The following is a 57,059-nucleotide window of genomic DNA, read 5'->3' as shown; positions in this document are numbered from 1 at the left end:
GCGCCATCCAAGGTTGGAACCGCCATGGCTGCCGAAATCCCGATGAAGCCTCCCATGCAGCGCCACATGCTGTTCGCGGTGTCGGCCTGCTTCGGCGTTTTGGCGCTCCTCACGGCGTTGCTGCTGCACGCCCCGCTCGCCTATTCGATCGGCGCCAACGCATTCTTTGCCGCCTACGTCATTCTGGTCGTTGCCCAGATGCCGAAGTTCACCGGCAGGTATCTGAGCAAGAATGCGCGCGCCACCGACCAGCCGGTGCTGGTCATCTTCGCCGTGACGCTCGTCGTTGTCGGTTTTGCCACCTTCTCGCTGTTCCAACTGATCAACCAGAAGGACAGCACCCACTCCATCGAGCTCGGCTTCGCGCTGCTGTCGATCCCACTCGGCTGGTTCACCATCCATGCCATGGCAGCGCTCCATTATGCCCATGTCTACTGGATGGATGGCGATGCGGTCGACGCCGAGACCAAGAAGAAGATTCCGGTCGGCGGACTGCTGTTCCCAGGCGACAAACGGCCTGAAGGCTGGGATTTCCTCTACTTCTCGACGGTTATCGGCATGACGGCGCAGACCGCCGACACCAACATCTCGACGACGCATATGCGTTGTGTCGTGCTGGTCCATTCGATCCTGTCGTTTTTCTTCAACACGGTCATCGTCGCCGCCGCCGTCAATCTCGCCGTCAGCCTGGGCGCTCCGTAATAAATCCGTGATCGGATGAAACATTGGTTTGGATCGCGACGTATCAGGAGGACAATGAACGCGCAGGCCACGCCGCGAGGCCGGGAGACGAGACAAGATGGAATCCGTTGCCAGAAGCCAATCCGCCGCCGGTCCAGGCGCTTCGGCGTCGAACGAAAAGACGCTGATCTATCGGCAGTCGCGCTGGACGCGGCTGACGCATTGGCTCTGGGCCATCTCGCTGTTCTTCATGCTGCTGTCCGGCCTGCAGATCTTCAATGCTCGCCCGCAGCTCTATATCGGCAAGCAGTCGGGCTTCGACTACAACAACACCATCTTCGCCATCGGCGCCGAGAACACCAACACCGGGCCACGCGGCTACACTGAGATCTTCGGCAAACGCTTCGACACCACGGGGGTGCTCGGCTGGTCGGGGCCGACAGGCCAGGAGACGTCCCGCGCCTTTCCGTCCTGGGCGACCATCCCGTCCTACTATGATCTCGGCACCGCCCGCGTGGTCCATTTCTTCTTTGCCTGGATACTGAGCACGACCTTGATCGTCTGGCTGGTCGCCAGCACTGTGAACGGCCATCTGCGGCGCGATCTCGCGCCACGCTTCGATGATCTCAAGCGGCTGCCGCAGGATATCATCGACCACGCCAAGCTCAAATTCCACCATACGCGCGAATACAACACGCTGCAGAAGATGGCCTATGGCGGCGTGCTGTTCGTGTTGCTGCCGCTGATGATCATCACTGGCCTTGCGATGTCTCCCAGCATGAACTCGGTGCTGCCGTTCCTCAACGATCTGCTCGGCGGTAGGCAGACGGCCCGCACCATCCATTTCACCGTCATGGTGCTGCTGGTCGCCTTCTTTGTCGTTCACATCCTGATGATCCTGGCCGCCGGCCCGATCAACGAACTGCGCTCGATCATCACCGGCTGGTATCGCACCGATCCTCCCGCACAGGACGACAAACCCGTCGAGAGGAGTGCGTGACATGGCGAAGTTTGAGATCAGCCGCCGCAAATTCCTGACCGGTGCCAGCCTCGGCGCCTCCGGCATCATGCTGTCGGGCTGCGACGCTTTCGACAGCCAGCTGAGCATCGGCAGCGGCCTGCGCAGTTTCCTCGAAAACGCCAATGGCCTGACATACCGGGCGCAACGCCTGCTTGCCGGACGCGATGCGTTGGCCCCGGAATTCACCGAGGCCGACATCCGCCAGCCGCAGCGGCCGAACGGCGTCACCGCTCCCGATGACGATGTCTACAAAGGTCTGCTCGCCAACAACTTCGCCGACTGGCGGCTGGAGGTTTCAGGCCTCGTCGAAAAGCCGCTGTCGCTCAGCCGCGAGCAGCTTCAGAACATGCCGAGCCGCACCCAGATCACCCGCCATGACTGCGTCGAAGGCTGGAGCTGCATCGCCAAATGGACCGGCACGCCGCTATCGCTGGTGCTGGACCAGGCGGTGGTCAAGCCGCAGGCGCGCTACGTCATGTTCCATTGCCTCGACACGATCGACCGCAGCCTCTCCGGCGACATCAAATATTACGGCACCATCGACCTGATCGATGCCCGTCACCCGCAGACGATCCTCGCCTATGGCCTGAACGGCAAGCCGCTGCCGGTCGAGAACGGCGCGCCGTTGCGTGTCCGCGTCGAGCGCCAGCTCGGCTACAAGATGCCGAAATATCTCTACAAGATCGAACTCGTCGACGGCTTTGCCACTGTCGGCGGCGGCAGGGGCGGCTATTGGGAAGACAATGGCTACGACTGGTACGGCGGAATCTGAACCCGCGGCTCCAAAGATGGCCAGCCTACGGCGAGCAACGAAACAGCTCGCCTTTTCCGGCAATCTGCTCGGCAATGCCGCCAAGCCGCAGCATATGCCAGGCAAGTGCATGGTTGCTCGAGGTGACCGGTTTCTTCAACTCCTTCTCGACCTCCTCGATGATCCGGGCAACGCGCATGCTGGTGCAGGACACGAACACGGCCTCACACTCGCTCGACGCGCCGATTTCCAGGATGGCCTGCTTGACCGATGCCGGCGTGATGCGTGCTACGACATTGTCGTCCGCCTCATTGAAGGAGCCCATGACCGGAATATCCATCCCCCGCGCCATCAGCGATGCACGCAGGGAATGATTGATTTTGGCGAGATATGGGGTGAGCAGCGCGATCCGCGAGACACCCAGAGCCTTCAGCGCCGCCCGCGCCGCCGTCACCGGGTTGGTCACCTGCACGCCCGGCAGCACCTCGTGAACGCGCGCGGCGACCTTGTCCTCGCCGATGACAAGCGCTCCCGACGTGCAGGCAAAGCCGATCACATCGAACTTGACGTCGGGCAAAAGGCCGACCGTTCCTGGGATCACGGCTGACATCTTCATCAGGTTTTCCGGTGTGATCTCGACATCGCTGTAGAGCCGCGCCTCATACAGAGCGATGTCGCGCGCGGGCAGCACATAGCGGAATTCATCCTCGATGGTCTGGTCGGTCCGCAGCACGAGCAGGCCTAGATTGGCGCGGGTGCCGATACCGTCGTCGGTCTTGAAGGGAATATGTTCCTTGTCGAGGACAAGCATGTCGTCGGCGCGCGTAACCGGGGCGTCCATGGTGCAGTCCCCTTCCTGAAATTCGAATTGTCGACAATAGAAACGGCAACATTGCCGAAACTGTCAAGAGCTCCGTGCCGATTTTGGAAACCGGGAAACGTCCGAATTATAGGCCCGAGTGGATCGCTTGTCAGTCACAGACCCGTGCGCCGTTGACAAGAATCGGCGTCTTCCTATTGAATTGTCGACAATAGGAACGACAGCCATTGGAACGGCAATGCGCGTATTGATCTTGGGCGGGGGCGTGGTCGGGATCACCACTGCCTATCAGTTGCAAAAGGATGGCCACCAGGTCACCGTTCTCGAGCAGGCACCGCGGGTGGCCGAGGGCGCAAGCTGGGCAAATGCCGGCATGATCGCGCCCGGTCACTCTTTCGTCTGGTCATCGCCAGCCGCCCCAAAAATCCTGCTGAAGTCGCTGTTCCAGAAAGACCAGGCGCTTCGTTTCAAACTCTCCGCCGACCCGCATCTCTACAGCTGGTCGCTGCGCTTCCTCAGGGAATGCACGGCCGCCAGGGCGCGTCGCAACACCCTTCTCAAACATCGGCTTGCGGTCCATTCCCAATCGGTCCTTCAGGCAGTCGTCAGGGAGGAAGCGATCCAATACGACAGGACCTCGGCCGGCATTCTTTACTTCCACCGCAGCCGTCAGGCGCTCGACAAGGGCGTCGCCAACATGCGCCTGCTGGAAGCCGACGGCCAGGAAATCCGCATTGTCGACGCGCAGGAAATCGTTAACCGCGAGCCGGCGCTGGCTTCGTCGCGCGGCGGCATTGCCGGCGGCATATTGTGTCCGACCGACGAAACCGGCGACGCCGCCAAGTTCACGCGCGCACTGGCGGCCATCGTCGAAACGAGGGGCGGCAAGATCCTGACAGGCACCAGGGTCGTCGGGATAGAACGCAGGAACGACGCGATCACCCGGGTCGTCACCGACAAGGGTGAGATCCTGGCCGACACATACGTTCTGTGTCTGGGCGCGGAAAGCCCGATCCTTGCCCGCAAGATCGGCCTTGGTCTGCCGATCTACCCGATCAAGGGATATTCCCTGACCATTCCCATCGTTGATCAGGCCCTGGCTCCAAAGCTTCCCATGATCGATGAGCACAACCTCGTTGCCATCACGCCGATGGGCGATCGCATCCGCGTCACCGCCACCGCGGAGTTCGCAGGCTATGATCGCAGCCACAAGCCTTCGGATTTCGCCTTCATGAAGCGCGTCACGCAGGACCTTTTTCCGCACGGTATCGCCTATGATCGCGCCGAAATGCGGGCCTGTCTGAGACCCATGACGCCCGACAACCTGCCGATCCTCGGCCTGCGCAACATCAAAAACCTCTGGCTGAACACCGGCCACGGCCATATCGGCTGGACCATGGCGCATGGATCGGCCCGCATCGTCGCCGATCTGATCGCCGGCCGGGCCGCGCCAGTCGCCCTCGATGGTATCCTTCCCACACAGGCGCGGTTCGCCGAACCAAGCGCCGCAAAGGCTTGACCGACGCCATGCTCCGACCCAGGCAAAGCAACCAGGACAACAACGCGGCGTTGGCATCCAAGCCGATCAAGACCGGCCCGCGTGTCTATGAAGAGATCCGTCGCATGGCGATGGACTATCGCTTCAAGCCGAACGAACGCATCAACGAAGTGGCGCTTGCCGCGAGGCTGAATGTCAGCCGTAGCCCGATCCGGGAGGCCCTCCAGCGGCTGGTCACGGAGGAACTCATCACCTTCCAGACCAATCGCGGCTTCTTTTGCCGCGGCTTCGATGTCGACGAGGTGGTCAATCTTTCCGATGTGCGGACAGTGCTCGAGGAGCGCTCCGTCAGGCTGGCAATCCAGCGCGCGACCAATGAGGAGCTCGCCGCGCTCGTCGACTGGTGGACGATCACCATGGCGCGCGCCGACTCGTTTTCCAGCACTGAGCTGACCGCCAGGGACGAGGAATTTCACATCCGCATCGCCCGGCTGTCAGGCAATCCCGAACTGGCGCGCATGCTCGAAGGCATCAACACGCGCATCCATTTCGTTCGCAAGATCGAAGTGGAGAAGCACCGGCGACTGTCGACGACCTACACCGAACACAGCGAGATCGCCCGGGCCATGGTCAGTCGCGACGCCGACAGGGCCGCCAGGCTGATGCATGACCATATCGCCATCAGTGTTGCCGATGCCATGTCGACCGTTCGGGAAGGCCTGGCACGGATATACATCGACGTCGGCCAGATCTGATCAGGCAACCCTTTACTGGTCAGGCAACCTTGTCGAGCAGCGGCCTCAGCGCCGGATGGATTTCCGGCGAGGCGTGCTTGATCAGCGTCAGCAGGGCGCGTTCGTTCTCGTAGAGTGGCCGGTCCACGCCGATATGTTCGATCAGCCAGCCGGCTTCGCCGGCATCGATCGTCTCGGCGCGGCGCGCCAGGGCCTCGGCCGCCCTGTTCTTGGCTTCCCACTCGGCCTCGATGTCGCCTGGAGACCGATAGGCCTCCATGATGCCGGCAAGGCCGCCGGAGATCATGCGGCTGAAGAAGCTGCCGATTTCCGGATCGGCGTGTTCGAGGAAGGCATCACGGCGCAGCGCCACGTCGCGCGTCGGCGCTTCATAACCGGCCGAGCACATGACGAAATTGGCGATCGCCTTGACGAACAGATCGTTCCAGGACGGATCGTTGCGTCCTTGAGCGGTCCGCTCATTGATCTTGACCAGCACCTCTGCCTCGGCGCGCGTGATGGCAATGTTGCCGTCGCCGCCATGAGCATGGAGGATCCGGCGCAGCAGCTCGACCTCGGCCTTGGCGATCAGTCCGGGAACCAGTGCGCCGCCGAGCATCAGCGGTCCCTTGCCGTCGACAACGGCGTGGGCGACCTGTTGCAGCGCATAGACGCAAAGCTGGCCCGGCGACGATCTCGCCTCTTCCAGCACGTGGGCCAGCAATTCGAGTTCGGTCCGGCTGTCGACCATGCCATCGCGAGAGATCGTACGGATCAGCCAGTCGGCATTGTCCTGCGAGATATAGCCCGACGGCTTTTCCTGGTGGACGATATAGTCGGTAACCGCCTCGATGAAGAAAGGCGGCCATTCCTGGCATTTGTCCTTGGCCGTGGCGTCGAGCGCGAACAGCGCCTCGGCCTCGCCGCGCGTCACCACGCCATCGCCGAACACCTCATGGCGCAGCATCGCCACATCCTCCGCGGCGATGCTGCTTTTCGAGGTCAGCCCCGCCACCGGCGCGCTCATGATCAATTCGCCCATTTGTCGTCCCCGTCCGCTGCCGGCAATGCCGGCCCCAAAGCGTCATACCCGCCAACATATCAGCAGTGTCTTGAAAAACCGGCAAACGGCGTGGTTAGCGAAGACTTGTCGGAACAATGCATGTCGCCCAAAAGCATGCCCTCGGGCTCGACCCGAGGGTGTGCCGCGGTTTTGAGAGAACGACATGCATGAAAACAGAGATCTAAAGCGCATCGCCAGCGCGACGCGCTTTAGATGTCGCTGACAGGTGACAAGCCGTCGCGCACAAGCTATGGATGGCGCGTCGAGGACTCAGGGTCTGAGTCCTACCTGTTTGCGGGAGAGAGCAGCGAAAGCTGCCGCCGAAGGGGAAATCGCCCGAAATCTCTCAGGCAAAAGAACCGTAGACGGGAAAGACACTCTGGAAAGTCGGGGCTTGCCCCCGCGCCGAAGGTGTAAGCGCCGCTGACAGAGTTCCGGTTGCGCGAGTCTCTCAGGCTTCAGACAGAGGGGCACGGACTGGTCGCCATTCGCGACCGATTGCGTGCGACTCTGGAGACGACATGACGGGCGACGACACAAAACACCTTCCTCTCGAAGATATCCACATGGCCGCCGGTGCGCGCTTCGGCGCCTTTGCCGGCTGGTCGATGCCGCTGACCTATCCGGCCGGCGTCATGAAGGAACATCTTCACACCCGCGAGCAGGCTGGCCTGTTCGACATCTCGCATATGAAGCTGTTCGAGGTCAGCGGGCCGGAGGCGGTTGCGCTGCTCAACCGTGCTTGCCCCTTGGATGCAGGCGCGCTCGAGATCTCGCAATCCAAACTGTCCTTCTTCCTCAATGAAGCAGGCGGCATTCTGGACGACCTGATCGTCACCAGCCTTGGCGACACCAGGTTCATGGTGGTCGCCAACGCCGGCAACGCCGTGGCCGACGAAAAGCATTTGCGTGCACTTGCCGCGGATTTCGACGCCAAGGTCGAGCCGCTCGACCGCGTCTTTCTCGCCATCCAGGGTCCTGAAGCCTGGGCGGCCCTTTCCCGCGCCGGCATCGAGACCGGCTCGCTGCTGTTCATGCATGGGGTAGAACCGCGGAAGAACTGGTTCATGAGCCGCTCTGGCTATACCGGCGAGGACGGTTTCGAGATCGGCCTGCCGGAGGCCGATGCGCGCGATCTCGTTGCGAAACTGCTCGGCGACGAGCGCGTGCTGTGGATCGGGCTGGCCGCCCGCGACAGCCTGCGGCTGGAGGCAGGGCTATGCCTGCATGGTCAGGACATCACGCCGGAGACCGACCCGGCCAGCGCCGCCTTGATGTGGGCGATCCCGAAGGAGGTTCGCGCTTCCGGCGCTTTCATCGGCGCCGACGCGCTGCGTGCCGCCGTGGAACGAGGCCCCGCACAAAAGCGCGTCGGGCTTAAGCCGGAAGGCCGCCAGCCGGTGCGCGCCGGTGCTGCGCTCTTTGATGCCGACGGCAATCCCGCCGGCCATGTCACATCGGGCGGTTTCGGCCCCTCGGCCGGCCATCCGGTCGCCATGGGCTATGTCGCGACACCGCTGGCCAAGCCCGGAACACGGGTCTTCGCCGATGTTCGCGGCACGAAAATCCCGGTCGACATCAGCTCCCTGCCCTTCACACCGCATCGCTACCGCAAAGGATGATTTCAATGGCAACGACCTATTTCACAACCGATCACGAATGGCTCCGTGTCGAGGGCGGCATCGCCACTGTCGGCATCACCGACTATGCCCAAGAGCAGCTCGGCGATCTCGTCTTCGTCGAACTGCCGGAGACCGGAAAGAAATTGACCAAGGGCGATACCGCCGTCGTGGTCGAATCCGTCAAGGCGGCTTCCGATGTCTACGCGCCGGTCGATGGCGAGATCACCGAAGCCAACGGCACGCTGTCGTCGGACCCGTCACTGGTCAACTCGGCGGCAACCGGGGCCGGTTGGCTGTGGAAGATGAAGCTTGCCGACGAAAGCCAGCTCGCCGGCCTCATGGATGAGGCCGCCTACAAAGCCCATATCGGTTGACATCAGGACGTATTGACATGACCGCAGCACTCACTCCCTTCTCGGCCCGCCATATCGGCCCGAGCGTCAACGATGTCAGAGCCATGCTTGCCGTGATCGGCGTTCCGTCCGTCGAGACGCTGATCAGCCAGGCCGTGCCGCAGTCGATCCGCCTCGACTTGCCGCTGACCCTGCCCGCACCGGCCAGCGAAGCGGAAGCGTTGGCCGAATTGTCAGCGACCATGGCCAAGAACACGGTGCTGAAGAGCTTCATCGGCGCCGGCTATCATGGCGTCCATGTGCCGCCAGTGATCCAGCGCAATTTGTTCGAGAACCCGGCCTGGTACACGGCCTACACGCCCTATCAGGCCGAGATCAGCCAGGGCCGGCTCGAAATGCTGTTCAACTTCCAGACGCTGGTCACTGAATTGACCGGTCTGCCGGTGGCGTCGGCCTCGCTGCTGGATGAAGCCACCGCCGTCGCCGAAGCGGTCGGCATCGCCTTGCGCCACCACCGCGACAAGCGCACCAAGATCGCCCTTGCCGGCACGCCGCACCCGCAGACGCTCGACGTCGTGCGCACCCGCGCCGAGCCGCTCGGCATCGAGATCGACGGCGAGACGATCGATAACAACACCGCCGCCTTGCTCGTCTCTTGGCCGGATACGTTTGGCGTCTATGGCGACCACAAGGCGGCGATCGACAAGGCTCGGGCGACCGGTGCCATCGTCGTCTTCATCGCCGACCCGCTCGGCCTGGCCCTGACCGATGCGCCGGCCAAGCTTGGCGCCGACATTGCCGTCGGCCCGATGCAGCGTTTTGGCGTACCGATGGGCTTTGGCGGGCCGCACGCCGCCTATTGCGCCGTCTCCGACAAGTTGACGCGGCTGATGCCCGGCCGCCTGGTCGGCCAATCCACCGATAGCAAAGGCCGGCCCGGCTACCGGCTTGCCTTGCAGACACGCGAGCAGCATATCCGCCGCGACAAGGCGACCTCCAACATCTGCACCGCACAGGCGCTGCTTGCCAACATGGCGACCGCCTATGCAATCTGGCACGGCCCCGCCGGGCTGCAGGCGATTGCCGGGCGTATCCATGCGCTGGCCAATCGTCTGGCAAGCGGCCTCGAAGCGGCAGGCGTGTTGGTGATCGGTGCCAGCCGTTTCGACACGGTGACGGTGGAGACCAAGGGCAAGTCGGCGCAGGTCGCCGCTGCGGCTGAAAAGGCCGGTCTGCTGCTGCGCGTCGTCGATGCCAACCATGTCGGCATCAGCTTCGACGAGACCTCGACCGATGCCGATCTCGATGCGATCGCGGCCCTGTTCGGCGCCAAGGCCGCTCCGTCGGCCGACAGCACCGTGCCTGGCAAGCCGCGCGGCAAGGAGTTCCTGACCCAGCCGGTCTTCAACGAAAACAAGTCGGAAACCGACATGATGCGCTTGTTGCGCCGGCTGGCCGACAAGGATCTGGCGCTCGACCGCAGCATGATCCCGCTCGGATCCTGCACCATGAAGCTCAACGCGGCGGCCGAAATGATGCCGGTAAGCTGGCCAAGCATTGCCAATTTGCATCCCTTCGCACCGGCCGCGCACTCGGCCGGTTACCGCGCCATGATCGACGAACTGGAAGGCTGGCTGTCAGAAATCACCGGCTTCGATGCGGTCAGCCTGCAGCCCAATGCCGGCAGCCAGGGCGAGTATGCCGGCCTGCTAGCCATCCGCGCCTATCACCGCTCGCGCGGCGAAGGCCATCGCACCGTCTGCCTGATCCCCTCCTCCGCGCATGGCACCAATCCGGCAAGTGCTGCGATGGCCGGCATGAGCGTTGTCGTCGTGCGCTGCCTGGAGGACGGCAATATCGACATGGACGATATGAGAGCCAAGGCCAACGAGCATTCCAAGAATCTCGCGGCGCTGATGTTCACCTACCCCTCGACGCACGGCGTCTACGAAGAAGGCGCCCGCCACCTCTGCGCCCTCATTCATGAGCATGGCGGCCAGGTCTATTTCGACGGCGCCAACCTCAACGCTCTGGTCGCCCTTGCCCGCCCTGCCGATATCGGCGCCGATGTCTGCCATATGAACCTGCACAAGACCTTCTGCATCCCGCATGGCGGCGGCGGGCCCGGCATCGGCCCGATCGGCGTCAAGGCGCATCTGAAGCCGTTCCTGCCGGGCCATGTCACCGAGGGCTCGGCGCATGCCGTGTCGGCCGCACCGTTCGGCAGCGCTTCCATCCTGCCGATTACCTGGATGTATATCCGCATGATGGGCGCTGCTGGCCTGAAGCAGGCAACGGAGACAGCCATCATCTCGGCCAACTACGTGGCGACACGGCTCTCACCGCACTTCCCGCTGCTCTACAAGGGCCGTCACGATCGTATCGCGCATGAATGCATCCTTGACACCCGTGTGCTCAACGAGAGCGCCGGCATCAGTGTCGATGATATCGCCAAGCGCCTGATCGACTACGGCTTCCACGCGCCGACCATGTCCTTCCCGGTTGCCGGCACGCTGATGGTGGAGCCGACCGAATCCGAGCCCAAGCGGGAACTCGACCGCTTCTGCGAGGCGATGATCGCCATCGCAGGCGAAGCGGCGAAAGTCGCCAGGGGTGAATGGCCTTTGGCCGACAATCCGCTGGTCAACGCACCGCACACGGCCGCCGAGGCACTGGCCGGCCAGTGGACCCATCCCTATTCGCGCCTGGAGGCGGCCTATCCCGCCGGCGACGCCGACACGGCAGCCAAATACTGGCCACCTGTGTCACGCATCGACAATGTCGCCGGCGACCGCAACCTGGTCTGCTCCTGCCCGCCGCTTTCGGACTATCTGGGTGCGGCGGAGTAGCCAATGCATGTCGCCCAAAAAGTGACCCGGTTTTTGGGAGAACGACATGCATAGAACAAACACCTAATGCGGGTCGCCCGCGACCCGCATTAGGTGTTTGGTCCCGGCATTTGATGGATAGGATCGAGCCTGAATTGTTTTGGCTCTTTTTGTCCAGATTTTGCGGGTGAACGCGTATGGTGGGGAGCACAGCCAAGTCGCGCCCTCCACTGGCGCTTCCTGGAATCTCTGGCGCCGGTTCTAGGGGCCTAAGCTCCCCATCACGAGACCGAAAGACTCCGAACTGCATATCCGGCTGAACGTAGCCGAAGAATAGGTCCGGGCTTCACCAGATTACCGACCGGTCGATCTCGCCGATGCGCGCCCTGCCGGTTAGCGCCATTGCCATCTCGAAATCCCGGCGAAGCAGGTTGACACAATGGGCTACGCCCTCGGCACCACCCGTTGCCAGGGCGTAGACATAGGGGCGGCCAATCATGACTGCGCTTGCCCCGAGGGCAATCGCCTTCAAAACGTCGGTGCCACGCCTCACCCCGCCGTCGAGGATGATGGGAATCCGTCCGGCCACCCGCTCCGCGATGGCGGGCAGGGCGTCGATGGTCGCCGGCAGGGTGTCGAGGTTACGCGAACCGTGGTTCGAGACGACGATGGCATCGGCACCGGTTCCGATCGCCAGCTCGCATCGTCAGGATCGAGGATGCCCTTCAGGATAAGCGGCAGGGTCGTCAGCGAACGCAGCCAGGCAATATCCGCCCAGGTCGGCATGGCACGCCGCTGCGCAGTGCCAACTTTGAGCACGCCGGTGTTCCGGTCCTTGAAGTATGGCGTTGCGAGGCTGTCAGGAATTTTGAATCCTGCCCGGAACTGCCTGCGGCGATCGCCTGGCGTTGGCATGTCGACCGTCACGCTGATCGCCTTTGCGCCCAGTGCCGCCATGCGCGATACGAGTTCGCCATTGAAACCGCGATCGCTTTGCCAATAGAGCAGGAACCAGACTGGAGACTGGCTCACCGCCACGCAATCCTCGATCGCCGCCGTCGCCGTGGTGCCCAGAGTGAACACCGCTTCCGCCGCTCCAGCGCCGCGCGCCGCGGCCACCTCGCCTTCCGGATGCACCAGCCGCTGATATGCTATCGGGGCCAGGATGAGAGGATGCTGCAGACTTTGCCTGAAGAGCGTGATCCCGGTATCAAGTCTTGTCACATCGCGCAGCACGCGCGGCCTTAACCTGATGCGGTCGAATGCGGCTTCATTGTCACGCTTGGTGATTTCTTCGCCAGCACCGGCGGCAATGAACTCGTAAACCGCGTGCGGCAATAGCTCCCGCGCCGCCGGTTCAAAATCCGCCAGGCAGAGAAACCGGGTTTCGATGTCAAGCGGCATGGACCAATCTGATCAGCGCCTCAAGAAAAGTCGGCTGTTCCAGAGACATTCGCGCAAATCGCCGCTGGCCGCAAGGCGGCGGCACGGCACGCAGGACAACGCGTTCAGGTTAACGGATGGAACAGGCTCTACGCCGAGCGCAAGGCCGGCTTGACCGGGTCGGCCTTGCCCATTCCTTTGCGGCTGATGACGCAATTTCGTCCTGCGCTCTTGGCGGCATAGAGCGCCGCATCGGCTTCGGCCAGCACTTCGTCGAGACTGCTGCCTTCGCCGCCAAAGCCGATGCCGCCACTGACTGTGCTGCGCAACTTTCCGAGTTGGGTGGGAACGATTTCGGTGCCGAAGGCAACGCCGATCTTGCTGGCGAGATCATGGGCCCGCTCTTCCGTCATCCGCGACATGACGATAACGAACTCCTCGCCGCCCAGACGAAAAGCGTCGACGCCGGTCCTGCCATATCTCTTGATCACCGCGGCGAAGCGGCAGAGAACCTGATCCCCGACCGGGTGACCGTAGACGTCGTTCGTCCGCTTGAAATGGTCGAGGTCGAACATGACGATCGCCATGAACGGGCCGAAACTCCGCTCACCGTAGAGCGACGTCAACGCCCGGCGGTTCATCAACCCCGTCAGCGGGTCGGTCATGGTCTCGGCCTTCAGTTCGATCTGTGCCTGCAGATGGTGGAGGGAGAGCGTCAATGCGCCGAGCCCGGTCATGCAGGCCACCGCCACGACGGAATTCAGCCGTTCGGCCCAGTTGTCGGGCGCGGCCGCGAGCGTCCATTGCCCTTTTGTCAGCAGAACCACGCCGCAGAGCGCAAACGACACCGCGCAGGTGCCGCTCAGGAACGAAACCACCAGCAGGATGCGGCGATCATGGCTGCCGTTGATCCAGAACATGGCGCCGATCGCCGACAGCAGCGCCGTCACCGTGGTGTAGGTGATGATGAAGCCGACACCATCAAGGCCCAGAAAGGTCACGGCGGCACAGATGGCCATGGCGGCAAGTACCGGTGCAACGGCACGTCTGTAGCCGTGCACGCCCAGATATTGCATGGCCGAAACGCAGAGGATCAGGAACCCTAGAGTGAGCAGCGCAAGCACGATCTGACAGAGCAGCGGATCGGGATCCTTGGTGTATCGCCAGAACAGGATCACATGCGCGACGAGCACCAGAATGCCGCATGCCACCGTCAGCACGAAGCCTGCCTTGGGCGCGGTGAACCAGATCGCAAACATGGTGACGCTGAGGCAGATGCCCGACAGCGCGGCTGCGAGCAGGAGCGAACTGAAGTCCAGCATATCGGGCAAGGGCCTCTCGAGCGTCGGCGGTTACGCCGCATTCTAGGTCAGCGGCAGCCCTCAGACATGGTTTTCAGCCGATCTTTCGACGCAACCTGCCGATAGGGTTTACAAAGCGTCGATGCCTTATGTCCCGAAACCGGACCTAGGACGCAACGACCGGATCAACCCTTGTTCAAGAGAGCGAGGTTGGCGTTGACGACGGTGGGATCGGCCATGCCGGCCTTCGCTTCGAGCAGCAGCGCCTTGGCCTTCTTGCGATTGCCGCGCAGCAGTTGCGAATAGCCCATGTTGTTGACGATCTGCGGCTTGCGGCCGGCGACTTTCAAAAGCTGGCCGTAGGCACGGTCGGCGAAGTCGAAGCGGCCGAGTTCGTCATAGGAAGCAGCGAGCCCCATCCAGGCCTCGGCATTGTCGGCCTTCAACTCGACGGCCTTGCGAAAGTGCTTTTCGGCGAGGCCGTAATTGGCGTCGCGAAACTGCGCCTTGCCTTGCGCCAGATCGGAGGTGTCGACGTCCTTTGCCGCCGGTTGGATGGCGGTGGTCTTGGTGGTGTCGACGCCGCCCGTCGTACAGCCAGACATCATCAAGACGGCCGCCATCGCGGCCATTGCCGTGAAGTTATTGTGACGCATGCCCCTGCCTCATCGCCCGATTTGCCGGGTCGTTCTTCAGGAAACACATTACATGAGCGGCGATTAAACTTCGGTGCCGAAACGCTGCTAAAATTTGGTTTCGAGCACACCAGCCATTAACCACGAAGGCTTTTATGGCTCCAAGGCTTTGAGCCCCTCGGGAACCTGGTATTGACTGCCGTCATAGCGCAGCCGGTAGGTGCGCTTCAAGGACTTGCCGGGATGAGACTGGCACTCGCCATTCTCGTCGACGGACGGATTATCCGTATCCGCCCGTTCGGCCACAGTGATGTCGTGATAGCCATGGTGGCTTGCCGGGCTCATCGCCAGGCTGACCTGGCTCGACTCAAAGGATCCCGCGCAATTGGCGTCGCCTTCGCCGCCAAAGCCGGCCACGACGAGGCCGTCGAGCACCAGCCGCAGGGCATCGTCGGCGAGCGCATAGAGCCGCAGGTCGGTTTCCCTGAAAGGGTTGGGCTGCGAATGGTTTGCCATTTCGATGCGCAGGCCGAAGGCGCTGACATCGGGCGCCAGCCTATAGCGGCCGGTATCGAATTCGATCTTGCGGATGGCGATGGCATCGTCGGTGATCAGCCCGGGCTGGAGCAGGCGCTGGCGCACCTGCAGGCTGTTCCTGTCGACGACCAGAAGCTCGATATCGCCGACATGCCCGTCGTCGCGGGATTGGGCGCTGTCGGTCAGCGGCACTGCGACCAACAGCAGGTCGTCATGCGCGGGCCAGATCTTGCAGACCAGGCCAAATGGCGTGTCGCTATCCGGGCGCGTCAGGGCGATGCTGATATGGGGTTCAAGCGTGAACGAGGCGCCGTCGGGGCTCTTTCGAGCCTTGGGATAGGCCTGCTGCACCAAGGCGGCAGCATCGCCGCAATCGTCGGCCGCAGCCCAGGCGGGCCACAAGCTGGTGGCGGCAAGGCCAAGGAAGAGAATACGCAACAGCATTCGCATGGGCTTCTCACGTCGCAGGGGCAGAATGCGGGCAGAACAATGGGTTGTCAGCCCCGCTGGGGCTTTCGTGGGGCGCTCGCTAGTGCGCCGTCATTTTGACGATGACTGGAATCGCCGCAATCATCAACACCACCGGCAGGATGCACACCACCACCGGCACCGACATCTTGGCCGGCAGGGCGTGCGCCTTTTCCTCGGCCAGCGACATGCGCTTGTGACGCATGTCGTCGGAAAAGACGCGCAGCGCTCCTGACAGGCTGGTGCCAAGTTCCTTGGACTGTTGCAGCAGCGTGGCGAAGGAGCGCACCTCGTCCAGGCTGAGGCGGTCGGCGAGCGCCTTCAGCGCATCGTCAAGGCTGCGCCCCGCCCTCAGCTCCAGCGACACCAGCTGCAGGTTCTGGCTGAGCGCCGGATAGGTCTTGGCGAGTTCCTTCGCGACGCGCTCGATGCCGGCCTCCATGCTCATGCCGGCGTCCGAGCAGACGATCATCAGGTCCATGAAATCGGGAAAGCCGTTGCGGTACTCACGCCTGCGTTCCCGCACTTTCTGGCTTAGCACCAAGCCAGGCAGGAAATAGCCGGCCGCTCCCGACAGGATGACGAATGTCCAGCGGCTGGCCATCGTCGCGTCCGGGCTGGCCATCCACCGGTTGAGCACAAACACGCCGATTGCCGTGCCGATCATCGCGGTGAACCGGATCAGGAAGAACATGCCGACAGCGCGCGGCTCCATATATCCCGCCTGGATGAGCTTCATGCGCAGCCGGGCGACATTTTCCGGATCGCTCTTGGCGTAGAATTCCTGCGCCCGCTTCACCGCCTTCTCGCGCACGACGCCGGTATTCTTCTTCTGCACCGGCTCGGGCTTTGCGGCCACGGGACCGTTGTCGACCCTGAGCCGGCGCTTGACCTCGTCGCGATCGCCCTTCGCCGCCATCATCGGCCATGCAACGGCGGCAGCGCCCGCAGCCAGCAGCAGGATGGCCACCGGCATCAACGAGGTCGGCGCGAGCGAGGCGAGGAATTCGATGAAGCCCTGCATGTCAGAACTTGAAATTCGACATTTTGAACATCATCAAATTGCCCAGCATCAGCCAGGTGATCGACCCGCCAAGCAGGTACCAGGTCTTCGGCTCACCCCAGACGTCGCGGTAGAAGCTCGGCATCAGCGCCATGATGGCGGTAAACAGCAACGCCGGCACCGCCGTCAGGATGTAAGCCGACATCCGGCCTTCTGTCGCGATGGCGCGCACCTTGCGGCGCAGCTTGCCGCGCTCGCGGATCGTCGTCGCCAGGCCGTCGAGGATCTCGCGCAGATTGCCGCCCGAACTGGTCTGGATCGAGACGGCGGTGACGAACAGCGGCAGATCCTCCTGTCCAACCCGGTCGAACAGCGAGTTCAACGCCGAAACCAGATCCGATCCGTAGGTCACTTCGTCGGCGATGACGCCGAACTCGGTGCCGATCGGGTCGGGCATCTCGCGCGCGACCATGGCGATCGCCACCGGCACTGGATGGCCGGCCTTCAGGCCACGCGTGATCAGTTCCAGCGCCTCCGGCAGCTGCATGCCGAATCGTTTCAACCGGCGCTTGCGCTTGAAACGCAACGTCAGCACCGGCAGCACCGGCACGAGCACCACAAACAGCACAAGCCCCATCAGCGGCGGCAAGCCGTACCAGATGGCGACCAGACCAGCGGCGAATGCCACGCCGCAGGTGATCATCAGGAATTTCGACAGCGGCATGATCATGCCCGACTGGGTTCGCAGAGCGCGGAACCGGTCCGGCGAAAACAGCGGCGTACCCGCGTCAAGGCCCCGCTCCTTGCGCAGCTGGACGAGCACCTGCTCCTGGCTGATCTTGTTTTCCTGCAGCTTCATGCGCCGGTTGATGGCCGTGCGCTTGTCGCTGCGGCCGGCATAAAGCAGGTAGCAGGCCTCGGCGATCAGGATGCCGGTCAGGGCTGCCGCGGCATAGACGACGTAGATTGCGCTGAGCCCGTCGAACACTTGGCTACTCCTGCGGCCGGCCGGGTTCGAAATATCGCCCGGGGAACTCGATGCCCATGGCGCGCAGATCCTCGAGGAACCGCGGCCGGATGCCGGTCGCCTCGTAGTAGCCGAGGATCTTGCCGTCGGCCTCCATGCCGGTACGCACGAAGCGGAAGATCTCCTGCATCTGGATGACATCGCCTTCCATGCCGGTCACCTCGGCGACGCTGGTCACCTTGCGCTTGCCGTCGGACAGGCGCGTCAGCTGGACGATCAGGTCGAGCGCGCTGGCGATCTGGCTGCGGATCGACTGCACCGTCATCGGCATGCCGGTCATGCCAAGCATCTGCTCGAGCCGGGAAATGGCATCGCGCGGCGTGTTGGCATGGATGGTCGCCATCGATCCTTCGTGGCCGGTGTTCATCGCCTGCAGCATGTCGAAGGCTTCCTCGCCGCGGCACTCGCCGAGGATGACGCGATCGGGGCGCATGCGCAGTGCGTTCTTGACCAGATCGCGCTGCTTCAGCTCGCCATGGCCTTCGATGTTGGCGGGACGCGTTTCCATGCGCGCGACATGCGGCTGCTGCAGTTGCAGCTCGGCCGCGTCCTCGATGGTGATCAGCCGTTCATCTTCCGGAATGAAGGCCGACAGCGCATTGAGCATGGTCGTCTTGCCGGTGCCGGTGCCGCCCGAAATGATCGTCGTCTTGCGGGCATGCACGGCAGCCGCCAGCACTTCGGCCATGTTCTGGGTGATGGCGCCGAATTCGACCAGTTTGTGCAGGCCGAGCTTGTTCTTGGAGAATTTGCGGATCGACACCAGTGGCCCGTCGACCGCAACCGGACGAATGGCCGCGTTGAAACGCGAGCCGTCCAGCATGCGTGCATCGACCATCGGTTGCGATTCGTCGACGCGACGGCCGACCGCGGCAACGATCTTGTTGACGATGCGCAAGAGATGCGCCTCGTCCTTGAACGGAATATGGACCGGCTGCAGCTTGCCCTTCTTTTCGACAAAGCAGTTCAGGTGGCCGTTGATCAGGATGTCGTTGATGTCGGGGTCCTTGAGCAGCGGCTCGAGCGGACCGAGACCGACCATCTCGTCGACGATGTCGTCGACCAGCGCATCAAGCTCGATGGTGTTGATCGCCATCCGCTCCTGCTTGGTCTTTTCCGACACGAAATCATGCACTTGCCGGCGCATCTCATCCTTGGGCAAACGCTCCAGCGCGACAAGATTGATCTCCTCGAGCAGCAGCCGATGGATGCGCACGCGCGCATCGAGCACCTTGTTGGCATTCTTTGCCGGCGCTGCTTCCGGCTTTGCCGGCAAAGCCTTGCGGTTCGTCGGAATGACGACAGCATGATGGGCGACCGGCATTGGCTCGGCAGTGCGCTGCGGACGCGCGTCGCGGTTCTGCAAGGTGGAAAAGCGACTGGTCATCCGGCCTTCCTCTTCAGCAATCCACGGCCCATGCCAAACAGCGAGCGTGATTTCGCCCGGGTTGGGACCGCTTCCTCCGGCAGGATGATCTTCTTCAGATCGTTGATGACATTGGCGTTCGGATCGATCTCGTGCAACGGCACGCCGCGATCGACCGCCTCGCGCACCAGCCGGTAGTTGTTGGCGATGCCGCCGACAAAATGCTCTCCGAGGATTTCCTGAACGTCCGCCTGCTTGATGCCGTTGTCGAACATCTTCTGTTCGAAACGATTGACGATGACGTTCGGCTTCACTTCCTTGCCGGCGGTCTCGTAGACCGCCTGGATCAGCCGCTGCGTATGGCGCAGGCAAGGCACCGTCATTTCCGCAACAATGTAGAGCTTGTTGGAACCGAGCAGCACCGTCTCCGTCCATGGAAACCAGGTGCGCGGCATGTCGATGACGACATTGTCGAAATAGGCCGAAACGAGGTCCAGCATGCGCACCACGACATCGGTCTTGAACGAGCGCATTTCCGACGGATGCGTCGGTGCCGCAAGCACGCAAAGTCCGCTCGCGTGCTTGGACAGCATCACGTCGAGCAGTTGCCGGTCGAGGCGTTCGGGCTGGTTCTCGATTTCGGTGATGTCGAAGCGCGGTTCGAGGTCGAGATATTCGGCGCAGGCGCCCTGCTGGAAATTGAGGTCGACGACGCAAGTCGACGCGCCGCGCGTTACAGAGTGATGCAGCTGGAAGGCGGTTTGCAGCGCCAGCGTCGTGGTACCGACGCCACCGGCAGCCGGCATGAAGGTGTAGATCTGCGACTCGGTGTTTTCCTCGCGCCCGGGCCCTTGCAGCGCCCGCACCACGGAGCGCACGAGATCGGCGGTGGTGATCGGCTTGACCAGGAAATCCGAGACCTTGAGCTGCACGAGAATGCGCACCGCGGCCGCGTTGAACTCCTGCGTGACGACGACAACCGGCACCTTGTCCTCCAGCCGGCGCATGATGCGCTGCAGCGACTCGACCTCCTCCAGCCTTGCCGCATCCATGTCGACGATAATGGCGCCGAAGTCGGCTTCCTGGATCTCGCCGCGCAGCTCCGTGACATTCTTCTCCACTGTCGCGAGCTGGATGATCTCGGAGGCCGCGAATGCGGTCCGCGTGTCCTGCCCAAAGGTCCTGTCGGTCGATACGAGCAGGATCTTCCTGGTCTTGATGCCGTTTGCCATTCTGTCAGCCTGTCAGGTCGCCCGTTGACCAGTTGCCCGTTGAATCAGTTGCTCGTGGTGGATTGCGACGCCTTCGCACCGGCCGCCTGGTCGGGGGTGACAGCCGCCGCGCTGCCTCGCTGGGCGGGCACCAGAAGCCTGGTGTTCTGGACCCCGTATTTCCAGGGATCGACCATCTGCATGACGGTGTTGGCGGCCTGTGCTTCGCCGGCGCCGATCGTTGGCCCTTCGCTGCGCACGTAGTCGTCGCTGGTGCAGCCGGCGGCAAAACCGGCCAGCAGCAGGGCTATGCTCGATCTCAAGGCCAGACGCATGGCTTCAGTCCTTCGGCAGGTCGAGGAAATGCCCGACAGTGGTGACGGCAGCCGGCTGCGCGACGCTGCCGTCGGCCATTGCCAGCGCGCGATTGGCGTCGGACGTCTTCACTTCCTCGGTGTTGTTGAGAAAATAGTCGGCGTTGCTGGCCGGCTGCGTGCCGTCGGTCGGCTCGACGAGCTTCTTCGACGGATCGACCGGCTTGACCAGATAGGGGGTGACGATGATGACCAGGTCGGTCTCGCGCCGCTGATAGGATTTCGAGGAGAACAGCGCCCCAAGCACCGGCATCTTGCCGAGACCAGGAATGCGCGATGTGGTGATGTCGTTTTGCGACTGCAGCAATCCGGCGATCATGAAGCTCTGGCCGTTCTTCAGGTCGACCGACGTCCTGGCACGGCGCACAATGAAGCCGGGAACCGAGATGTTGCCGATATTGTAGGAGGCCGAAGCGTCGATCGAGGAGACTTCCGGCGCGATGTCCAGGCTGACCAGCCCGTCCTTCAGAACGGTCGGCGTGAAATCGAGGCTGACGCCGTATTTCTTGTAGCTGACCGAGATCTTGCCGTTGTCCTCGGAGACCGGGATCGGAAATTCGCCGCCGGCGAGGAAGCTCGCCGTCTGGCCGGAACGGGCGATCAGGTTCGGCTCGGCCAGCCGCCGCGCCAGGCCGCGCTCTTCCAGCGCCTTGATGGCGATATCGATCGACACGCCATTCGACAGCAACCGGCCGATGATCTCGCCGGTGCCAGCCGCCGGCACTGTACCCGGATCGAGCGAGACATCGCGGCCACCAAGGCCGTAGGCGAAGTTGGCGCTGTATTTGGCGCCGAGATCCTGGCCCGCCTGGCGGTTGATCTCGACGAAGCGGACATTGAGCTGGACCTGTTGCGACGACGAGATGTTGACCGAGTTGATCACCTCCTCGTTGCCGGAAAAGCGCGTCGCGATCTTGTTTGCCTTTTCGGCGGCGACGGCATCATCCGCCTCGCCCGACAGCACGACACGGCCATTGGCCGAACCGACCTTGATCCGGGCATCCGGCACGCTGGCGCGAATGGTGCTGGCCAGTTGGTCGGTGTCGAGCGTCACCTCGATGTCGACGGTGCCGACGAGCTGCTTCTTGTCATCGAACAGCGCAATGCCGGTGGTGCCGAGATTGTTGCCGAGCACGTAGAAGGATTTGTCGGTCAGCGGATTGACGTTGGCGATCTCCGGGTCGCCGATGACGATCTGGTAGAAGGCGGCACTGGTCATGATCGTCTTCGGCTTGCCCTTGGCAACCTTGATCGACGCATTCTTGGTCGACGACACATAGACGATATCGTTGTCGGCCCTGGCGCAGGTGCCGAAGGCCAGCATCGCGGCGGCAGCCAGCGAAGCAGCGACGGCCACGGTGCGCAAAACGCGCAACCGTCCCATGACCCGATATGTGATCAGCCCAAACATTGTCCCGTCCCTCACCCAGTCCCCACTGGCTTCTATTTCTGGTCCCGCGAAGGAACCTGGTATTCCTCGGCCGTTGTGCCGCGCGTCACGATGACCGTCTTGAACTTCGGTTTCTCCGGCTCTTTCGCCACGGCATCGAACAACGAGCCGGCTGCGGCCTGGACGTTCGAGGCGACCGATCCACCGAAGGAGGAGATGGTGGTGACGCCGTTCTTGCCGTCACCACCATCGCTGGAGGACCGAAGCGACAAGGACAGGGTGCCGACGGTGCGGGCCAGCGCCACTTTCTGCGCGCCGTCGGTCGTCACCTCGATGGTCACGGAATTGGAAATCTGCGGCGTCGTCTGGCGCTCGTCGGCGCCCTGCCCGACGCTCAGCACCTTGGCATCGGCGACAACGATCTCGGAGGTGACCGTCGATCCGGCAGCGCCCTGAGCGTTCTTGGCCACTTCCTGGATTTCGCCGGCATCGCGCGTCAGCACGACATCGACACGGTCGCCTGGCGTGACGAAGCCGCCGACACCGGCGATCTCGTCGGTGCGGATGGTCACCGCTCGCATTCCGGGCGTCATCATGTTGGAGAGCGTCGCGCGGCCATTTGGCCCGGACAGCTTGGTCAGCAGCACCGGTTCGTTGACCTCGATCGGCGACAGCACCACGCGGCTGCCGTCGGCGAGCAACGCATTGATGGTGGTGAAGGCACCCTGCGGCACGGACCCTTCCGACCACGGAATTTCGCTAAGCTGCGCCCGGTCGAGTTCCATGCCGTAACGCAGCGGCGCATTCGCCACCACGATGGTCTTGAACTCTACCCTGGGCACAACAGGTGCCGGGATCGACGCCGTCTTCTCTTCGGAATCGGCCTTGGCCTGGCTCTTGACCCAGAAATCCGCGGCAAAGATCGAGATCGCGCCAAAAACGGCGGCGATGCCGATCATCGATATGGCCTTGCCCCTCACGCCGAAACCCCTGATGCCCGCAGTTTCTTGTTTTGTTGGGCTTAACCCTAGGCGGCATTGTTAAAGAATCAGGAATTTTGCTCGGTGGTATTAGATCTATTTCCGTCGGCTTGGTTATCGAATGGTTTTGGGTTAAGAGGGATCATATCCCCGAACGGAACAGGAACCTCGGTCGCTTGGCGCGGAAAAGCGTGGCAGTATCGCGAGGTGATTCGCAGCATCGGACTCTATGGCACGCATGGACGACAACAACGATCTCTTCGGCAATATGGACAAGCAGCCGCAGCCGGCTCGCCCGGCGGATCCGCTGGTCCAGGCCACCAAGCTGGTGCAGGCCACCAAGCGTCCTGCCGCGACCAAGGATGGCAGCGAGGGCTATAGCGCCGCCGACATCGAGGTGCTGGAAGGGCTGGAGCCGGTGCGCCGCCGGCCAGGCATGTATATCGGCGGCACCGACGACAAGGCGATGCACCATCTGTTCGCCGAGGTCATCGACAATTCGATGGACGAAGCGGTGGCCGGCCATGCCACCTTCATCGACGTCGAGCTCTCGGCCGACGGCTATCTCGCCGTCACCGACAATGGCCGCGGCATCCCGGTCGATCCGCATCCGAAGTTCAAGAAGCCGGCGCTCGAAGTGATCATGACGACGCTGCATTCGGGCGGCAAGTTCGACTCCAAGGTTTACGAAACATCAGGCGGCTTGCATGGCGTCGGCGTGTCCGTGGTCAACGCGCTGTCGGACCATCTCGAGGTCGAGGTCGCGCGTGGCCGCCAGCTCTATCGCCAGCGCTTTTCGCGCGGCGTTCCCGTGACCGGCCTGGAACAATTGGGCGAGGTCCACAACCGGCGCGGCACAAAGATCCGCTTCCACCCCGACGAGCAGATTTTCGGCAAGGGCGCGGCATTCGAACCGGCGCGGCTCTACCGTATGACGCGTTCGAAAGCCTATCTGTTCGGCGGCGTCGAAATCCGCTGGACCTGCGATCCGTCACTGATCAAGGAAAAGGATCAGACACCGGCCAAGGCTGAATTCCATTTTCCCGGCGGCCTGAAGGACTATCTCAAGGCATCGCTCGGCGACGATTTTCAGGTGACGCGCGAGATTTTCGCCGGCAAGAGCGAGAAACAGGGCGGCCATGGCTCGCTCGAATGGGCGGTGACCTGGTTCGGCGGCGACGGTTTCATCAATTCCTACTGCAACACCATCCCGACCGGCGAAGGCGGCACCCACGAGGCCGGCTTCCGCAACGTGCTGACGCGGGGCCTGCGCGCCTATGCCGATCTCGTCGGCAACAAGCGCGCCTCGATCGTCACCTCCGAAGACGTCATGATCTCGGCGGCGGGTATGCTGTCGGTGTTCATCCGCGAGCCGGAATTCGTCGGCCAGACCAAGGACAGGCTGGCGACGATCGAGGCAATCCGCATCGTCGAGACCGCGATCCGCGATCCGTTCGACCATTGGCTGGCCGACAACCCGCAGGAAGCGTCGAAGCTGCTCGAATGGGTGATCGCACGCGCCGACGAGCGGGTGCGCCGACGCCAGGAAAAGGAAGTGTCGCGCAAGAGCGCGGTGCGCAAATTGCGCCTTCCGGGCAAGCTCGCCGACTGCACGCAGAATGCCGCGGCTGGCGCCGAACTGTTCATCGTCGAAGGTGATTCGGCCGGCGGCTCGGCCAAGCAGGCGCGCGACCGCGCCAGCCAGGCCGTCCTGCCGCTGCGCGGAAAAATCCTCAACGTCGCCAGCGCCGGCAACGACAAGCTTGCCGGAAACCAACAGATCTCGGACCTGATCCAGGCGCTGGGATGCGGTACGCGGTCGAAATACCGCGACGAAGATCTGCGCTACGACCGCGTGATCATCATGACCGACGCCGACGTCGACGGCGCCCACATCGCCTCGCTGCTGATCACCTTCTTCTACCAGGAGATGCCGGCGCTGGTGCGCGGCGGCCATCTCTATCTTGCGGTGCCGCCGCTTTACTCGATCAGGCAAGGCGGCAAGGTCGCCTATGCCCGCGACGACGCGCACAAGGACGAGCTCCTGCGCACCGAGTTCACCGGGCGCGGCAAGGTCGAACTTGGCCGCTTCAAGGGTCTGGGCGAGATGATGGCCGCCCAGCTCAAGGAGACCACCATGGATCCGAGGAAACGCACCCTGCTCAGGATCGATGTGATTGACGCCGAGGCGGCGACCAAGGACGCCGTCGATGCGCTGATGGGCACCAAGCCGGAAGCGCGCTTCCGCTTCATCCAGGAACGCGCCGAATTCGCCGAGACGGAAGTGCTGGATATCTAGCCGCCAGCCAGTCCATAACACGGGCTCCAGTTGCGGAGACGAGCATGTGACCTGGGTGCGACTGAAAGGCTTTTTCGAGTCGAGTTTGGCCGGGTTGACGCAACCGACGCGTTCGGACTGGATTTTCGCGCTGCGCACCGTTTCGGCCGGCCTGATCGCGCTGCTGGTCGCCTATGCGCTGAAGCTCGACCACCCGCAATGGGCCATGATGACGGTGTTCATCGTCGCCCAGCCTGTTGCCGGCATGGTGCTAGCAAAAGGCTTCTACCGGCTGCTCGGCACGCTGGCCGGCGGCGTCGCGGCGATCGGCATCACCACCGTTTTCGGCACCGGCCCCTGGGTGCTCGTGACGGTGCTTGCCGTCTGGATCGGCATTTGCACCTTTGTCTCGTCGCTGCTGCGCAATCCCGAAGCCTATGGTGCCGCCCTTGCCGGTTACACCGCGATGATCATCGGCCTGCCCGCCTTCGGACAACCGCACCTTGTCGTCGACCTCGCCGTCGCACGCTGTGCCGAGATCGTGCTCGGCATTGTCTGCGCCGGCCTGACCAGCCGGCTGATCCTGCCGAAATTGGCCAGCGACGCCATCATCTCGCGCCTGAAACGCTGCATTCTCGATCTCGCGACGTACGCGGGCGGTGCATTCTCCGGCGGCGATCCGGCAACGCTGTCGGGCCTGCACCGAAAGCTCGTCGCCGACACCCAGACGCTTGGCGAGATGCGCGCCTATGCCAGGCTCGAAGCGCCGAGCTTTGCACCGCGCGCCTATCCGGTTCGACGCACCATAGGACAGCTGCTCTCGGCGCTCTCGGCGGCACGCGCGCTGCATTCGCACGCCGCCCCGAAGAACGCCGCACTTATTCCGGTGCGCTCAGAGTTGCAGACCCTTGTCAGCGAACTGGCGGCCAAGTCAGGCGCGCTGGATGACACCGCACCCTGGGTGGCGCGGCTCGACACCATCTCGGCCAAGGCCCGGCAAATGCCCGATGCCTCGACCGACCAGGGTGACGACAGGGTCGGCACCATCACCCGCCTCACCATCGCCGCCGATTTCGCCGAGGCGCTCAAGCAGGTGCTGCGCGGCCTCGACGCCTTGCGCGCGCCTGCCACGCGCCCGGTCCGGGGCAGCAGGCAGCCTGCGCTGGTGGTACATCGCGATTACCCCGGAGCATCGCGCAATGCTGTCCGCGCTGCCCTTGCCACGCTGCTGGTCGCGGCCTTCTGGCTGACGACGAAATGGTCGGAAGCGGCCGGCACGGTCATTCTCGTTGCCGTCGTATCAAGCCTGTTTGCCGCTCGCCCCGACCCCGTACAGGTGGCCTGGGGCTTCTTCAAGGGAACGCTGCTGGCGCTGCCCTTTGCCTTTCTCGTCGGCCAGGTCGCGCTGCCCGCTTTGCCCGGCTTCGGCTGGTTCATGCTGTTTGTCGTGCCTATCCTGGTGCCGACGGCGCTGGCCATGGCCAATCCGCGCTATGTCGGCGTGGCGACGGCCTTCGCCATCAACTTCCTCGCCTTCCTCAGTCCGCATCAGGCGATGACCTACGATCCCGGGCCCTTCTTTGCCGGTTCGGCGTCGATCCTGGTCGGCATCCTGCTGGCGATCGGTGTCTTCATCGTCGTGCTGCCCGCCGATCCATGGCTCGCGGCCAACCGCATCGTGCGCGCCATGCGCGAGGATCTGGCGCGGCTTTGCCTGCATGAACGCGTGCCGAGGCGCTCGGCCTTCGAGAGCCTCGCCTATGACCGCATCAACCAGCTGATGCCGCTGGTGCAGAACGCCGGCAGGAAGGGTGATGCGGTTCTGGGCGGCGGCGTCGCGGCCGTCACGGTCGGCCTGGAGATCCTGCGGCTGCGCGACGCAAGCCAGGGCCATGCCATCCCCTCCGAGACCGCGCTTTCGATTGCCAACTTTCTAAGAGGGCTGGCGCGCGAACTGCTCTTCCGCGCCCCCGGTGATCCCCAGACCTCGACCGTCGCCGTCGCTCGTCAATATGCGGCTGGTATCGCCCAACGAAACGGCACCGGCGAGATGCTGCAGATCGCGGCATCGCTGCGCATCATCGCCGCCGCGATGGAGGATTTTCCGGATTTCTTCGCGAGGGATAAAGGTTAGGCCGCCGCTATCGCCAGCGCGTGATCCCGCGCGTTCTCGCGCAGCGCATCGAGATGGATCGACTTGACCAGCGCGGCGAGATCGCCTTCGGCGGATTGCCCACCCACTTCCTTGAGCATCAGCCAGCTGACTTCCTGCACACCGGCGACACGCTTGCCGTTGGCGACCTCGCGCCAGATCTTCAGCGCGCGCAGGATGATGGCGTGCGTGGCGGCGGCGAGGCCGGCGCTGCGGAACAAAGCCTGCAGCGCTACATCGTGGCCGCCAGCCAGCAGCGCCCTAACCCTTTGTTCGGACTGCTGACTGAGCGCGACCAGCGCCGAACCGAAGAAATCGACCTTGCCATGAGCGATGGTGCGGATGAGGAAGCTCGCGGTGAGATCGCCACGCAGCCTGAGATGCTCGATCAGCGCCGCATGTTCTTCCTGGCGCGTGCCCTCGATCAGCGTCACCGAAGCCTTGACGCAGGCGTCGCGCATGACGCGGTCGGCTCGCGCCGCGCCCATCAATGCCATCACCAGTGGCGATGTTTTCAGCATCTCGCCGAGCTTGACGAGCAGCATATGCCGGCAGTCGGCAGGCAGGCGGGCATCCGATATCAGCGCCTCGCGCACCAGGGGCAGATGCCCGTGCCGTTCGGCCATGCGGCGGAAACTGAGCGAAGCGATGTCGGCGCCGCTGTTGGCGAGCAGCACGGCGCAGGCCTCCGCCTCGCCGATCTCGGCGATGGCCGCCGACAGCGCCATCGAGACGAGCGGCCGGTCGGCGATCAGTTTTTGCGTCGCCTTCGGACTTGAGGCCACGCCTTTGATCAGATCGGCGTCGGTGAGAAGCGGCGAGCGCGCCAGCACCACGCCGGCGACTTCCGGCTGGTCGGAGGCAAGCACGCTGATGATCTGCAATGGCGCGTGGTGGCTCATCGACAACGCCTCGGCCATCGCCAGGCGCACCTTCGACGAGGCATCGTCGAGCAGCAGCGTCAGCGCCGCCTCGGCCGCGCAACGGTCCTCGAATGGCAGGTCGGAATTGACATAGGCTCGGGCCAATGCACTGGCCGCGGCGGCGCGCTCCGACACCCTGGCCGTGTAGATCCATTTCAGGAAATGCGAAACAACAACCATGCCCGTCTGCTTACGCCCCTTGCCAGAAGGTTCCTGGCCCCGGTCAGGACGGTAGGCAGAAATGGTTTACGAACGGTTCACCATGTTCATTAACTGGCTTGCGAGCCCTGAATGCAGCGCCTATCAACCGTCAAACAGTGGAGGAGACAGAAAATGGCCGGGCTTTATCTCGAAGAGTTCGTCGTCGGCCACGTCTTCCAGCACACGCTGCGCAAGACCGTCACCGAAAGCGACAACATGCTGTTTTCGGCGATGACGCTGAACCCGCAGCCACTGCACATCGATTTCGATTTTGCCGCCAAGAGCGAATGGGGCAAGCCGCTGGTCAATTCGCTGTTCACGCTCGGCCTGATGATCGGCATTTCGGTCAATGACATCACCGTCGGCACCACGGTGGCCAATCTCGGCATGAAGGAAACCGTGTTTCCGCATCCGGTCTTCCATGGCGACACCATCCGGGTCGAGACGACAGTCATCTCGGTGCGGGAGTCCAGGTCGAAACCCGATCGCGGCATCGTTGAATTCGAGCATCGCGCCTACAACCAGCATGGCGATCTCGTCGCCAAATGCACCAGGCAAGCGATGATGCTGAAGAAGGCGATCTGACGCATGCGTTCGCTGCTGTTCGTCCCCGGCGATTCCGAGAGGAAACTGGAAAAGGGTTTTGGTGCCGGCGCCGACGTGGTCATCGTCGACCTTGAAGATTCCGTGGCGCCGCACAACAAGGCGCTCGCGCGCGAGGTGGCGGCGCGCTTCATCGCCGAGCGCAGGGCGCAAACCAGCTCGGCGATCTATGTCAGGGTCAACGACCTGTCGACGGGGCTGACGGATGACGATCTGGCGGCGCTCGTTTCAGCCATGCCCGACGGCATCATGCTGCCCAAGTCGAACAGCGGCCAGGATGTGCAGCACCTGTCGGCAAAGCTCAGGGTGCGCGAGGCTGAAAACGGCCTGGCCGACGGCGCGATCAAGATCCTGCCGATCATCACTGAAACGCCGGCCGGCGTGCTGGCGGCGGCGACCTATGCCGGGACGAGCGCGCGGCTTGCCGGTCTCACCTGGGGCGCGGAAGACCTGTCGGCGGCGATCGGCGCGCGCACGGCCCGCGACGAGCATGGCCGCTACACGGACGTGTTCCGTCACGCTCGCACCATGACAATCCTCGCCGCTGGTGCGGCGGAGGTCGCGGCGATCGACACCGTCTTTCCGAATTTTCGCGACATGGCGGCCTTCGAAGCGGAATGCACCGAGGCCGAGCGCGATGGCTTCACCGGCAAGATGGCGATCCACCCCGATCAGGTGCCGGTCATCAACGCTGCCTTCACACCGTCGGCCGAGGCGGTGAGACAATCGGCGGCAATCGTCGCCGCGTTCGCGGCAGCGGGAAATCCCGGCGTCGTCGGCATCGACGGCAAGATGTACGACCGCCCGCATCTACGACTGGCCGAACGGCTGCTGGCGCGCGCCAGGGCAGCGGGGATCTAGTGGCTACTCAGTCCCGCGCCAGCACGATGATCCGGTCCTCCGGCAGATAGGCGAGCGCTTCCGACTTCAGCGGGTTTACGGTGACGCCGCCCAGCGCCCGCTGGTCGGCCTCTCCGGCGCGGATGCGCCGGTAGCCTATGGCGATTTCGCCGCGCAGCCGTGCCGATTCCGCGATCGTCCAGAAGGTCACCGGCTGGTCGATGGCGACATAGTCGGCGACCGGGCGCATGTAGATTTCAGAACCCTTCTCGTCGAGCAGGTCATCGAAGATCGCGGCGAGGTACTGATTTTCGGACGACTGCGCCAGCATCAGGCTGACCAGCCTGTTGCTGACGACGAAATCATCGGCCTTGGTCACGGCCGCAAGCTCCCGGTTGCGCACGTCGATCATCTCGCTGACGATGCTGATGTGCATGCCGGCATCATCGGCGATCTTGCGCAGATGCAGCAGCGTCACCAGCGTGCGCGTATCGGCGGGTTGCGCTGCCATGGTTTCGCTGTAGCCGAGAACGAGCACGTGGTCGTAGGAAGGCACGTCCAGGCTTGCCAGCGCGGTGCTGCTCGACGTGTCGGTGACGCGGCAGGACACCGCCAGATTGTCGCCGACGACCGGCAGTCCGGCAACTTCCTGCTCGAGGCCTGATGTATCGGCGGCGATGGTCAGGATCGAACCAGGCGCGACGTAGCGCGACAGTTCATAGGTGATGATCGGACCGCGCCGGTTCCAACCGAGGATCAGCGTGCGCTCCGGCTTCGCCTCGATGGACCGCGGGCCAAGGATCGCCGCCGCGTCGATCTTGATACCAGTGCTTCCCAGCTTTATCGCGGCATCGTCCTCGGCGATGAGAATGGCGCGCATGTCCTTGCCGATCACCAGGTCCGAAGGTGGGTTGAGATTGACGCGCCCGTTGCGGTCGCAAAGCCCGATCAGCGCGCAGTGCTCATACGCCATCACCGCCTCGCCGAAGGTCTTGCCGGCGAGATCCGGCTGCTCGGTCGTGTAGATTTCACAGCCGTCGAAATCGAGCAGCTCCGAATAGACGCCGCTGAGACCTGACTGCCGGCTCGAATGCACGACGATGCGCGAGATGAGCTGGTCGGCCAGCACGAGTTGCACCTCGGCTCCGCCGACGACGCGGGCGACCTCGGCGTTCTTGCCATCGCGAATCTCGGCGGCGATGTTGTAGGGGGCGGTGCGCCGGTTCGGATCGTTGACCAGCGCCAGCACCGTCTTGATAACCTGCGAATCCGGATCGTCGCCGTCCGGCGACAGCACGATGACCGACCGCGAGGTCTGCGGATTAACGATGACCAGATCATAGAGATCGGTCGGGTCGCCGCTGCGGCAGATGATGCGCGTGTTGCCCAGTTTGCCGACCTTGGCCGCGATCTCGTCCTCCATCTCGACCTTGTCCATATTGGCCATGACGACGATGCGCGGACGGCGGCGGCTGGCATTGGCAATGACGAGTTCGGAGATGACGTCGAAGATCGACGGCGACCAGTTGAGGATGATGGTGTGATCGGTCTCCAGCACCCGCGAACGGCCCTTGCGCAGTTCGTCGAGCTTGCTGTCGACGCCGGCGCTGAGCACGCCGATGAGGGCCGACACGACGAAGATGCCTGCAAGCGTGACAAACAGCATGACGAGACGGAAGGCCCAGCCGGTGTCACCGCCCATCGTGCCGGAATCGAGCGTGCGCATCAGCGATTCCCAGAACGCCTCGACAAAGTTCAGCGGCTCGCCGCCTTCCGGCGCGATGCGGGTCACCGCAAGGAAAGCCGCGGCGGCGATGATGATCAGCAGGGAAGCGACGGCGAGCCAGCCGATCAGCGCGATCGGGCCGGCGGCCATGCTCTTGTCGAACCCGTAGCGCAGCCGGGTTCCCAGCGAGTCTCGTTTCTTCATGTCGCCCGCGCCCCGCAATGTCCCCAAGGTCGATGCGCAACCCCAACGCATCGCCGAAGCCGCTCTCTTAGCGTGTGTTCAGATAAAGGGGAATCGCTTTCGCGTGCTCACGGCTATGGAATCCGCCGACGCGGCGGACGGCGGCCGAACCTCAGGGTTAGTCCTTGTCCCAACGTGGCCGGCGCATCGAAAACACCTCGTCGACGCTGGCATAGTCCATATAGCCGAGTCGGGCGACATTGCCGGCTTTGGTGATGTCGAACAGACCGTCTGTCAGAAAGGCGTCGTCGATGTATACGCCGACCACTTCGCCGGCAACGACGACAGCACTTGTCGGCGATCCGTCCAGCGCCTTTGGCCGAAAGACCTCCGTCACCCGGCATTCGAGCGCTGCTGGCGCTGCCGCCACGCGCGGCGGCGCGACCAGGCGCGACGGCGCCATGGCAAGGTCGGCATAAACGAACTCATTGACGCCGCGCGGTGCGTTGACCGATGTGCGGTTCATCTTCTCCGCGAGGTCGCGGCTGACGAGATTGGCGACGAACTCGCCGGTTTCCTGGGCAAAGGAGGCGCTGTCCTTCTCGCCTTCGGAAGAAAACCAGACGATGAAGGGTCGCGTCGAGACGGCATTGAAGAAAGAATACGGAGCGAGGTTGATCTCACCAGCCCTGTTCAGCGTCGAAATCCAGCCGATCGGACGCGGCGCCACGATCGCCTTCGAAGGGTCGTGCGGCAGGCCGTGGCCCTTTGAAGGTTCGTAGAACATTCAGCCCACCCACGGCCCGGCATAGTCGCCGTAAAGCTTTGTCGGATCAGGCCGGGGCCGCTCCGGCGCCGGGCCGGCATAGGAGCCGATATGGATGAAGCCGATGACCCGCTCCTGCGGCGCCAGCCCCAGCAGCGCCCTGCCCTCCGGCACATCCGAATACCAGTTGCTGATCATGTTGGTGCCATAGCCCAGCGCGTTGGCTGCTATCATCAGGTTCATCGCCGCCATGCCGCCCGACAGGAACATTTCCCATTGCGGGATTTTTGGATTCTCCCTGGGGATAGATACGACGCCGATGACCAGCGGCGCGCGCGCGAACCGCGCCAGTTCCTGGTTGCGGCGGCCTTCCGGTAATGGCCCCTCCCGCTGCTCGGCAAGCACCGCCAATTGTCTGCCGATCTCGACACGCGCTTCGCCACGGTAGACAATGAAGCGCCAGGGCTCCAATCGGCCATGGTCGGGCACCCTGGAGGCAGCGGCGATCATCGTCGCGATCTCCGCATCGCTCGGCGCCGGTTCCTTCAGATCAGGGATCGGTGCGGAGTTTCGGGTCAGCAGGAAATCGATGATCGGCGACGCCATGGGCGCAAGTCTCCTAGACATTCTGTTTTGAGCTGAAGCGCACCATCGGGAATTCGGGCGGCTCGGGCATTGGCGCGGGATACGCCGGACGGAAGAGTCCTACTGATCGGACTCTTAAGCCTTGAAATTGCCACCGCCATGGGCTTCAACGCAAGGCATGTTTGAGGGGACTGTCCGTCTTTTCCTGGTCTGGCTCGGCGCCCTGCTGTTCATGGCGCCGGTTTCGTTCGCCATGGCGCAGAACGTCGACGGTGTCAGCGACCTGAAGCTTCCGGGAATTTCGAGCTATGCGACGCCGAAAGGCGAGACGTCACTGGCGCTGAGCGGCGGCGGTGCCATCACACTGTCCGCCCAATTGACCGACAAGGGTTCCGACATCACGCGCGGCATCGTCTGGCGCGTCTTCAAGCCCGAAGCCGTCAACGGCAAATTGCCGATGGTCGCTTCCTCCCATGGCGGCACCGCCGTCTTCCAGCTCGAACCCGGCAGCTATCTGGTTCATGCCTCCTACGGCCGGGCCGGCGCCACCAAGCGCATCACTGTCGGCAAGGATGCCAAGCGCGAAAGCCTCGTGCTCGACGCCGGCGGCCTCAAGCTCGACGCCGTGCTGTCCGGCGGCGTGCGCATTCCGCCGAAGAAACTGCGCTTTTCGATCTACGAGGGCACCGCCGAGGCCAATGGCGACCGCGCGCTGATCATTCCCGACGTCGAGCCCAACAGTGTCGTGCGGCTCAACGCCGGCATCTACCATGTCGTCTCGACCTATGGCGCGGTCAATGCGGTCATCCGCTCCGACATCCGTGTCGAGGCCGGCAAGCTGACCGAAGCGACCGTCGAGCACCACGCTGCCGAGATCACGATGAAGCTGGTGCGCGAAACCGGTGGCGAGGCGATCGCCGACACGTCCTGGTCGCTGCTCAACGAATCCGGCGATCCGATCAAGGAAACCGTCGGCGCCTTCGCCTCGATGGTGTTGGCCGAGGGCGACTACACCATCATCGCGAAGAACCGCGACCGCATCTACCAGAAGGATTTTACGGTCGTTGCCGGCCAGAACCAGGAGATCGAGGTTCTGGCCACCGAGGCCGCGGCGATAGACCCCGAAGAAGGCGCGGACTGACCTTCCTCCGACTTCAAGCTGCCAGTTTGGTCCGCGCCGGTAGGAACGGAATGCGGCGGCGCGCCACGACTGGCGCCAGGTCGAACACGCCGCGATAAAGGCGGTCGAGCAATGCCTTGCGGTCACGCAATGGCTCCAGTTCGCTCCAGCTCAGCACATCGCCGACGCGCACGTCGATCGCCTTGCCGGACAGTCGCGCGAATTCGTGGATGAGCAGCGACGTGCGCAGCGTCAGCGAGGCCTTGCCGACGAATTTCGCCACCCGGCCGTCGCGCTCTGCCATGTTCATCGGCCCGCTGACCAGGTGGAACAGCCTGCCGTTCTGACCGGAAAAATGCATCGGGATGACCGACGCCCTCGCGTCCTGGACAAGACGGGCCGGAAACATCTTCCACGGCAAGTCGCGCGCCCGACCAAAGCCCTTCGGCGCGGTGGCGACGCCGCCGGCCGGGAACACCACGATGGTGACGCCCTCTTTCAGCAGCCGCACCGCTTCATGGCGCACGGCCATGTTGTTCTTGAGCGCGTCCTTGGTCTCGGAAAAGTCGATCGGCAGCGAGTAAGGCTCCATCTCGCGGATCTTGAGCAGGTCCTTGTGGATCATCACCCGGAACGGCCGCCCGAGCTGCTCGACCAACGACAGCACGGCAATGCCGTCGCCAATGCCGAACGGATGATTGGCGACGATCACCAGCGGCGTATCCGGCAATTGCGCGGGCGGCCATTGATCTGATGTCCGCACCCGCACGTCGATCAGGTCGAGCATGCGGCTGAACACGCGTTCGCCGGTCGGCACGACCTGGCGGCGCCAGAAATCATAGAGCGCGGTGTAGCGGTCACGGCCCGACAGGCCTTCGACCGAATGAATGAACCAGCGCGTCAGCGCCGGCTGGCGCGGATTGGCATAGGAAAGCTCGGGAAAGGGTCGTTCGCGCAATTTCAGCTTGAGCATAGGGGCTCGTTACAAGGTCGGCGTGACAGGGATATGAAAATGGCGGTGGATCGCTCCACCGCCATTTGGTCGACACTGTGCAGATCAGGCCGCGCGCTTGCGCCGGCGGTCGGGTTTAACAGCTTCTTCGGTCAACTGCGCGATCGCCTGGTCAAGGCCAAGCGATTCCTGGTCGCGTGAGCCCAGCCGGCGCATGTTGACTGTCTGCTCCTCCGCCTCGCGCTTGCCGCAGACGAGGATGACCGGAACCTTGGCCAGGCTGTGCTCGCGGACCTTGTAGTTGATCTTCTCGTTGCGCAGGTCTGCTTCCGCCAACAGGCCTGCGGCCTTCAGCTTTGCCACCACCTCGGTCGCATAGCCGTCGGCATCGGACGTGATCGTCGCCACCACCACCTGCAGCGGCGCGAACCACAGCGGGAAGTGGCCGGAATAGTGCTCGATCAGGATGCCGAGGAAGCGCTCCATCGAGCCGCAGATGGCGCGGTGCACCATCACTGGCTGCTTCTTCTCGGAATCCGAGCCGATATAGAAGGCGCCAAAGCGTTCCGGCAGGTTGAAGTCGACCTGCGTCGTGCCGCACTGCCATTCGCGGCCGATGGCATCCTTGAGCACATACTCGAATTTCGGCCCGTAGAAGGCGCCCTCGCCCGGATTGATCGAGGTCTTGATCCGATTGCCGGACCTTGCCTTGATCGTCTCCAGCACATTGCCCATGATCGCCTCGGCGTGATCCCACGCCTCGTCGGTGCCGACGCGTTTGTCCGGCCGCGTTGAAAGCTTGACGCTGACTTCTTCAAAACCGAAATCGGCATAGGTCGACAGGATCAGGTCGTTGATGCGCAAGCACTCCGACGCCAGCTGTTCCTCGGTGCAGAAGATGTGCGCATCGTCCTGCGTGAAGCCGCGCACGCGCATCAGCCCGTGCAGCGCGCCCGACGGCTCGTAGCGATGAACATTGCCGAATTCTGCAAGTTTTACGGGAAGATCGCGATAAGACTTCAACCCATGCTTGAAAATCTGCACATGGCCCGGACAGTTCATCGGCTTCAGCGCGAAAACGCGGTCGTCATCGGTATCGTCGCCGGCGACCGTCACTTTGAACATGGTGTCGCGATACCAGCCCCAGTGACCTGACGTCTCCCACAGGCTCTTGTCGAGAACCTGCGGCGCGTTGACTTCCTGGTAGCCCTGCTCGTCGAGGCGGCGGCGCATGTAGTTGACCAGGTTCTGGAACATCTTCCAGCCCTTGGCGTGCCAGAAGACGACGCCAGGCCCCTCTTCCTGGAAATGGAACAGGTCCATCTCGCGGCCGATCTTCCTGTGGTCGCGCTTCTCGGCCTCCTCCAGCATCGTCTGGTAGGCTTCAAGCTGCGCCTGGTCGGCCCAGGCCGTGCCGTAGATGCGGGTCAGCATCGGGTTGTTCGAGTCGCCGCGCCAATAGGCACCGGCCACCTTCATCAATTTGAAGGCGTTGCCGATCTGCCCGGTCGAGGCCATGTGCGGGCCACGGCAAAGATCGAACCAGTCGCCCTGCGCGTAGATCTTGAGATCCTGATCCTCGGGAATGGCGTCGATCAGCTCGAGCTTGTAGCGCTCGCCCTTGTCGGCAAACACTTTTTTCGCCTTGTCGCGCGACCAGACCTCTTTGGTGAATGGCTTGTTGCGCGCAATGATCTCGCGCATCTTCTTCTCGATCACCGGAAAATCGTCGGGCGTGAACGGCTCGTTGCGGGCGAAGTCATAATAGAAGCCGTTCTCGATCACCGGCCCGATGGTCACCTGCGTTCCCGGCCACAATTCCTGCACGGCTTCCGCCAGCACGTGTGCGGTGTCGTGGCGGATCAGCTCCAGCGCGCGCGGATCGTCGCGAGTGACGATCTCGACCTTGCCGGATTTGCCAAGCGGGTCACTGAGGTCGCGCACGGTCCCGTCGATGGCGTATGCGACGGCCTTCTTGGCCAGCGATTTCGAAATCGATTCGGCCAGGCCAGCACCGGTCATCGCCGCGTCGTATTCGCGAACGGAACCGTCGGGAAATGTCAGGGAAATGGAATTCAGCACGTGTATCTCCTATCCAGTCCCGCAAACGAGCGCGGGTGGTCGTGGGAAAAGCCGGATGCGTCCGGCGGCGGCTGTCTTTTATGGACAGATTCCGCCGCCGTAAAGCCCGGCTCAGCTGTCAGCCCTTCATTTGATGAGCAGCGGCAGGTCCTTCAGGAACGCGGCCCGGGTCTTGAGGCCCTTAGGCATATCGGTGCGGTTGGCGTCGACGACCAGCCGCGCAAAGACGATCTGGCGGCCATCCTTTTGCGCCCAGCCGACGAACCAGCCGAGCGAGCGCTTGTCCTGGACCTTGTCGGCGTCGTTGCGCAGCCTGGTGCTGCCGGTCTTGCCTTGCACCGCCCAGCCTCCGGCCTGGAAGGTCGGGATGATGGCTGATGTCATGTCGTAAGCCTTGGCCGAGACCGGCAGCTTGCGGGCCAGCAGCTTGCGCAGGAAATCGACCTGCTCGACCGGCGTGATCTTGAGCGAGGAATTCACCCAGGAGTGGGTCAGACTGTCATTCTTGCCGGGGTTGCCGGAAACATCGGCGTTGCCGTAGCCGAATTTCGAGACGTAGCCGGCAAAACTCTGCGGCCCAAGCCGGCGGGTGATTTCCCGGGAGAACCAGAGGATCGAATCCCGCTCCCAGATCACCGGATCGACTGTCTTCTGATCCCGCTTCACCGCGTTGAATTCAGGTTTGTAATCCCAGCTCGGCGTGTGCTCGTCGCTCAGGATCCCGCTGTCGTAGCCGATCAGTGACAGCGGCACCTTGAACGTCGAAGCCGGGCTGAACCGCTGATCGCACACACCATCCTGGTAAAGCGTCTTGCCGCTCGCCGCGTCAGCGATCACCGTACATTGAACGTCCTTCAGCGGCGCCGATTGCGCGCGCAGCGGAAATCCCAGCAGCCAGGCGAGCAGGAACAGGATCCCGGCAAAGATGAAGGGAAGACGGTCGAAATTGCGCATTTTCTGCTCGCTCCAGAAGGGGGTTCGCGAGCGGCTTAGCGAGGTCTCTTGTCTCGATTTTGTCTCAAATGCGCAGTCTTTGTGCAGGCTTGTATTAACCCTATCAGATCGTAAACGCGCAGTGCCGCCGGGACCTGACCGGCGCCATCACCCCTGCGCTTCGCCACGCTTGCTGCCGATCCGCCAGTACCGCCATGGCGTGAACCAGACATAGCGCTCCGCCAAGGCTTCCGGCACGCGGTCGATGCCATGCGTGCCGAATGGCCCGCAGCGCAGCACGCGGAAAAATCCCATCCAGCCGCCGGCCCACAGGCCATGGCGGGCGATCGCCTCATGCGCATATTCCGAACAGGTCGGCAGATGCCGGCAGGAATTGCCGACAAAGCCGGACAGCGTCAGTTGATAAAGGCGCACGAGCGACGTGCCGAGCAGACGGCCCGGCGTCTTGCGCCACGGGCCGGGCCAGTTGCGGCCGCGCTTTGGCGGTCCGGCACTATGCGCATGCCCGTGTTGGTCGCGCACCACAGTCTCCGTATCGCGTTTCCCAGGCGATAGATGTGGGCTTCCACTGGAGAACGCAATCCCCACTCCTTGCGCGCCTCCCGCCGTCACGGACGGAAACGGCGAAACGGCTGCCTGTCAGCCGAAGGCGCCCAGCGGCCGGGACAGGTCGGCTCTTCGCGGCGTTTTTCACGCTGTCTTTCGTCGCGCCATTGAAACGTTGCGATCCGCATGACATCGCCAAAGATGCTCAGCAACTGGATCATGATCGGTCTCCTTTGACATGGATTAGACCGCCGCTGGCCTTCGCCTTCAAACGAGTATAATTTCCACTTCGGATAATCCTGGGTTATGCGAATGAAGCGCGGACGCTTGCCGCTGACGGCATTGAGGAGCTTCGAGGCAGCGGGCCGGCATCTAAGCTTCAGCCGGGCCGCCGAGGAGCTTTTCGTCTCGCAGGCGGCGATCAGTAGGCAGATCCGCGAACTCGAAACCTTCCTGCGCCAGCCTCTGTTCGAACGTCACCATCGACGCGTCGAACTGACCGACACCGGCCGGCGTCTGCTGGATCAACTCGTCAGAAGTTTCGACGCCATCGACACCTTGCTTGGGGAACTGGTGGCGACGCCGGCGCAGTCCGTGGTTCGCGTCAGTGTCGAGCCGTCGCTTGCATCCGTATGGCTGGTCCCCCGGCTCAATCGATTTCGCCAATTGCGGCCCGATATCGACGTCTCTCTCGAAGTCGACCCAAGGCTGATCGAGTTCCGCAGCGATCAGCCCGAACTCGCCTTGCGCTTCAGCGCGCATGCCACCTCGTGGCCGCGCAGCCAGGCTGAGCGGCTTGCCTCGACAGTCGATTCGCCGGTTCTGTCGCCGGCGCTGCTAGCTTCTGGCCCTGCCCTCGAGAGACCGATCGATCTTGGTCGCTACACGCTTTTGCACGAGGAGAACCGTCAGGGCTGGGCGCGCTGGTTCGAAGCGGCCGGCGTGGCAGCCGACGCCGTGCCCGCGCGCGGTCCGATGCTGGCGGACGCGTCGCTTTCAAAGCAGGCCGCCCTGCTCGGACATGGCGTGGCGCTTGGCGATCTCTTGCAGATCGGCGGGGAAATCGAAGCCGGCACGCTGATCAAGCCGTTCGACATCGACGTCGCATCCGGCGCCTATTGGCTGGTGGCCAGAAGCTTGCGCGATCTGTCGGAGCCGGCCGCCGCGTTCGCCGACTGGCTCAGAGGCGAGTTTGCCGAAAGCAGGCGGGTGCTGGAAGCTCAGGCTTGAACCCTTTCGGCCGGGCTCCCGCTAGTTTGCCTTCTTGCTGTATTTTTCGAAGAGTTTGTCGAGCGCATCCGCGGCCGGAAGCTCGCCCGGTGAGTCTTCTCCCGGGTTGAATGTGAGGATGACATCGCGCCACATATCGTAGTGGGCAGCATATGATGTCAGCCTGGGAAATGGCGCGCAGCGTGCGATGGCCCGGACGGCGGACTCGGCAACCTTGTCCGGCGGCGGCGTCACAGGACCGAGGATTTTTGGCGGGCCTGCGAGTGACCCGTCCTTGTTCAGGCTGATCTGGACGCGTGCAATGCTGTGGGTGTTTGCAGGCATGTTCCAACAGTGCTGGATTGCCTTCATGAGATAGTCGCCGATATCGCGCTCGACCGCCACGTCCGCCCGGCTCGGGGCCCCGCTCAACGCAAATGAGCCAGCAAGGCTCCCGGCAAACACCAGGCTTTGGCGGTCAAATCGCAACATCAGGCCGCTTCTTCGGCGCGCTTCTTCTCGATCTGGCCGATCGCGTCGACCACGGCATCGAAAGTCAGCATAGTCGAGGCATGACGGGCCTTGTAGTCGCGCACCGGCTCCAGATATCTGAGGTCGGCGAAGCGACCGTCGGGCGGCGCGCCATTTTCCTTCAGCATCTTCAGCATGGTGTCGCGCACCGTGCGCAATTCCTCGGCACTCGCGCCGACGACATGCTGCGCCATGATCGAGGATGACGCCTGGCCGAGCGCGCAGGCCTTCACGTCATGGGCAAAGTCTGTGATCACGCCATCGCGCATCTTGAGGTCGACGGTGACGGTCGAGCCGCACAGCTTGGAATGCGCCTTGGCGGTCGCGTCAGGATGATCGAGACGGCCGATGCGGGCGATGTTTCCGGCAAAACCGAGAATTTTCGCATTGTAGACGTCGTTTATCATTATTTTCCAATCCGTCGCCGCCAAGCGAACAGCGATTGCCGCTGTCGTGTCTTCCTTTCGCTCGTCATGACCATATATAATGCTGGCAGTCCGGTATCGACAAGACAACGAAAGCCAGTGTCCTTGCCGGGAAGTTCACGCCACTTACGGGGCTGGAAACGGGGCGAGTTTCCGACACCGAAAGGTCGTGGTCCGTTCAACTCGTTCCTCCGCCGAGAGGGACTACGGGAGACGCCTTTTATGGATGCCGTCATCAAGAAACTCATGCCCCAGTCAGCCTATATGGAGAAGCCGGTTACCGACCGGCCGAGCGAAGCCGAAGTCGAGGCCGCCGTGCGCACGCTTTTGCGCTGGACTGGCGACAATCCGGATCGTGAGGGGCTGATCGACACGCCAAAGCGGGTGGCCAAGGCCTTTCGCGAAATGTTCGGCGGCTACGACATGTGCCCCGCCGAGGAACTCGGCCGCACCTTCGAGGAGGTCGCCGGCTACGATGACCTGGTCATCGTCAAGGACATAATATTCCATTCGCATTGCGAGCACCACATGGTGCCGATCATCGGCAAGGCGCATGTCGGCTATCTGCCGGACGGCAAGGTCGTCGGCCTGTCCAAGATCGCGCGCGTGGTCGATATCTTTGCCCACCGCCTGCAGACCCAGGAGGCCCTGACGGCGCAGATCGCCGGCGTCATCCAGGACGTGCTCAATCCGCGCGGCGTCGCCGTCATGATCGAGGCCGAGCACATGTGCATGGCCATGCGCGGCATCCGCAAGCAGGGTTCCACCACGCTGACCTCGACCTTCACCGGCGTCTTCAAGGACACGCCCGAAGAACAGGTCCGTTTCGTCACCATGGTGCGCGGCGGCGGGGTCTGAATCGCCCTCGCCGGCCACTAAGAATAAGGACCGGCGATGTCGGCACTGGAATTTCCAAAAGCTCCGTCAGACAAGAAAGCGTTGGAGGAAGGCGCGGTGTTTTCACCGCGCTTCGACCCTGCCGGCCTCGTCACGGTCGTCGTCACCGACGCCGAAGACGGCATGCTGTTGATGGTTGCGCACATGAATGCGCAAGCGCTGGCGCTGACACTGGAGACAGGCATCGCCCACTACTGGTCTCGCTCGCGCAACGCGCTCTGGAAAAAGGGCGAAACATCAGGCAATTTTCAGCATGTCGTCGAGATGCGCACCGATTGCGACCAGGATGCATTGTGGCTGCACGTCAAAGTGTTGGGCCACGACGCAACCTGTCACACCGGCCGGCGTTCATGCTTTTATCGGACGGTGGGGCTGATCGATGGCAAGGGGACGCTTGCCGACGACGGCAGCAAACCGCTGTTCGATGCGGAAAACACCTATCGGAAACCATCAGCTTGAACCTTCTGCCTGACACCAACCACACAGATTCATCATTTCGATACGGCCCGCCTGTACATTAGCCGTGGGACAAGGGAGATCGTGATGCTCGAGTGGGCGTCATTGCGTAACAGATCAGATGTCAGGGAGGCCAACGGTCTCTCCTCGTCAGGCGGCGCGTCCGAAACGAACCCTCCGAAGAAAACAGGTATTTCGCTCGCCTTGGGCGGCGGTTGCGCCCGCGGCTGGGCGCATATCGGCGTGCTGCGCGCGCTCGACGAAGCCGGCATCGAAGTGTCGATGATCGCCGGCACCTCGATCGGCGCGCTGGTCGGCGGCTGCTATCTCGCCGGCAAACTGGACGAACTCGAAGAATTCGCCCGCAGCCTGACCAAGCGACGCATCTTCGGCCTTCTCGATCTCAACCTGCGCGGCAACGGCCTGTTCGGCGGCATGAAGCTTGACGCCCGGCTGCGCGAGCACATGGCCGGCATTCGTTTCGAGGATTTGGTTAAGCCGTTCGTCGCAGTCACCTCCGAAATCCGCACCGGCCACGAGATCTGGCTGTCGAGCGGCTCGCTGATCACAGCCATGCGCGCTTCCTATGCGCTGCCCGGCGTGTTCGAACCGGTGAATTGCAATGGCCGCGTGCTGGTTGACGGCGCGCTGGTCAACCCGGTGCCGGTTTCGGTCTGCCGCGCCTATGAGCAGCCGCTCGTCGTGGCGGTCAATCTTCACTACGACCTGTTCGGCCGCGCTGCGGTGATAAAACACAGCGCCGGCGAACTGGTCATCGAAAAGGACGCACCAAGGCCCGGCAAGGTCGACGCCGAGCACCAGTCGCATCAGACGCGGCTCGGTATCACCGGCGTCATGGTCGAAGCCTTCAACATCATCCAGGACCGCATTTCGCGCGCCAGGCTTGCCGGCGATCCGCCCGACATGTCGCTGCAGCCGAAGCTCAGCCATATCGGCCTGACCGAGTTCCATCGCGCCGACGAGGCGATCAACCTCGGCTATCAGGCAACGATGGCCCAGATCGGCGAGCTGACCCGGCTGCAGTCCGTTCTCGCCTGACGCATCTCTCCCGATCCATGAAAACAAAAACTTGAAGCGCGTCGACTGAACTCGACGCGCTTCAAGCCCCGGCGACCGAGGACAGATCAGCGGGCAGCTTCGGCAGAAGCGGCGGCATCCTGAGGTATCCCAGGATTCTGCTTGAGCATCAGAGCCAGAACCGCACCGAGGAAAACGGCGGCGGCGGCGAACAATCCTGCCATGCGCAATCCATCGACAACATCAGACGCGGTAGCGGGCCCGCCACCCAGACCGACATTGGCCACGACAAGAACAGCGGCCAGGCCCAAGGCCGCGCCGATCTGCAAGGAGGTCGACCCTAGCGCCGACGCGACTCCCTGTTCGTTGGCGGCAACTCCGGAAGCGGCGGCTACGAACAGCGTCGTAAAGGCGATGCCGCCACCGAAACCATAGATGAGGATCCCGGGCAGCACGGCCCAATACGAACCGCCTGGCGACAGGGCAAGAGCGATCGCCACCAGCCCGATCCCATAGACGAGCATGCCGGCGAACATCGTGGCGCGAGTCCCCCATTTGGTGAGCAGCAGCGCGGCGCCCTTGCCGCCACCGATCATTGCCAGCACACCGAGCGGAACGAATGCCAGGCCGGCGGCCAGCGCGTTGTAGCCGAGCAGGTTCTGAAAATAGGTCGTGAGGATGTAGTAACCGGAACTCAGCGCCATGTGATGAAAGAAACTCACCCCCATGGCCGTGACGAGGCTGCGATTGGCAAACAGCCGCAGTGGCGCGAGCGGATCGCGCACGCGCCTCTCGATGAGAATGAACGCACAGAGCAGCAGCACGCCAATCACAAGCGATCCGGAGCTGCGAACCGCATTCCAGCCCACCTCTGGCCCGCTGGCCAGACCGAACACCAGCAATGTCGCCGCTGCCGTGACAACCAGCGCACCCGGCAGATCAAAACTCCGCCTCTGGCCTCTACCCACCGGATCGGGCGGCGCCAGTAGAGCCGGCGCCGCGATAAGAGCGGCGCCCAAAGCCAATGGAACGGTGAAGAAGAAGACCGCTTGCCAACCCCAGCCATTGGTGAGGACGCCTCCGATGATCGCACCGGCTGCAAGGCCGCCACTCCCCGTGGCGCCCCAGACCGCCAGCGCCCGATTGCGTTCGGCACCTTCCGCGAAGCTCGTGTTGATCAGCGCCAGCGTTGCGGGAAACAGAAGCGCCCCACCCAGGCCCTGAACGGCCCGAGCGATCACCAGCGTGAGCGCGTCAGGTGCAAATCCGCCTGCAAAGGACGAGACGCCATAAAGCACGAGCGCCAGGATGAACATGCGCCGCGGGCCGAGCCGGTCGGCCGCCCGACCGCCGAGCAATAGAAAACCGCCAAAGGCCACGGCGTAGGCGCTTACCACCCATTGCAGCGACTGCGGCGTAAAGCCGACATCCCGGCCGATATCCGGCAGCGCGACATAGACGATGTTGTAGTCGATCGCGATGATGAACTGCGCGAATGCCAGCAGCGCGAGCCTGAGCCCAGACCAGCGCGGCGGTCGCGTGACGCCGTTTGAGTCCAATTTACTCAACGCGTCCGTATCGGTTTGATTTGGCGATTTCTGCATTTGGATCTTTCCCAACTATGGATTCCGCAGCCCGCTCTTTCGTCAGCGAGACCCGCATGCGGCCACCCTGGAGGCGCAGCGCCTGTTTCGGAATTGGCATTTTTGACAAAGATTGTGCTAAACTTGCCATCCAACGATAACGACACCGGGAGTGCCTCGAATGGCTGTCAAGTCTATCCACGTGGTGATCTGGCTGCCGTCCGATTTCTATTCGGCGGTTGTCTCGACGCTGGTCGAAATGTTCCAGCTCGTGAATGACGTCTGCGGTTCACAGGTTCTTTCGTGTGAGTTCGTCTCCCGGGCGCCGCCTGCAATTTCGACGGCCGGAATTTCCTTCCCCGCGAAGACGCAACCGTCCCGAAAGATGGATGTGTTGATCCTCATCGCGATGCCGGGTGTCGAGATTCCCGAACTTCTGCGCTCGCTTGACCAGGAGAGTGAGTACTCGAAACCGCTGATCGCGCTCGCACGACAACAGGATGCAATCATCGCGGCACACTGCGGTGCATGTTATCTGCTCGCCGATACGGGCCTGCTGGACGGCAAGCGTGCGACGATATCCTGGTGGCTGAAGTCCCACGTAAGCAGCCGATTTCCGCAGGTTCAATGGGACTCATCGCGCATGCTTGTTCGCGACGGTCGCCTATACACCTGCGGCGGCGGATTTTCAGGACTGGAACTCGCCAAGGCTCTGCTGATCGATCTGGGCTTCTCGAAGGAGGAGCGGATCGTCCGAAAGCTTTTGGTTCTTCCGCCTTCGCGTAAATTTCAGAGCCCCTACGAATTTCCTCTCGAAGAACTGCCGAAAGAGACCAATCCTCTGGAGTACAAACTGCGTGAACTCGCGGAAAACAAGATACGGGAAATCGATTTGAGCTTTCTCGCGGCGGGACTTGGCATGTCTCCGAGAACGCTGTCTCGCAGATTTGCCAGTGATCTCAAGACCACGCCGGGAAGATGGATCCAGGAAAGACGGCTTGAATTGGCAAGGTCGCTGCTTGAGGGAACGAAGCTAAGCATCTCGGAGATCTGCTATCGGGTGGGCTACCAGGATGTCGCTTCGTTCAGTCGCACTTTTTCCAAGACGACCGGAATGGCGCCGGGCGAATTTCGAAAGCAGATACGATCATAGATCGCCCAAGGCGAACTTTGCCGCGCAAGCTACGGTTCGGTCACACAACAACCTTACGCGCGCGCCGCATCGACAATGCGAAACTGCACCGTGCGGTTGCCGTTCCAGTAATTGCCCGACAGCGAACCGGCGACGTGGATTGTCTTGCCCCGGTTCTTGAACAGGAATTCGCCAAGCGCGGTATCGACGGCGCGAAAGGCGATCGCCTGGATGCGGCCACCGCTTTCCGATTGCAGCTCGACGCGGATGTGGTTGGTGCCGACCGGCCTGGCGTCTGCCAGCCGGTGACGCGGCAGCGCGAAAACGGGTGCTGCATGCCCGGCACCGAAGGGTCCGGCCTTTTCCAGCGCGTCGAGAAGACCGAGCGTCGCGCCCTCGGCGGCAAGCGCGCCGTCGATCGCCAGGCTTTCCTCGCCTTGCAGCCGGAACACATCGGCCGCCGCCCGCTCTTCGAAAAACGCCCTGAGCTCGCCAAGCTTCGCCCGCTCTACGGTGATGCCCGCCGCCATGCCGTGGCCGCCGCCCTTGACGATCAGCCCGGCATCGGCCGCCTCGCGCACCAGCCGGCCGAGATCGAAGCCGGACACCGAACGGCCCGAGCCGGTGCCGGTGCCGGTGCCGTTGAAGGCAATGGCGAAGGCCGGCCGCCGCGCATGGTCCTTCAGCCGTGAGGCGAGCAGGCCGACAATGCCCGGATGCCAGTTGTTGCTGGCGGTGACGACGATGGCCGGGCCATTGCCGCCGGCAAGCTCGGCATCGGCCTCGGCGCGCGCTGCCGCGAGCATCTCCTGCTCCATCAGCTGCCGTTCCTGGTTGAGCCGGTCGAGCGTCTCGGCAATGGTGCGCGCCTCGACCGGGTCGTCGGTGGCAAGCAGCCGGCTGCCAAGTGCGGCATCGCCGATGCGCCCGCCGGCATTGATGCGCGGGCCGATCAGATAGGCCAGATGGAAAGTGCTGATCGGCTCGCCGATGCGCGACACCCGTGCCAGTGCCGCCAGCCCTTCATTCTTCTGCTGGCGCGCCATCTGCAGCCCCTTGACCACGAAGGCGCGGTTGACGCCGGTCAGCGGCACCACGTCACAGACGGTGGCCAGCGCTACGATATCAAGCAGCGAAAGCAGGTCCGGCGGTGAGGCATCGGCCATGCGGCCGCGCAGGATCTTGGCCGTCTGCACAAGGGCGAGGAAGACCACGCCGGCGGCACAGAGATGGCCCTGCCCGGAAAGGTCGTCGTCGCGATTGGGATTGACGACAGCAATCGCCGCCGGCAACGCACCGCCGACCTGGTGGTGGTCGAGCACGACGACATCGGCCCCGGCCTCGTTGGCGGCATCGATGGAAACGGCACTGTTGGTGCCGCAATCGACAGTGACGATCAGTGTCGCGCCACGCGAAACAAGCTCGCGCATGGCATCCGGATTGGGACCATAGCCCTCGAAAATGCGATCCGGGATGTAGATTTCCGACGGCACCGAGAAATGCGCAAGGAACCGCTTCAGCAAGGCCGACGAGGCGGCGCCGTCGACATCATAGTCGCCGAAAATCGCCACCTTTTCCCTGGCCATCACCGCGGCGGCGATGCGAGCCGCCGCCCTGTCCATGTCGGTCAGCGATGCCGGATCCGGCAGAAGATCGCGGATCGTCGGGTCGAGAAACCGCTCCGTCTGCTCGGCGGTGACGCCACGACCGGCAAGCACCCGCGCGACGACATCGGGCACGCCATGGCCCTGCGCGATGGCGAGCGCGATCATGTCCTGCCGCTCGGTCAGCCGGTGCTCCCAGGAGACCCCGGTAGCCGACTGCCTGACATCGAGGAAGAGGCGTTTTTCGCCGGTCATACGCTTTGCCAACTCATGATTGGCCGCACGATAATGCATGTCGCCCAAAAGTGTGCAGCGGTTTTGGGACACAACAACCTAAAGCGCTTCGCGTGAACGCGACGCGCTTTAGGCCAAAGGCAGGCAAAGCCAAGCGGTTCACGGGTGTGCGCCGTCGCGGATGATGTCAAGAAAACTACGCTTTCCGCTTTTCAGCCTGGCGCCGAAGCCATTCGTCGGCCGCATCGCCCATCGTCTTGTCCGCACCGTCCTTGAGCCAGGCCATGAACGATCGGTCGAACCTGAACGCATCGCCGCATTCCCGGGTGAGAAAGCGGCGCACGTTCTGGGTGTTGCGATAGGACTTCGTGATGGCGGTGGCGCGCGAAATCGGATCCGCGTGCCAGTCGAACGGTTTCATCGTCAAATCCCTGCGGCCAGCATCATCCGATACAGCCACAGGGCTAACAACTGCGATGCCGGTCCGCAAGCACCCGAGCCAACAACAGTGACCTAGAACTTATCCAGGTCCTGATGCCTGGCCTTGATCTCGCGCACCGTCCGCGACGACGAGCGCAGCACGATCGTGTGGGTGGTGATGTAATTGCGGCCGAACTTGACGCCAGCCAGCATATTGCCGTCGGTGACACCGGTGGCCGCGAACAGCACATCGCCGCGCGCCATGTCCTCCGTCCGATAGACCCGCTTCGGATTGGAAATACCCATCTTTGCCGCGCGTGCGACCTTTTCCGGCGTGTCGAGGATCAGCCGGCCCTGCATCTGGCCGCCGGTGCAACGCAGCGCGGCGGCGGCCAGCACGCCCTCGGGTGCGCCGCCAGTGCCGAGATAGATGTCGATGCCGGTTTCTTCCGGGTCCGTGGTGTGGATGACGCCGGCGACATCGCCGTCGCCGATCAGCCGTATCGCAGCACCCGTGGCGCGTACGGCATCGATCAGCTTGGCATGACGTGGTCGGTCGAGAATGCAGGTGGTGATGTCCGATATAGCAACGCCTTTGGCCCGGGCGAGACTGGCGATGTTCTCGGCCGGCGAGGCATCGATGTCGATGACGCCGTCTGCATAGCCCGGACCGATGGCGATCTTGTCCATGTAGACATCGGGCGCGAACAGCAGGCTGCCCTTCTCGGCGATCGCGATGACGGCGAGCGCATTGGGCAGGTTCTTGGCGCAGATCGTCGTGCCTTCGAGCGGATCGAGCGCGATATCGACGGCCGGACCTTTGCCCGAGCCGACTTCCTCGCCGATATAGAGCATCGGCGCTTCGTCCCTCTCGCCCTCGCCGATCACCACCGTGCCCTTGATGGCTAACCGGTTGAGCTCCTGGCGCATGGCATCCACGGCGACCTGGTCGGCCGCCTTTTCGTCGCCGCGCCCACGCAGCCTGGCGGCGGCGACGGCGGCCCGTTCGGTGACGCGCACCAGTTCCATGGTGAGTATCCGGTCAAGACCGGCGACGATGTTCTGGGCCACATTCATCTGGTGATTTCCTCGTTGGCAATGCGGCCTCCCGCCGGAGGCGGGCTTGTTTTGTCAGGCGAGCATGACAACGGCAAGACCCGCCGAAAATTTTATCGAATAGTCAGCAATATCAATCGATTAAACCGCATCTTGAAACGACGTCGGCCCGGTCGAAAGGAACCGAGCCGGCATGAGAAATTGAAGATCGATGCCTTTTGCGGCCTAGAAAACCGCAAGATATTTGAGCAGCGAAATGATGCCGATGATGATCACGATGATCTGGGCGATCTGCCTCATCCGCGCATCGAGCGGCAGGCGCTGAACCAGATAGAGAACGAGGATGATGACGAGGAATGTGATCAGGATGCTGATCAACGCGGATGAAGCCATAGTGCCCTCCTTAAAGATGATGTGCTGAAAACACGGAAATGGGCCGGAGAAACCGGCCCTATCGCGCCGCGGTCAATACCAACGGCGCGACGTATCGTTCATCGACTGGCCAATGGCGAAGCCGGCCAGAAAGCCGAGCAGGCCGATCACGCCGACCACGGCTGTCGTCGTACCGGGATTTTCGCGCGCGACTTCCGAAACAGCATGGGCCTGGCTGCGCAGCTGCTGCGCGGTTCGCGACGCGCGGGCCGCGGCCGTGTCGTAGAAATCGGAAGCCTGTTCGCCGGCGTCATCGAGCATTTCCGCGCCCCGCGCCGAAATGCTCTTGTTGATCTTGGTGATCTCCTTGCGCAGTTCGGCAATCTGCTTTTCCAGCGTCTTCTGGATATCGTCGATGTGTGGCGTGTCGGATTTGTTGGTGTCGGCCATGAAGCGGCTCCCTCTGGTTGCTGACCAAGAGAACGGCGGCGGCGCGAATTCGTTCCGGCCGGAAGCGGCTGTTCGCCGCCAGGCCGGACCTCAATGCCTGCGGGATTCTTGTCCCACGCGGGCTATCGGGTGAGAAAACTACCCTGCCCGCTCGATGCGGATGACCTGGGGCTTGTCGGTCAGATGGCCGTCCTTGGTGATGCCGTCGACGGCCTTGCGCACGGCGGCTTCGGTCGTCTCGTGGGTGACGAGGATCACTGTCTTCTGTGCCGCCGCCTCGCCGTTGACCGCGTGCTGGACGATCGATTCCAGCGAAATGTCATTGTCGGCCATGCGCTTGGCGATTGCCGCGAACACGCCTATGCGGTCATGCACGGTCAGCCGGATGAAGTAGCCGCCGGCATGGCTGCGCATCTGTGCCTTCTTGTAAGGTTTCAGCTCCTTTGCCGGCCGGCCGAAGACCGGACCGTGCTGGAAGCCGGGCCGGCTCTTGGCGATGTCGGCGATATCGCCGATGACGGCCGAGGCGGTGGCATTGCCGCCCGCACCGGGGCCGGACAGCAGCAGCTCGCCCAGAATGTCGGTCTCGATCGCCACCGCATTGGTGACGCCGTGCACCTGCGCGATGACCGAGGCGGTCGGCACCATGGTCGGATGCACACGCTGCTCGATGCCGCTCTCGGTGCGCTGGGCGACACCAAGCAGCTTGATCCGGTAGCCAAGATCGCCGGCCGCGCGGATGTCGGCCTGGGTGATGTTGGAAATGCCTTCCATGTAGATATCGTTGGCGGCGATCCTGGTGCCGAAGGCAAGGCTGGTCAGGATCGACAGCTTGTGCGCGGTGTCGTGGCCCTCGATGTCGAAGGTCGGGTCAGCCTCGGCATAGCCCAGCCGCTGCGCATCCTTCAGGCAGGCGTCGAACGAGATGCCCTCGGCCTCCATGCGGGTCAGGATATAGTTGCAGGTGCCGTTGAGGATGCCGAACACACGCGTGACCGAATTGCCGGCCATCGCCTCGCGCATCGTCTTGATGACTGGAATGCCGCCCGCCACAGCCGCCTCGTAATTGAGCAGCACGCCCTTCTTCTCGGCGATCTCGGCCAGCGCCACGCCATGCTTGGCGAGCAGCGCCTTGTTGGCGGTGACGACGTGACGGCCGGCTTCGAGCGCCGCCTTCACCGATGAGCGCGCCGGCCCTTCGTCGCCGCCGATCAGTTCGACGAACACGTCGATTTCGGCGGTCTGGGCCATCTTGACCGGATCGTCGAACCACTTTGCCGAGCTCACATCGACGCCGCGATCACGCTTCTGGTCGCGCGCCGAGACGGCGGTGACGATGACGTCACGCCCGCACTGGCGGGTCAGTTCCGCCGCCTTGTCGCGCAGCACGCGCGCCACCGACGCGCCAACCGTGCCGAGGCCGGCAATTCCAACACGCAATGCTTCAGCCATAGAAGGCAACGTCCCTCAAGTCAGATCGAAATGATGTGCGGCAAGCTTACCGGTGAGCGGAAAGCGGCACCACATTGTTGGGTTGTTTGGCGCTGGTCGACAGGAAGCGCTTGATGTTGCGCGCCGCCTGGCGGATCCGGTGTTCGTTCTCGACCAGCGCAATGCGCACGTGATCGTCGCCATGTTCGCCGAAGCCGACACCGGGCGCCACCGCCACGTCGGCATGTTCGATGAGCAGCTTGGAGAATTCGAGCGAGCCGAGATGCCGGAACGGCTCCGGGATCGGCGCCCAGGCAAACATCGACGCCGCCGGTGCCGGAATGGTCCAGCCGGCGCGGCCGAAGGCATCGACCATCACGTCGCGGCGCTTGTGGTAGATGTCGCGGACCTCGGCAATGTCGGCACCGTCGCCATTGAGCGCGTGTGCCGCCGCCACCTGGATCGGCGTAAAGGCGCCGTAGTCGAGATAGGATTTCACCCTGGTCAGCGCCGAGATCAGCCGCTCGTTGCCGACGGCAAAGCCCATACGCCAGCCCGGCATTGAGAACGTCTTCGACATCGAGGTGAATTCGACACAGACGTCGATCGCGCCCGGCACCTGCAGCACCGAGGGCGGCGGATTGCCGTCGAAATAGATCTCCGAATAGGCAAGGTCGGACAGGATGATGATGTCGTTCTTCTTGGCGAAGGCGACCACGTCCTTGTAGAAATCGAGCGAGGCGACCAGCGCCGTCGGGTTCGACGGATAGTTGAGGATCAGCGCCAGCGGCTTCGGGATCGAATGCTTGACACCGCGCTCGAGCGCCGGGATGAAGCCATCGTCCGGCTCCACCTGCAACGAGCGGATGACGCCGCCCGACATGATGAAGCCGAAAGCATGGATCGGATAGGTCGGGTTCGGGCACAGGATCACGTCGCCAGGCGCCGTGATTGCCTGCGCCATGTTGGCGAAGCCTTCCTTCGAACCAAGCGTGGCCACCACCTGCGTATCGGGATTGAGCTTCACGCCGAAGCGGCGGGCATAGTAGCTGGCCTGGGCACGGCGCAGGCCCGGAATGCCGCGCGACGAGGAATAGCGGTGCGTGCGCGGATCGCGCACGACCTCGCACAGCTTGTCGACGATGGCCTTGGGCGTCGGCAGGTCCGGATTGCCCATGCCGAGGTCGATGATGTCGGCGCCGCGCGAACGGGCGCTGGCCTTGAGCCGGTTGACCTGCTCGAAGACGTAAGGCGGAAGCCGGCGGACCTTGTGAAATTCTTCCATGGCAGTTCCAGACAGCAAAGGGGTATTGGGCGCGCGCTATATACTTATTTGCAGGTAGGGTCGAGGGCGGGGTCGCATTTGGCTTCGATCTGCTTCAGCGTTTCGTCGCCATGCTTCTTGGCGAGATCCGTCAGCGCCGCCTGGTTGGCGACCTTTGGACCGCCGCCTTTGGCCGCCTGCGCATTCTCGTCCGCCTTCAATTGCGCAAGCTTGGCGTTCTTCTCGGCTTCGGTGAACTGCGGCGCCGCCACTTGCGGCTTGATGTTGAGGTTCGGAAAGGTGCCGGTATCCTTCGGCCCTGTGCCCGCCGCGACGGACGTCGGGCCGTTGGTGCTCGAGCACCCGGCAATCCCCAAGAGGACGATCGCCGCGCCGATGCGGCAAAAACGTCCGGCACTGAAAAAAACAGTCTCGCCAATATTAATCGTCATATTGTTTCCTTGGCAGCCGAGGTAGAGCGAGATTGGACCCGGTCGGATGTCCCATGTTAATATGTCAAGAAAAGGCCTCGGGAGGAACCCCGCCAACCATGTCCAAAACACCCGATTCGGGCAAAGCGGAAGATGACGAGCCTTCGACCGTCGAGCAATATCTGGTGAAGGACCCGGAACGCTTCGCCCTGAACATGGCGCGCATGATCGAGCAGGCCGGCAAGGCGGCTTCCGCTTGGGCCGAACCGCGCGAAAAAGGCGACGTGCGCGATCACGTTGCCGAGCCGGTTGTCGACATGGTGAAGACCTTTTCCAAGCTCAGCGAATACTGGCTTTCCGACCCGCAGCGCGCGCTGGAAGCGCAGACGCGGCTGTTCTCCGGCTACATGACGGTCTGGGCCAACGCCATTCAGCGCACCAGCAACGCCGCGGAAGAAACCGAAGACGCGGTCAAGCCGGAGCGCGGCGACAAGCGCTTCCTCGATCCCGAATGGGGCCGCAACGCCTTCTTCGATTTTCTCAAGCAGGCCTATCTCGTCACCTCGCGCTGGGCGGCCGATCTGGTCGAGCACGCCGAAGGTCTGGACGAGCACACCCGCCACAAGGCCGGCTTCTACGTCAAGCAGGTGTCCAACGCCATCTCGCCGTCGAATTTCATCCTGACCAATCCGGAACTGTTTCGCGAAACCGTTGCCTCGAACGGCGAGAACCTGGTGCGCGGCATGAAGATGCTGGCTGAGGACATCGCCGCCGGCAAGGGCGACCTGAAGCTGCGTCAGGCCGACTATTCACCCTTCGAGATCGGCAGGAACATCGCCACCACCCCCGGCAAGGTGGTTGGGCGCAGCGATGTCGCCGAGATCATCCAGTATGACCCGGCGACCGAGACGGTGCTCAAGCGGCCGCTGCTGATCTGCCCGCCATGGATCAACAAGTTCTATATCCTCGACCTGAATCCGCAGAAATCCTTCATCCGCTGGGCGATCGAACAGGGCCACACCGTGTTCGTCATCTCCTGGATCAATCCGGACGAGCGCCACGGCGCCAAGGGTTGGGAGGCCTATATCCGCGAGGGCCTGCAATATGGCCTCGACACGGTCGAGAAGGCCACCGGCGAACGCGACATCAACGCCATCGGCTATTGCGTCGGCGGCACGCTCTTGGCGGCGGCGCTGGCGCTGATGGCGCGCGAGGGCGACGACCGCATCAAGTCGGCGACCTTCTTCACCACGCAGGTCGACTTCACCTATGCCGGCGACCTGAAAGTGTTCGTCGACGAGGAGCAGGTCGCCGCGGTGGAAAAGTCGATGAGCGAAAAGGGCTATCTCGACGGCACCAAGATGGCGACCGCCTTCAACATGCTGCGCTCGGGCGACCTGATCTGGCCCTATGTCGTCAACAACTACATGCGCGGCAAGGACCCCCTGCCCTTCGACCTGCTCTACTGGAACGCCGATTCGACCCGCATGGGCGCGGCCAATCACTCTTTCTACCTGCGCAATTGCTATCTCGAGAACAACCTCTCGCGAGGCATGATGGAGCTGGCGGGCCACACGGTCTCGCTCGGCGACATCACCATCCCGGTCTACAACCTCGCCTCCAAGGAAGATCACATCGCGCCGGCGCTTTCGGTGTTCCTCGGCTCGAAATATTTCGGCGGCAAGGTCGAGTACGTGATGGCGGGATCGGGCCACATCGCAGGTGTCGTAAACCCGCCGGCATCCAACAAATACCAGTACTGGACCGGGGGAACGCCGACGGGCGACTTCGGCCAATGGGTGGCCAAGGCCACCGACCATCCGGGGTCTTGGTGGCCGCACTGGCAGAGCTGGATAGAGGCCAAGGACAATACCCGCGTGCCGGCCCGCAAACCCGGCAAGCATATGAAAACCTTGGGAGATGCTCCCGGTACCTATGTGAAGGTGCGTGTGTAACGGACTGTAATGTCTGGTGAGTTGACGGGCCGGTAAAAGCGGGCGAAATGGTGTCGTCAACCATCAAGCAGCCGTAATTTGGCAATCACTGCAAAAATACTTCCAGGCTTGCGGATTTGACACAGGTCTCGTTTCCGGATCGGAGACAAAGGTCACCTTGGTAGCGACGTATCCGTGCCGCGCCAAGATATGCCGACCGGACATCGAGGGGGAATTTGACTTTGAAATCAGCAGGATGGAGCCTCGCAAAGGGAGAACGCCGCGCCATTGTGGCAGCGCTCTGTTCCTTGCTTCTGGCCTCCTGCACCTCGGCTGGCGACCCGACAATGTCGGTCGGAATGCCCGGCTACAATGCCACCGCATCGGACATAAGCGCGGCCTCGAGCGGCAAGGCGACCGTCGCCGCCGATTCGTCTGAGGTCACGACCGAGCAGACGACCGTGATGACGGCAAGCGATACGGCGTTACCTGAGAAAGTCGCCTATGTACCGATTGCCAATCCCCAAGCCGCCTTTCCGCTGACCACGCCGGCGGGCGCCGAAACGATTGTCGGACAAACGCCGCAGTCCTTGCAGCAGCCGGCCCAGACAGCGCAGCAGAACGACGGGGTTGCCCAACAGATTGCCGCCGCCGATGCCGGCGTGAACGCGCCGAAGCCGACAGCCGCGCCTGCCATGAACAACCCGGTCTATGTGACGGCTGGCGAGATGCCGCAGGTCGAAGCACCAAAGAAAAAAGGTTTCCTGGCCTCGATGTTTGGCGCCACGCCGGCCTCGGCGACGCCAGCCCCCCTCATCAACAACGCCCGGTCCGGCGAGCAGCCAGCGGCAAAGCCGATCATCACGCTTGCCTCGGCCAATTCAACGGCAAAGCCGGTGCAGCTGGCTTCGCTCGGCGGCGATACCGGCGGCCACATCACTGGTAGCGATGCTCTGCCCGGCGTGCGCCAGACAGCCTTGTTCGAAATCAAGCGCAAGTCCGGCCTCGATGACGAAAGCGACGTCGATCTCAACGAGGACGAGGGGCCAGTCGGCGGCTCCTATCAGGTTGCGTCCGCCGCCGGCATGGCCCGGCTGGCGCCCAACGGGCTGCTCAAGCAGAACGAGAGCGTCGATGTGGCCTGCCTGAAGCCGTCGCTGGTGCGCGTGCTGAAGACGATCGAAGGCCACTACGGCCGCAAGATGACGGTGACGTCAGGCTATCGCGACCCGGCCCGCAACCGCCGCGCCAACGGCGCCAAGAATTCGCTGCATATGTATTGCGCCGCCGCCGACATCCAGGTCCCCGGCGTTTCGAAATGGGAGCTGGCAAGCTACATCAGGAGCATGCCCGGCCGTGGCGGCGTCGGCACTTACTGCCACACCGAATCCGTGCACGTCGATGTCGGCCCCGAGCGCGACTGGAACTGGCGTTGCCGCCGGCGCAGCGGCGGTGACGACGGCTAGCGGCGTGATTTGACGGGTCGGAGCCTGTTAAGGGTCAAGGCCGTTCCGGCAATGTCGCTCCAGTAGAGAATTCCAAACTTTCGAGATTAGCCGAAGCCTCCCCCAACTTCGTCATCCACGGGCGGAGCAGGAGCGAAGCTCCGTCGCGGAGACCCGAGGATCCATGCCG

General features: G+C 63.0%; 52 protein-coding genes, 1 pseudogene and 1 riboswitch. Of the genes and pseudogenes, 20 read left to right on the top strand and 33 right to left on the bottom strand.

Annotation, left to right across the window (positions count from 1 at the left end):
- Positions 1 to 24 precede the first annotated feature (24 nt).
- From FCU66_RS24280 to FCU66_RS24270, 3 genes are all read left to right on the top strand, one after another.
- Positions 25 to 702 (top strand): DUF1345 domain-containing protein, encoded by a 678-nt coding sequence (locus FCU66_RS24280; RefSeq protein ID WP_136619447.1) that lies wholly within the window; start codon positions 25 to 27, stop codon positions 700 to 702.
- Between the two features lie 97 nt (positions 703 to 799).
- A complete protein-coding gene (locus FCU66_RS24275) occupies positions 800 to 1,681 on the top strand; it encodes a cytochrome b/b6 domain-containing protein (RefSeq protein WP_136619448.1) in 882 nt (293 codons plus the stop codon).
- Between the two features lies 1 nt (position 1,682).
- Positions 1,683 to 2,474, top strand: a complete 792-nt coding sequence (locus tag FCU66_RS24270; protein WP_136619449.1) for a molybdopterin-binding protein — start codon at positions 1,683 to 1,685, stop codon at positions 2,472 to 2,474.
- Positions 2,475 to 2,499: 25 nt separating this feature from the next.
- On the opposite strand, the gene FCU66_RS24265 is transcribed toward FCU66_RS24270, so the two are convergent.
- Positions 2,500 to 3,294, bottom strand: a complete 795-nt coding sequence (locus FCU66_RS24265; RefSeq protein WP_136619450.1) for a maleate cis-trans isomerase family protein — start codon at positions 3,292 to 3,294, stop codon at positions 2,500 to 2,502.
- Between the two features lie 217 nt (positions 3,295 to 3,511).
- Here FCU66_RS24265 and FCU66_RS24260 point away from each other — a divergent pair, with 217 nt between their 5' ends.
- Both FCU66_RS24260 and FCU66_RS24255 read left to right on the top strand, forming a co-directional pair.
- Positions 3,512 to 4,792 carry a D-amino acid dehydrogenase gene (locus tag FCU66_RS24260; protein ID WP_136619451.1) on the top strand — a complete coding sequence of 427 codons (1,281 nt, stop codon included), beginning with the start codon at positions 3,512 to 3,514 and terminating at the stop codon, positions 4,790 to 4,792.
- A gap of 8 nt (positions 4,793 to 4,800) precedes the next feature.
- Entirely contained in the window at positions 4,801 to 5,526 is a 726-nt protein-coding gene (locus tag FCU66_RS24255) for a GntR family transcriptional regulator (protein ID WP_136619452.1), read from the top strand.
- Between the two features lie 19 nt (positions 5,527 to 5,545).
- Here FCU66_RS24255 and FCU66_RS24250 read toward each other — a convergent pair whose 3' ends face one another.
- The gene (locus tag FCU66_RS24250) at positions 5,546 to 6,547 is read right to left on the bottom strand and encodes a hypothetical protein (protein ID WP_136619453.1); all 1,002 of its coding nucleotides are present in this window, start codon (positions 6,545 to 6,547) and stop codon (positions 5,546 to 5,548) included.
- 306 nt (positions 6,548 to 6,853) lie between these two features.
- A riboswitch (glycine riboswitch) is annotated at positions 6,854 to 6,940 on the top strand.
- Between the two features lie 149 nt (positions 6,941 to 7,089).
- On the opposite strand from FCU66_RS24250, the gene gcvT reads away from it, so the two are divergent.
- From gcvT to gcvP, 3 genes are read left to right on the top strand one after another with little or no spacing between them, the layout of a single operon-like run.
- Positions 7,090 to 8,190, top strand: coding sequence for a glycine cleavage system aminomethyltransferase GcvT (gene gcvT, locus FCU66_RS24245; RefSeq protein ID WP_136619454.1), 1,101 nt, complete (start codon positions 7,090 to 7,092; stop codon positions 8,188 to 8,190).
- A gap of 5 nt (positions 8,191 to 8,195) precedes the next feature.
- On the top strand, positions 8,196 to 8,564 hold the full coding sequence (gene gcvH / locus FCU66_RS24240; protein ID WP_126068937.1) for a glycine cleavage system protein GcvH: 369 nt from the start codon (positions 8,196 to 8,198) through the stop codon (positions 8,562 to 8,564).
- A 17-nt stretch (positions 8,565 to 8,581) separates the two neighbouring features.
- Complete coding sequence (gene gcvP, locus FCU66_RS24235) at positions 8,582 to 11,392, top strand: aminomethyl-transferring glycine dehydrogenase (protein WP_136619455.1); 2,811 nt, start codon at positions 8,582 to 8,584, stop codon at positions 11,390 to 11,392.
- Between the two features lie 325 nt (positions 11,393 to 11,717).
- Here the strand turns inward: gcvP and FCU66_RS24230 are convergent.
- The 11 genes and pseudogenes from FCU66_RS24230 to cpaB all read right to left on the bottom strand — a co-directional run bounded on the left by FCU66_RS24230 (position 11,718) and on the right by cpaB (position 23,046).
- Positions 11,718 to 12,775, bottom strand: a pseudogene (locus tag FCU66_RS24230) (alpha-hydroxy-acid oxidizing protein).
- Positions 12,776 to 12,903: 128 nt separating this feature from the next.
- Positions 12,904 to 14,076: a GGDEF domain-containing protein gene (locus FCU66_RS24225; protein ID WP_136619463.1), complete on the bottom strand. Its 1,173-nt coding sequence runs from the start codon at positions 14,074 to 14,076 to the stop codon at positions 12,904 to 12,906.
- Between the two features lie 164 nt (positions 14,077 to 14,240).
- A complete protein-coding gene (locus FCU66_RS24220; RefSeq protein WP_136619456.1) occupies positions 14,241 to 14,711 on the bottom strand; it encodes a hypothetical protein in 471 nt (156 codons plus the stop codon).
- Between the two features lie 132 nt (positions 14,712 to 14,843).
- Positions 14,844 to 15,677 carry a PA3715 family protein gene (locus FCU66_RS24215; RefSeq protein WP_168991968.1) on the bottom strand — a complete coding sequence of 278 codons (834 nt, stop codon included), beginning with the start codon at positions 15,675 to 15,677 and terminating at the stop codon, positions 14,844 to 14,846.
- Positions 15,678 to 15,756: 79 nt separating this feature from the next.
- Positions 15,757 to 16,719, bottom strand: a complete 963-nt coding sequence (locus FCU66_RS24210) for a type II secretion system F family protein (RefSeq protein WP_136619457.1) — start codon at positions 16,717 to 16,719, stop codon at positions 15,757 to 15,759.
- Between the two features lies 1 nt (position 16,720).
- Complete coding sequence (locus FCU66_RS24205; protein WP_136619458.1) at positions 16,721 to 17,686, bottom strand: type II secretion system F family protein; 966 nt, start codon at positions 17,684 to 17,686, stop codon at positions 16,721 to 16,723.
- A gap of 4 nt (positions 17,687 to 17,690) precedes the next feature.
- A complete protein-coding gene (locus tag FCU66_RS24200) occupies positions 17,691 to 19,112 on the bottom strand; it encodes a TadA family conjugal transfer-associated ATPase (RefSeq protein WP_136619459.1) in 1,422 nt (473 codons plus the stop codon).
- Positions 19,109 to 20,323, bottom strand: coding sequence for a CpaE/TadZ family protein (locus tag FCU66_RS24195; protein WP_136619460.1), 1,215 nt, complete (start codon positions 20,321 to 20,323; stop codon positions 19,109 to 19,111). Before FCU66_RS24195 ends, FCU66_RS24200 begins: the two co-directional genes overlap by 4 nt.
- Before the next feature lie 44 nt (positions 20,324 to 20,367).
- Positions 20,368 to 20,637 carry a hypothetical protein gene (locus FCU66_RS24190; RefSeq protein ID WP_136619461.1) on the bottom strand — a complete coding sequence of 90 codons (270 nt, stop codon included), beginning with the start codon at positions 20,635 to 20,637 and terminating at the stop codon, positions 20,368 to 20,370.
- 4 nt (positions 20,638 to 20,641) lie between these two features.
- Entirely contained in the window at positions 20,642 to 22,060 is a 1,419-nt protein-coding gene (locus FCU66_RS24185) for a type II and III secretion system protein family protein (RefSeq protein WP_425462865.1), read from the bottom strand.
- Between the two features lie 59 nt (positions 22,061 to 22,119).
- Entirely contained in the window at positions 22,120 to 23,046 is a 927-nt protein-coding gene (gene cpaB / locus FCU66_RS24180) for a Flp pilus assembly protein CpaB (protein ID WP_246093996.1), read from the bottom strand.
- Positions 23,047 to 23,284: 238 nt separating this feature from the next.
- Here cpaB and parE point away from each other — a divergent pair, with 238 nt between their 5' ends.
- Positions 23,285 to 25,345: a DNA topoisomerase IV subunit B gene (parE, locus tag FCU66_RS24175; protein WP_136619500.1), complete on the top strand. Its 2,061-nt coding sequence runs from the start codon at positions 23,285 to 23,287 to the stop codon at positions 25,343 to 25,345.
- 46 nt (positions 25,346 to 25,391) lie between these two features.
- Positions 25,392 to 27,458, top strand: coding sequence for an FUSC family protein (locus FCU66_RS24170; protein WP_136619499.1), 2,067 nt, complete (start codon positions 25,392 to 25,394; stop codon positions 27,456 to 27,458).
- Here FCU66_RS24170 and FCU66_RS24165 read toward each other — a convergent pair.
- Positions 27,455 to 28,579 carry a DUF2336 domain-containing protein gene (locus FCU66_RS24165; RefSeq protein ID WP_136619498.1) on the bottom strand — a complete coding sequence of 375 codons (1,125 nt, stop codon included), beginning with the start codon at positions 28,577 to 28,579 and terminating at the stop codon, positions 27,455 to 27,457. The genes FCU66_RS24170 and FCU66_RS24165 overlap by 4 nt on opposite strands.
- 153 nt (positions 28,580 to 28,732) lie before the next feature.
- On the opposite strand from FCU66_RS24165, the gene FCU66_RS24160 reads away from it, so the two are divergent.
- Together FCU66_RS24160 and FCU66_RS24155 are read left to right on the top strand one after the other, a co-directional pair.
- Positions 28,733 to 29,185 (top strand): MaoC family dehydratase, encoded by a 453-nt coding sequence (locus FCU66_RS24160; protein WP_136619497.1) that lies wholly within the window; start codon positions 28,733 to 28,735, stop codon positions 29,183 to 29,185.
- A gap of 3 nt (positions 29,186 to 29,188) precedes the next feature.
- Positions 29,189 to 30,064, top strand: coding sequence for an HpcH/HpaI aldolase/citrate lyase family protein (locus FCU66_RS24155; RefSeq protein WP_136619496.1), 876 nt, complete (start codon positions 29,189 to 29,191; stop codon positions 30,062 to 30,064).
- 7 nt (positions 30,065 to 30,071) lie between these two features.
- On the opposite strand, the gene FCU66_RS24150 is transcribed toward FCU66_RS24155, so the two are convergent.
- The 3 genes from FCU66_RS24150 to FCU66_RS24140 all read right to left on the bottom strand — a co-directional run bounded on the left by FCU66_RS24150 (position 30,072) and on the right by FCU66_RS24140 (position 33,324).
- Positions 30,072 to 31,973, bottom strand: a complete 1,902-nt coding sequence (locus FCU66_RS24150) for a CASTOR/POLLUX-related putative ion channel (protein WP_136619495.1) — start codon at positions 31,971 to 31,973, stop codon at positions 30,072 to 30,074.
- A gap of 157 nt (positions 31,974 to 32,130) precedes the next feature.
- Positions 32,131 to 32,739: a flavin reductase family protein gene (locus FCU66_RS24145; protein ID WP_136619494.1), complete on the bottom strand. Its 609-nt coding sequence runs from the start codon at positions 32,737 to 32,739 to the stop codon at positions 32,131 to 32,133.
- On the bottom strand, positions 32,740 to 33,324 hold the full coding sequence (locus FCU66_RS24140) for a nitroreductase family protein (protein WP_136619493.1): 585 nt from the start codon (positions 33,322 to 33,324) through the stop codon (positions 32,740 to 32,742). It abuts the gene before it with no gap.
- Positions 33,325 to 33,481: 157 nt separating this feature from the next.
- On the opposite strand from FCU66_RS24140, the gene FCU66_RS24135 reads away from it, so the two are divergent.
- Positions 33,482 to 34,444 carry a hypothetical protein gene (locus FCU66_RS24135; RefSeq protein WP_136619492.1) on the top strand — a complete coding sequence of 321 codons (963 nt, stop codon included), beginning with the start codon at positions 33,482 to 33,484 and terminating at the stop codon, positions 34,442 to 34,444.
- Between the two features lie 13 nt (positions 34,445 to 34,457).
- Here the strand turns inward: FCU66_RS24135 and FCU66_RS24130 are convergent, their stop codons facing one another.
- The 5 genes from FCU66_RS24130 to FCU66_RS24110 form a co-directional block, all read right to left on the bottom strand.
- A complete protein-coding gene (locus FCU66_RS24130) occupies positions 34,458 to 35,396 on the bottom strand; it encodes a lysophospholipid acyltransferase family protein (RefSeq protein ID WP_136619491.1) in 939 nt (312 codons plus the stop codon).
- Between the two features lie 84 nt (positions 35,397 to 35,480).
- On the bottom strand, positions 35,481 to 37,457 hold the full coding sequence (gene thrS / locus FCU66_RS24125; protein ID WP_136619490.1) for a threonine--tRNA ligase: 1,977 nt from the start codon (positions 37,455 to 37,457) through the stop codon (positions 35,481 to 35,483).
- A gap of 126 nt (positions 37,458 to 37,583) precedes the next feature.
- A complete protein-coding gene (blaOXA, locus tag FCU66_RS24120) occupies positions 37,584 to 38,411 on the bottom strand; it encodes a class D beta-lactamase (RefSeq protein WP_136619489.1) in 828 nt (275 codons plus the stop codon).
- Between the two features lie 147 nt (positions 38,412 to 38,558).
- Positions 38,559 to 38,933, bottom strand: a complete 375-nt coding sequence (gene yidD, locus FCU66_RS24115; protein WP_136619488.1) for a membrane protein insertion efficiency factor YidD — start codon at positions 38,931 to 38,933, stop codon at positions 38,559 to 38,561.
- Positions 38,934 to 39,019: 86 nt separating this feature from the next.
- Complete coding sequence (locus tag FCU66_RS24110; RefSeq protein WP_136619487.1) at positions 39,020 to 39,178, bottom strand: hypothetical protein; 159 nt, start codon at positions 39,176 to 39,178, stop codon at positions 39,020 to 39,022.
- Positions 39,179 to 39,269: 91 nt separating this feature from the next.
- Here FCU66_RS24110 and FCU66_RS24105 point away from each other — a divergent pair, with 91 nt between their 5' ends.
- A complete protein-coding gene (locus tag FCU66_RS24105) occupies positions 39,270 to 40,187 on the top strand; it encodes a LysR substrate-binding domain-containing protein (protein ID WP_136619486.1) in 918 nt (305 codons plus the stop codon).
- 21 nt (positions 40,188 to 40,208) lie between these two features.
- On the opposite strand, the gene FCU66_RS24100 is transcribed toward FCU66_RS24105, so the two are convergent.
- Complete coding sequence (locus tag FCU66_RS24100; protein WP_136619485.1) at positions 40,209 to 40,571, bottom strand: cell envelope integrity TolA family protein; 363 nt, start codon at positions 40,569 to 40,571, stop codon at positions 40,209 to 40,211.
- Between the two features lie 86 nt (positions 40,572 to 40,657).
- On the bottom strand, positions 40,658 to 41,104 hold the full coding sequence (locus FCU66_RS24095; protein ID WP_136619484.1) for an iron-sulfur cluster assembly scaffold protein: 447 nt from the start codon (positions 41,102 to 41,104) through the stop codon (positions 40,658 to 40,660).
- A gap of 240 nt (positions 41,105 to 41,344) precedes the next feature.
- Between FCU66_RS24095 and folE the strand changes: the two genes are divergently transcribed.
- The 3 genes from folE (at position 41,345) to FCU66_RS24080 (ending at position 43,534) form a co-directional block, all read left to right on the top strand.
- Positions 41,345 to 41,980: a GTP cyclohydrolase I FolE gene (gene folE / locus FCU66_RS24090; protein ID WP_136619483.1), complete on the top strand. Its 636-nt coding sequence runs from the start codon at positions 41,345 to 41,347 to the stop codon at positions 41,978 to 41,980.
- Between the two features lie 36 nt (positions 41,981 to 42,016).
- Entirely contained in the window at positions 42,017 to 42,478 is a 462-nt protein-coding gene (gene hisI / locus FCU66_RS24085) for a phosphoribosyl-AMP cyclohydrolase (RefSeq protein ID WP_136619482.1), read from the top strand.
- An 84-nt stretch (positions 42,479 to 42,562) separates the two neighbouring features.
- Complete coding sequence (locus FCU66_RS24080; RefSeq protein ID WP_136619481.1) at positions 42,563 to 43,534, top strand: patatin family protein; 972 nt, start codon at positions 42,563 to 42,565, stop codon at positions 43,532 to 43,534.
- An 86-nt stretch (positions 43,535 to 43,620) separates the two neighbouring features.
- Here FCU66_RS24080 and FCU66_RS24075 read toward each other — a convergent pair whose 3' ends face one another.
- Positions 43,621 to 45,081 (bottom strand): MFS transporter, encoded by a 1,461-nt coding sequence (locus FCU66_RS24075; protein ID WP_206077150.1) that lies wholly within the window; start codon positions 45,079 to 45,081, stop codon positions 43,621 to 43,623.
- A 196-nt stretch (positions 45,082 to 45,277) separates the two neighbouring features.
- Between FCU66_RS24075 and FCU66_RS24070 the strand changes: the two genes are divergently transcribed.
- Positions 45,278 to 46,249, top strand: coding sequence for a GlxA family transcriptional regulator (locus FCU66_RS24070; protein ID WP_136619479.1), 972 nt, complete (start codon positions 45,278 to 45,280; stop codon positions 46,247 to 46,249).
- A 53-nt stretch (positions 46,250 to 46,302) separates the two neighbouring features.
- On the opposite strand, the gene recJ is transcribed toward FCU66_RS24070, so the two are convergent.
- The 8 genes from recJ to FCU66_RS24030 form a co-directional block, all read right to left on the bottom strand.
- Entirely contained in the window at positions 46,303 to 48,087 is a 1,785-nt protein-coding gene (recJ, locus tag FCU66_RS24065; RefSeq protein WP_136619478.1) for a single-stranded-DNA-specific exonuclease RecJ, read from the bottom strand.
- A gap of 175 nt (positions 48,088 to 48,262) precedes the next feature.
- Entirely contained in the window at positions 48,263 to 48,487 is a 225-nt protein-coding gene (locus FCU66_RS24060; protein WP_136619477.1) for a DUF6434 domain-containing protein, read from the bottom strand.
- A 92-nt stretch (positions 48,488 to 48,579) separates the two neighbouring features.
- A complete protein-coding gene (glpX, locus tag FCU66_RS24055; RefSeq protein WP_136619476.1) occupies positions 48,580 to 49,563 on the bottom strand; it encodes a class II fructose-bisphosphatase in 984 nt (327 codons plus the stop codon).
- 204 nt (positions 49,564 to 49,767) lie between these two features.
- Entirely contained in the window at positions 49,768 to 49,935 is a 168-nt protein-coding gene (locus FCU66_RS24050; RefSeq protein ID WP_109671537.1) for a Thivi_2564 family membrane protein, read from the bottom strand.
- 72 nt (positions 49,936 to 50,007) lie between these two features.
- Positions 50,008 to 50,364, bottom strand: coding sequence for a hypothetical protein (locus FCU66_RS24045; RefSeq protein WP_136619475.1), 357 nt, complete (start codon positions 50,362 to 50,364; stop codon positions 50,008 to 50,010).
- A 138-nt stretch (positions 50,365 to 50,502) separates the two neighbouring features.
- Positions 50,503 to 51,816: a homoserine dehydrogenase gene (locus tag FCU66_RS24040; protein WP_136619474.1), complete on the bottom strand. Its 1,314-nt coding sequence runs from the start codon at positions 51,814 to 51,816 to the stop codon at positions 50,503 to 50,505.
- 46 nt (positions 51,817 to 51,862) lie between these two features.
- Positions 51,863 to 53,080, bottom strand: coding sequence for an LL-diaminopimelate aminotransferase (locus FCU66_RS24035; protein WP_136619473.1), 1,218 nt, complete (start codon positions 53,078 to 53,080; stop codon positions 51,863 to 51,865).
- Positions 53,081 to 53,124: 44 nt separating this feature from the next.
- On the bottom strand, positions 53,125 to 53,511 hold the full coding sequence (locus FCU66_RS24030; protein ID WP_136619472.1) for a hypothetical protein: 387 nt from the start codon (positions 53,509 to 53,511) through the stop codon (positions 53,125 to 53,127).
- 98 nt (positions 53,512 to 53,609) lie between these two features.
- On the opposite strand from FCU66_RS24030, the gene phaC reads away from it, so the two are divergent.
- The gene (gene phaC / locus FCU66_RS24025) at positions 53,610 to 55,445 is read left to right on the top strand and encodes a class I poly(R)-hydroxyalkanoic acid synthase (RefSeq protein ID WP_136619471.1); all 1,836 of its coding nucleotides are present in this window, start codon (positions 53,610 to 53,612) and stop codon (positions 55,443 to 55,445) included.
- Between the two features lie 215 nt (positions 55,446 to 55,660).
- Positions 55,661 to 56,890 carry a YcbK family protein gene (locus FCU66_RS24020; RefSeq protein WP_136619470.1) on the top strand — a complete coding sequence of 410 codons (1,230 nt, stop codon included), beginning with the start codon at positions 55,661 to 55,663 and terminating at the stop codon, positions 56,888 to 56,890.
- The last annotated feature ends 169 nt before the right edge of the window (positions 56,891 to 57,059 follow it).

The organism is Mesorhizobium norvegicum, assembly GCF_004919685.1.
Lineage (GTDB): Bacteria > Pseudomonadota > Alphaproteobacteria > Rhizobiales > Rhizobiaceae > Mesorhizobium > Mesorhizobium norvegicum.
This window is presented reverse-complemented; position numbering and strand designations above follow the sequence as displayed.

Bases quoted from the DNA above. Each gene is read 5' to 3' on its own strand.
- FCU66_RS24255 (WP_136619452.1), top strand. From the start codon at position 4,801: ATGCTCCGACCCAGGCAAAGCAACCAGGACAACAACGCGGCGTTGGCA.
- FCU66_RS24110 (WP_136619487.1), bottom strand. From the start codon at position 39,178: ATGATCCAGTTGCTGAGCATCTTTGGCGATGTCATGCGGATCGCAACG.
- gcvH (WP_126068937.1), top strand. From the start codon at position 8,196: ATGGCAACGACCTATTTCACAACCGATCACGAATGGCTCCGTGTCGAG.
- gcvP (WP_136619455.1), top strand. From the start codon at position 8,582: ATGACCGCAGCACTCACTCCCTTCTCGGCCCGCCATATCGGCCCGAGC.
- FCU66_RS24270 (WP_136619449.1), top strand. From the start codon at position 1,683: ATGGCGAAGTTTGAGATCAGCCGCCGCAAATTCCTGACCGGTGCCAGC.
- FCU66_RS24200 (WP_136619459.1), bottom strand. From the start codon at position 19,112: ATGACCAGTCGCTTTTCCACCTTGCAGAACCGCGACGCGCGTCCGCAG.
- folE (WP_136619483.1), top strand. From the start codon at position 41,345: ATGGATGCCGTCATCAAGAAACTCATGCCCCAGTCAGCCTATATGGAG.
- FCU66_RS24050 (WP_109671537.1), bottom strand. From the start codon at position 49,935: ATGGCTTCATCCGCGTTGATCAGCATCCTGATCACATTCCTCGTCATC.
- hisI (WP_136619482.1), top strand. From the start codon at position 42,017: ATGTCGGCACTGGAATTTCCAAAAGCTCCGTCAGACAAGAAAGCGTTG.
- recJ (WP_136619478.1), bottom strand. From the start codon at position 48,087: ATGACCGGCGAAAAACGCCTCTTCCTCGATGTCAGGCAGTCGGCTACC.
- gcvT (WP_136619454.1), top strand. From the start codon at position 7,090: ATGACGGGCGACGACACAAAACACCTTCCTCTCGAAGATATCCACATG.
- FCU66_RS24150 (WP_136619495.1), bottom strand. From the start codon at position 31,973: ATGAAGAAACGAGACTCGCTGGGAACCCGGCTGCGCTACGGGTTCGAC.
- FCU66_RS24155 (WP_136619496.1), top strand. From the start codon at position 29,189: ATGCGTTCGCTGCTGTTCGTCCCCGGCGATTCCGAGAGGAAACTGGAA.
- FCU66_RS24160 (WP_136619497.1), top strand. From the start codon at position 28,733: ATGGCCGGGCTTTATCTCGAAGAGTTCGTCGTCGGCCACGTCTTCCAG.
- phaC (WP_136619471.1), top strand. From the start codon at position 53,610: ATGTCCAAAACACCCGATTCGGGCAAAGCGGAAGATGACGAGCCTTCG.
- FCU66_RS24135 (WP_136619492.1), top strand. From the start codon at position 33,482: ATGTTTGAGGGGACTGTCCGTCTTTTCCTGGTCTGGCTCGGCGCCCTG.
- glpX (WP_136619476.1), bottom strand. From the start codon at position 49,563: ATGAATGTGGCCCAGAACATCGTCGCCGGTCTTGACCGGATACTCACC.
- FCU66_RS24185 (WP_425462865.1), bottom strand. From the start codon at position 22,060: ATGGGACGGTTGCGCGTTTTGCGCACCGTGGCCGTCGCTGCTTCGCTG.
- parE (WP_136619500.1), top strand. From the start codon at position 23,285: ATGGACGACAACAACGATCTCTTCGGCAATATGGACAAGCAGCCGCAG.
- FCU66_RS24220 (WP_136619456.1), bottom strand. From the start codon at position 14,711: ATGCGTCACAATAACTTCACGGCAATGGCCGCGATGGCGGCCGTCTTG.
- FCU66_RS24195 (WP_136619460.1), bottom strand. From the start codon at position 20,323: ATGGCAAACGGCATCAAGACCAGGAAGATCCTGCTCGTATCGACCGAC.
- FCU66_RS24130 (WP_136619491.1), bottom strand. From the start codon at position 35,396: ATGCTCAAGCTGAAATTGCGCGAACGACCCTTTCCCGAGCTTTCCTAT.
- FCU66_RS24060 (WP_136619477.1), bottom strand. From the start codon at position 48,487: ATGAAACCGTTCGACTGGCACGCGGATCCGATTTCGCGCGCCACCGCC.
- FCU66_RS24210 (WP_136619457.1), bottom strand. From the start codon at position 16,719: ATGCAGGGCTTCATCGAATTCCTCGCCTCGCTCGCGCCGACCTCGTTG.
- FCU66_RS24095 (WP_136619484.1), bottom strand. From the start codon at position 41,104: ATGATAAACGACGTCTACAATGCGAAAATTCTCGGTTTTGCCGGAAAC.
- FCU66_RS24145 (WP_136619494.1), bottom strand. From the start codon at position 32,739: ATGTTCTACGAACCTTCAAAGGGCCACGGCCTGCCGCACGACCCTTCG.
- FCU66_RS24035 (WP_136619473.1), bottom strand. From the start codon at position 53,080: ATGGAAGAATTTCACAAGGTCCGCCGGCTTCCGCCTTACGTCTTCGAG.
- FCU66_RS24190 (WP_136619461.1), bottom strand. From the start codon at position 20,637: ATGCGTCTGGCCTTGAGATCGAGCATAGCCCTGCTGCTGGCCGGTTTT.
- FCU66_RS24070 (WP_136619479.1), top strand. From the start codon at position 45,278: ATGGCTGTCAAGTCTATCCACGTGGTGATCTGGCTGCCGTCCGATTTC.
- FCU66_RS24280 (WP_136619447.1), top strand. From the start codon at position 25: ATGGCTGCCGAAATCCCGATGAAGCCTCCCATGCAGCGCCACATGCTG.
- FCU66_RS24105 (WP_136619486.1), top strand. From the start codon at position 39,270: ATGAAGCGCGGACGCTTGCCGCTGACGGCATTGAGGAGCTTCGAGGCA.
- FCU66_RS24165 (WP_136619498.1), bottom strand. From the start codon at position 28,579: ATGGTTGTTGTTTCGCATTTCCTGAAATGGATCTACACGGCCAGGGTG.
- blaOXA (WP_136619489.1), bottom strand. From the start codon at position 38,411: ATGCGCAATTTCGACCGTCTTCCCTTCATCTTTGCCGGGATCCTGTTC.
- FCU66_RS24030 (WP_136619472.1), bottom strand. From the start codon at position 53,511: ATGACGATTAATATTGGCGAGACTGTTTTTTTCAGTGCCGGACGTTTT.
- FCU66_RS24045 (WP_136619475.1), bottom strand. From the start codon at position 50,364: ATGGCCGACACCAACAAATCCGACACGCCACACATCGACGATATCCAG.
- FCU66_RS24080 (WP_136619481.1), top strand. From the start codon at position 42,563: ATGCTCGAGTGGGCGTCATTGCGTAACAGATCAGATGTCAGGGAGGCC.
- FCU66_RS24260 (WP_136619451.1), top strand. From the start codon at position 3,512: ATGCGCGTATTGATCTTGGGCGGGGGCGTGGTCGGGATCACCACTGCC.
- FCU66_RS24265 (WP_136619450.1), bottom strand. From the start codon at position 3,294: ATGGACGCCCCGGTTACGCGCGCCGACGACATGCTTGTCCTCGACAAG.
- FCU66_RS24250 (WP_136619453.1), bottom strand. From the start codon at position 6,547: ATGGGCGAATTGATCATGAGCGCGCCGGTGGCGGGGCTGACCTCGAAA.
- FCU66_RS24225 (WP_136619463.1), bottom strand. From the start codon at position 14,076: ATGCTGGACTTCAGTTCGCTCCTGCTCGCAGCCGCGCTGTCGGGCATC.
- FCU66_RS24275 (WP_136619448.1), top strand. From the start codon at position 800: ATGGAATCCGTTGCCAGAAGCCAATCCGCCGCCGGTCCAGGCGCTTCG.
- FCU66_RS24140 (WP_136619493.1), bottom strand. From the start codon at position 33,324: ATGGCGTCGCCGATCATCGATTTCCTGCTGACCCGAAACTCCGCACCG.
- FCU66_RS24215 (WP_168991968.1), bottom strand. From the start codon at position 15,677: ATGCGAATGCTGTTGCGTATTCTCTTCCTTGGCCTTGCCGCCACCAGC.
- FCU66_RS24040 (WP_136619474.1), bottom strand. From the start codon at position 51,816: ATGGCTGAAGCATTGCGTGTTGGAATTGCCGGCCTCGGCACGGTTGGC.